The following is a 55475-nucleotide window of genomic DNA, read 5'->3' on the forward strand; positions in this document are numbered from 1 at the left end:
ACCTTTTCTCGATCCGATTCCCAGTCGGCGGGATTGTCGTGACCGCCGGACTTCCGTCCTGCCGTCTTTCGACATTCACTACGCTAGCCCATTTCCCCCGGCAACTCATAATCGAGTCTCGCGAACCGAATTCAGGCATGCGGGCACACCGAAATCCGCCCCGTCGAGGGGTGGTCGTAGGTAGTGGGTTGGCCGCTCCGGCTGCAGACGATTGCCGTACCCGGTTCAGCGGCTCGGGCTACATTACGCGCCCCTCAAGGGCACGTCAACTTCTGCGCCGCCTCGGCATATGGGCCCGGTACGGGCTCACGGTCGGGTCGTCGGCGATCCAGAAGCGCCACGGATGAACGCCCCCGTCACCGGACACACCCGTACGCGGTCCGTTGCGCACCTGGTCACGGGGCACGGGAGTGCCGGACAGAATCCTGAGGGGGGCGTCTTCGGCGGCGCATGCGTCGGTGCCGTTCAGAGAGCGGTCCACGCCGAGGGCGGTGGCGAGGCGGGCGGGGCCTTTGGCCAGTTCCTTGTCGTTTCGGGCCGAGAGTCGACGGGTTCGGGCCAGCTCTGCGCCCTCGGTGATCTCGCCCGCGCGCAGGAGTACGGCACTGGCCCGGCCGTCGGGGCCGCAGACAAGGTTCATGCAGAACCACATGCCATAGGTGAAGTAGACGTACACGTGTCCGGGGGGACCGAACATCACGTCGTTGCGGGCCGTGCGCCCGCGGTAGGCGTGCGAGCCGGGGTCGTTCTCACCGTCGTACGCCTCCACCTCCGTGAGACGGAGGGCGATCGGACCATCCGGGGTGGTGTGCACGAGGATGCGGCCCAGGAGATCGGGCGCCACCTCGAGGATGGGCCGGTCGAAGAACTCCCTGGGCAGGGGCGTACGGTCGGGGGTCGCGATCATGCCGTCCGAGCGTAGTGCAGTCGGGTGAGTGCGGTGGGGTGGTCGGACCGCGGCCCGATTGCCAGAGTGAGGCACGGAACCGGCCACGGCCGGATCGCGTTTGTAGGGGTCAAGGGTCCACACGTAAGCCTGGAGGAAGAGACATGGCGTTCAAGAAGCTGCTCGCGAGCCTGGGGGCCGGCGGGGCTTCGGTCGAGACGGTGCTGAACGAAGTCAACGTCGTTCCGGGTGGTGTCGTCCAGGGTGAGGTACGGATCCAGGGCGGTTCCGTGAACCAGCAGATCGAGGGGCTGTCGGTCGGTCTGCAGGCCAGGGTCGAGGTGGAGAGCGGCGACCAGGAGTACAAGCAGGACATCGAGTTCACGAAGTCGCGGCTCGGCGGGGCCTTCGAGCTCCAGGCGAACGCGGTGCACGCCGTGCCGTTCGGGCTGGAGATCCCGTGGGAGACGCCGATCACGATGATCGACGGGCAGGCGCTGCGCGCGATGCACATCGGTGTCACCACCGAGCTGGAGATCGCGCGGGCGGTGGACTCGGGTGACCTGGACCCGATCAACGTGCACCCGCTGCCGGCGCAGAAGGCGATCCTGGACGCGTTCATCCAGCTGGGCTTCCGGTTCAAGAACGCCGACATGGAGCGCGGCCACATCCGCGGGACCCGGCAGAAGCTGCCGTTCTACCAGGAGATCGAGTTCTTCCCGCCGCAGCAGTACCGCGGGCTGAACCAGGTCGAGCTGAGCTTCGTGGCCGACGAGCGGGAGATGGACGTCGTCCTCGAGATGGACAAGAAGCCGGGGCTGTTCAGCGAGGGCAGCGACACGTTCCGCTCGTTCCGGGTCGGGCTGGACGACTATCAGGCGACCGACTGGGCGGGGTACCTCAACCAGTGGCTGTCCGAGGTCGGCAGCAAGCGCAACTGGTTCTAGGCTCGGGTGCGGACCGACCGAACCCGATCAGGAGGTACCGAGGTGACCGAGCTCGAGCGGCGTCCGCTCCCCCACGACTTCCATCCGCCCGTACTGTCGTTCACGGTGACGAGTAAGGACGTCGAGGAGGGTGCGACGCTCAAGGACGCTCAGGTCCACGCGGCCGGGAACACCTCGCCGCAGCTGCGGTGGGAGGGCTTTCCGCCCGGGACGAAGAGCTTCGCCGTGACCTGTTACGACCCTGACGCCCCCACGGGCAGCGGGTTCTGGCACTGGGTGGTGTTCGACATCCCGGCGTCGGTGACCGAGCTGCCGGCGGGAGCGGGCAGCGGCACGTTCGAGGGCCTGCCGGAGGGTGCCGTCCAGGCCCGCAACGACTACGGCTCCAGGGACTTCGGCGGGGCCGCGCCGCCGCCCGGGGACGGTCCGCACCGCTATGTGTTCACGGTGTACGCCGTGGACCAGGAGAAGCTCGGTCCGGACGCGGAGGCGACCCCGGCGGCCGTCGGCTTCAATCTGCGCTTCCACACGCTTGCGCGGGCGCAGCTCATCGGCGAGTACGAGGTGCCCGCCGGGGGCTGAGCACCAACCGAGCGTTCACGGAACGTTTGCCCGTCCCTGGTCTTGGAATCGATCAGGGACGGGCATTTTTGTTGCCGGGGGCCGCGGGGGTCACCCCCCGTGGAGCAGCAGATATTGCGTTGTCCATCTCGGCGTGCCCGGCCAGAGTTGTTCCAGCCCGCCAGGGGGTGGGCCGGTGCGCACGGGAGGTGGGCTGGTATGCGGGACACGCTGGTACTGAACGCGAGCTTCGAGCCGCTGTCGACGGTGACGCTCAACCGAGCCGTCGTTCTGGTGCTTCAGGACAAGGCCGTGGTCGAGCAGGCCCACCCCGAACTGCGGATGCGCGGAGCCGCGGTCGACATACCGGCGCCCCGGGTGATCAGGCTCTGCCACTACGTACGGGTGCCGTTCCGAAGACGGGCGCCGTGGTCGAGGCGTGGTGTGCTGGTCCGGGACCGGCACCGGTGCGCCTACTGCGGCCGGCGGGCGACGACCGTGGACCATGTGGTGCCGCGGTCGCAGGGCGGGCAGGACAGCTGGCTGAACACGGTGGCGTCGTGTGCGGAGGACAATCACCGCAAGGCGAACCGGACTCCGGAGCAGGCGGGGATGCCGCTGCTGCGGCAGCCGTTCGAGCCGACGCCCGCGGATGCGATGCTGCTGGCGCTGGCCCGGGAGGACCGGGAGGCGCTGCCGGAGTGGCTGGCGCTTGACGCGGCGTAAGGCGTCCGCGGGTGCCGGTCAGTCGATGGACGGCTTCTCGCGGCGTTCCTGCGCCGGGACGGTGCCGCCTCCGTTGGCGCCGCCGGTGCCGGGACCGCCGCCCATCGGGCCGAAGTTGCCGATCGCACCCGACAGGCCCTTGAGGGCGTCGCCGATCTCGCTGGGGACGATCCACAGCTTGTTGGCGTCGCCCTCGGCGATCTTCGGCAGCATCTGCAGGTACTGGTAGGAGAGCAGCTTCTGGTCCGGGTCGCCCGCATGGATGGACTCGAAGACGGTGCGGATGGCCTGGGCCTCGCCCTCGGCGCGCAGGGCGGCTGCCTTGGCCTCGCCCTCGGCGCGCAGGATCTGGGACTGCTTCTCGCCCTCGGCGCGCAGGATCTCGGACTGCCGGACGCCTTCGGCCTGGAGGATGGCGGCGCGCTTGTCGCGGTCGGCGCGCATCTGCTTCTCCATCGAGTCCTGGATGGAGGTGGGCGGCTCGATGGCCTTCAGCTCGACGCGGTTGACGCGGATGCCCCACTTGCCGGTGGCCTCGTCGAGGACGCCGCGCAGGGCGGCGTTGATCTCCTCGCGGGAGGTGAGGGTGCGCTCCAGGTCCATGCCGCCGATGATGTTGCGCAGGGTGGTGACGGTGAGCTGCTCGATGGCCTGGATGTAGCTGGCGACTTCGTAGGTGGCGGCGCGGGCGTCGGTCACCTGGTAGTAGATGACCGTGTCGATGTTGACGACCAGGTTGTCCTGGGTGATGACCGGCTGCGGTGGGAACGGGACGACCTGTTCTCGCAGGTCGATGCGGTTGCGGATGGTGTCGATGAACGGGACGACGATGTTCAGTCCCGCGTTGAGGGTGCGTGTGTAGCGGCCGAAGCGCTCGACGATGGCCGCGCTGGCCTGCGGGATGACCTGGATCGTCTTGATCAGGGCGATGAAGACCAACACCACCAGGATGATCAGAACGATGATGACCGGTTCCATCGTCGCTTCCCCGTACCCCTTCTCCGCTGCTTCGCCTTCGGCGCTCCCGGCAGATCCTAACGGCTGCAGATCTTACGGCTGTTGAGGCGCGGTCACATGACGATCGCGGTGGCTCCCTCGATGTCGACGACATCGACCTCCTGGCCGGCCTCGTAGGCCCGGTCGGTGTCCAGGGCGCGGGCGGACCAGACCTCGCCGGCGAGCTTGATGCGGCCGCCGGAGCCGTCGACGCGCTCCAGTACGACGGCCTGTCTGCCCTTCAGCGCCTCGACTCCCGAGGCGAGTTGGGGCCGTTGCTCGCGGTGCCGGGCGGCGATGGGCCGTACCACGGCGATGAGGGCGACCGAGACGACCGCGAAGACGAGGACCTGGACGACGAAGCCGGCGCCCAGTCCGGAGGCGACCGCGGCGGCAACCGCCCCCACGGCGAACATTCCGAACTCCGGCATCGCGGTCATGACGAGCGGGATACCGAGTCCTGCCGCCGCGACGAGCCACCACACCCATGCGTCGATGTCGTTCACATGGTCATGGTAGGTCCGCGGGTCCCGGTGGGGACAGGGCGCGGAGGGGGCGGGTCAGGACAGCGGGAGCCCCTGTGCGGTCCAGCGGTCTCCGACCTGCTCGACGACGAGCGGGAGGCCGAAGCAGTGGGAGAGGTTGCGGGAGGTGAGTTCGAGCTCGAGCGGTCCGGCGGCGAGCACCTTGCCCTGGCGGATCATCAGGACGTGGGTGAAGCCGGGGGCGATCTCCTCGACATGGTGAGTGACCATGATCATGGAGGGGGCGATGGGGTCGCGGGCGAGCCTGCCGAGGCGGCGGACCAGGTCCTCCCGGCCGCCGAGGTCGAGTCCGGCGGCGGGCTCGTCGAGGAGCAGCAGCTCCGGGTCGCTCATCAGGGCGCGGGCGATGAGGGTGCGCTTGCGCTCGCCCTCGGAGAGGGTGCCGAACCTCCGGTCCTGGTACTCGGACATGCCGAGCCGGTCGAGGAAGGCGACGGCGCGCTGCTCGTCGACCTCCTCGTACTCCTCCTGCCAGCCGGCCGTCATGCCGTAGGCGGCGGTCAGCACGGTCTGCAGGACGGTCTGCCGCTTGGGCAGCTTGTCGGCCATGGCGATGCCGGCCATGCCGATCCGCGGTCGCAGCTCGAAGACGTCGGTGCCGGGTGTGCCGAGGGTCTCGCCGAGGACGGTGGCGGTGCCCTTGCTGGGGAAGAGGTAGCTGGATGCGACATTGAGCAGGGTGGTCTTGCCGGCACCGTTGGGGCCGAGGATGACCCAGCGCTCGCCCTCCTTGACCGACCAGGAGACCTGGTCCACCAGAGCCCGGTCCTCGCGGACCACGGATACGTCCTGAAGCTCCAGAACATCGCTCATGAGCGCGTTGTCTCCCCTTGCAGTGTGGCCGGTTCCGGCTGTCGCGTACGCCTGTGGGCTCGGGCCGCCGCGCCGGTGGGCGCAGCCCCCTAGAAATCTACGCCACCGGTCGGCTCGTCCATTCGCTCGGTCCGGTCCTTAGGGTGGGGGCATGCTCATGGAACCGCGTGCAGGACGCCTCGCCGCTTGGGGAAATGCCCTTCTTGCCGGACTTGTCGCGCCGGATGACGCCGCTGTGGCGATCGTCGGCGGGGACGCCGTGCATCGTGTGGCAGGGCTGCCGGGCGAATCGGCGCCGGTCGGTCTGACGCTGGCGCTGGGGCGACTGCGCACGCTGGGCGCGACCGGGCTGCGGGTGGCGCTCCCCGCGCCCGGGCATCCGCTGGGGCTGAGCGGCCCGCCGGAGTTCAATGCGCGGGCGGTGGAGGCGGAGGAGGCCGTGGTCTGTCACGGCGCCGCGCTGGGCCTGGTGCCTGAGGTGTACGAGGCGGGACCCGAGGGCGATGTTCATGTCGAGGTGGTCTGGCAGTGCCTGCCGGTGCGGGAGGCACCGCCTGCCGATGTGCCGTCGCTCGGGGAGGCGGAGCGGGAGCTGGCGGAGGCGCTGCGGGAGGCGACGGAGATGCTGACGCGGCTGGACGTGGCCGGGTCGGGGCCGGTGGCCGAGGCGGCGGTCGCTGCGTACCGGGCGCGGGCGGAGGCGGGGCGGGAGGTGTTGGCGCCGGGGTACCCGCCGCGGGCGGTGCGGGTGCTGGAGCTGGCGCAGCGGGTGGGGGCGCTGGTCTCGCTGGCGTACGACAACGGGCACGGGGGTGCGGTGAGCGCGTCCGAGATGGCGGCGCGGGGGGCTGCGCTGCGGCCGGTGGAGCGGACGGCCCGGCGGGCGCAGGTGGCTGCGTACAACTCGGTTGTCGAGGAGCGGGAGCGGGGGGTGCGGTGAGGTCTCCGCGGTTCGTGGCCGGCGTCGGTGCGGGAGACCGGGGGCTCTGCCCCCGGACCCCCGGGTCGGCCTGAGCGGCCTTGTCCTCGCACGCCGGACGGCCCGAAGGCGCCGGCCGGCGTTGCCAGGACCAAGGGACCGAGGTCAGCGGTTGAGGCCGAGGTTGCCGAAGGCCGGGTTGAGCACGCCGACGACGTTGACGCTGTTGCCGACGGCGTTGACCGGGATGTGGACCGGGGCCTGGACGACGTTGCCGGAGACGACGCCCGGGGAGCCGACGGCCTCGCCGTGCGCGCCGGCGCCGTCGGTGGCGGACGCCATGCCGGCACCGGCGGCGACCAGTCCTGAGGCCGCCATGGTCACGGCCGCTGCCTTCTTCAGGTTCTTCACTTGCGAGCCCTCCTTGCGGTTGCCGCGGCAGTCGCCGCAGCACGCACTGGAGAACGGCGCCGCGGGGCAAAGGATGCGCCATGTGGGGGACATTCCCACGACGGTATGAATCTCTGCCCGGAGGGGAACGTTCCGAATTGCCGCCTCCGCCTCCCGCCGGGAGGGCGTGTCAGCCGGTGACCCCGTGGCGCACCGCCCACAGGGCGGCCTGGGTGCGGTCGGCCAGGTCCAGTTTCATGAGGATGTTGGAGACATGGGTCTTCACCGTCTTCTCGGAGAGCACCAGTGCGCGGGCGATCTCGCGGTTGGAGCGGCCGTCCGCGATCAGACCCAGCACCTCCCGCTCGCGGTCGGTGAGCGCACCGGCCCGGCCCGCACCGGAGCCGCCCTCGTCCTCGGCGAGGAGGGCGCCCGCCACCTCGGGCTGCAGCAGGATGTGCCCGGCGTGCACCGAGCGGATGGCACCGGCCAGCGCGTCGGGGTCGACGTCCTTGTAGACGTACCCGGCGGCGCCCGCGCGCAGCGCCGGGACCACGGTGCGCTGCTCGGTGAAGCTGGTGACGACCAGGACGCGCGCGGGGTGGTCCAGGTCACGGAGCCGGCGCAGCGCCTCGACGCCGTCCATGCCCGGCATCTTCACGTCCATGAGGATCACGTCGGGCTGCAGTTCCTCGGCGCGGGCGACGCCCTCGGCGCCGTCGGCGGCCTCGCCCACGACCTCGATGTCGTCCTGCACCTCCAGAAAGGTGCGCAGGCCCCGGCGGACCACCTGGTGGTCGTCGACGAGCAGCACCTTGATCGGTTCAGCCACCGGGGACCTCCATCTCGATCGTGGTGCCCTTGCCGGGCGCCGATTCCACGGTCAGGTTTCCGCCCACACCGCCCGCCCGGTCGCGCATCGAGACGAGCCCGAGGTGGCGTCCGGCCCGGCGGACGGTGCGCGGGTCGAAGCCGCTGCCGTCGTCGGTGATCCGCAGCACCGCCCCGGGGCCGCGCCGGTCCAGCGTCACGTCGACGTGCTCGGCCCCGGAGTGGCGCAGGGCGTTGTGCAGGGCCTCCTGGGCGACGCGCAGTACGGCCTCCTCCTGGGCGGCGGGCAGGGCCCGCACGCCGTGCCCGGCGAAGGTCACGCGCGCGCTGTGGGCCCGGTCGAGGACCTGTATCTGGGTACGCAGGGTGGCCACGAGGCCGTCCTCGTCCAGGGCGGCGGGGCGCAGCTCGACGACGGCGGCGCGCAGTTCGTCGGCGGCCTCGGCGGCGAGGGCGGCGACCTGCTGGAGCTCACCCTTGGCACGGGATGGGTCACGGTCGACGAGGCGGGCGGCGGCCTGTGCGGTCAGGCGCAGGGAGAAGAGTTTCTGGCTGACCGCGTCGTGCAGCTCGTGGGCCAGACGGGAGCGTTCCTCGGCGATGGTCAGCTCGCGGCTGCGCTCGTACAGGCGGGCGTTGGTCAGGGCGATGGCCGCGTGCTGGGCGAGGATGCCGAGCAGCTCCGCGTCGTCCTCGGTGAAGCCGCAGCCGCCCGAGGGCCTGGGACACTTCTTGTTCGCCAGGAAGAGGGCGCCGATGACCTCGTCGCCGTCGCGGATGGGCAGGCCCAGGAAGTCGGCGAGGTCGGGGTGGGCGGACGGCCAGCCGCCGAAGCGGGGGTCCTTGCGGACGTCGGCGAGCCGCTCCACCTCGGCCTCCTGCAGCATCGCGGCGAGGATGCCGTGCTGCCGGGGCAGCGGGCCGATGGCCTTCCACTGCTCGTCGCTGACGCCGTCGACGACGAACTGGGCGAAGCCGCCGTGGTCGTCGGGGACGCCGAGGGCGGCGTACTGCGCGTCGAGCAGCTCGCGGGCGGAGGCGACGATCGTCTTGAGGACGTCGCGCACCTCGAGATGCCTGCTCATGGCCAGCAGCGCGGAACTGACCGCGGCGAGGCCGGACCGGGGGCCGTGACTCATGTCCTCACGGTACCGGCGGGGTGCGGCGGCGCAGATCGGACCTGTGACCGCCGTCGCCTAGGCCGGTGGACCTAGGGCCCGGGTCCCGCCCGTGCGGACTAGGGCGAAGGGCCCTGCGGGTTGCGGCCGCCGCCCGAGGCGGCTGTTGGGGCCGCGTTCCTACGGTGAGGGCACGCCGATCAGGAGGCGCGGACGACGAGGGGATGTGCCATGCCGGTAGCGATCATCACGGGGGCGTCGAAAGGGCTGGGCCGGGCGCTCGCAGCGGCCCTGGCCGGGCGGGGCTGGGATCTGGTGCTGGACGCCAGGACCCCGGAGGTGCTGAGGGAGACGGCCGTGGCGCTCGAGTCGCACGGCGTGCGCGTCACGGCTCTGCCGGGGGACGTCACGGACGCCCGGCACCGGTCCGAGCTGGTGGCTGCGGCCTGGCGGCTGGGCGGGGTGGACCTGGTGGTGAGCAGTGCGAGCGCGCTCGGTGCCGAGCCGCTGGTGCGGCTGGACGAGCTGCCGCTGGACGGGCTGCGGCGGGCGCTGGAGGTGAACACGGTGGCGGCGCTGGGCCTGGTGCAGGAGGCGCTGCCGCTGCTGCGGGCGGCACCGGCGGGTGCGGTGGTCACGGTCAGTTCGGATGCCGCGTCCGAGGCGTACGAGACGTGGGGCGGCTACGGGGCCTCGAAGGCGGCGCTGGATCAGCTGGCGGCGGTGCTGGCGGTGGAGGAGCCGGGGCTGCGGGTCTGGGCGGTGGATCCCGGGGACATGGCCACGGACCTGTATGCGGCGGCCGTCCCGGACGACGACGCTCCGCGGCCGGATCCGCGCCGGGTCGTGCCGGCGTTCCTGCGGCTGCTGGACGAGCGGCCGTCCAGCGGGCGCTTCGGGGCTCCTGCGCTGCTGGAGGGACGGCGATGACCCTGGTGACGAGGGTTCCGGAGGAACTGTCGGCGCGGGTGCCGGTAGAGCAGCGCGGGCCGGGGCTGGACCGGGACGGTGTGCGGCTGCTGGTGTCGCGTGGCGAGGAGGTGGCGCACCACACGTTCCCGGAGCTGCCCCGGCTGCTGCGTCCCGGGGACCTGCTGGTGGTCAACACCTCGCGGACACTGGCCGCCGCGGTCAACGGGCGGATCGGGCACGCGCGCGTGGTGGTGCATTTCTCCACTCGGGGGGACGACGGCCGGTGGGCGGTCGAGCTGCGCGACCCGGACGGGCGGGGCACTACGCGCGCGCGTGCGGGACGCGCGGGTACAGAGGTGGGGTTGCCGGGGGGCGGTCTGCTGACACTGGAGGAGCCGCTGAGTGCGTGGGGCGAGCGCCTGTGGTGGACGCGGGTGGCAGGGGTGGACGTCCCCGGGCTGCTCGGGGCCCACGGCAGGCCGATCCGGTACTCCTACACGGAGCGCGACCAGCCGTTGTCCGCGTATCAGACGGTGTTCGCGCTGCCCGCCGCGGACGGGGCGGGCAGCGCGGAGATGCCGAGTGCGGCGCGCCCGTTCACGGCGCGGCTGGTGGCGGAGCTGGTGAGCCGGGGGGTGCAGTTCGCGCCGGTCACGCTGCACACGGGGGTGGCCTCGGCCGAGGTGCACGAGCCGCCGTATCCGGAGCGGTTCTCGGTGCCGGCGGCGTCGGCGCGGCTGATCAATGCGGTGAAGGCGGGGGACGGGCGGGTGATCGCCGTCGGGACGACCGCCGTGCGGGCGGTGGAGTCGGCGGGCGGCACCGACGGCGTCGTACGGCCGCGTCGGGGGTGGACCGATCTGGTGGTCACACCTCAGCGGGGGGTCCGGGTGGTGGACGGGCTGCTGACCGGGCTGCACGAACCGGAGGCCTCGCATCTGCTGATGCTGGAGGCGGTCGCGGGGCGGGCGGCGATCGACCGGGGGTACGGGGAGGCCGTGCGCGGGCGCTACCTGTGGCACGAGTTCGGCGACCTGCATCTCCTCCTTCCCGCGGAGGGACCTCACAGCATGAGTTGCTTCGGCAACGATGAGTGAGACGGATCTCCGGGCCGTGTGAGCCCGCACATAGGGTCCAGATCACGTACGAAGGGGAGTAGGAGAGCGACTCGTCCGTTTTGAGCGGGGCAGATGGTCCAATCTGCCCCGCTTTGCCGTTCCCTGATCCACTATCGGGGATCGTAGGTCACACCTTTGCCTCCGAATTTTGCGGCCGCTAAGAATTGCTCCCGTCGCTCAGCGCCGCGGGTCCCCGCCCACGGCGTTCGTGCCGTAAGCACCCCGGTTCCCCGCCGGACGTGAGCGACCTCCGCGCTATTCGAAGAGGTCCCTTTCGCATGCTCAAGATGCCCCAGATGCCCCAGAGCATCTTCACCCGTGACCGCAGTCGTGCCCTGACCCGCCACCGCAAGATCGCGATCGCCGGTGTCGGCACGTTCGGTGCCGCCGCCGTGGCGCTCTCCGCGATCCCCGCCGGTGCCGAGACGGCCACGACCGAGGCCGCCCCTGCACCCAAGGTGTCCTACAGCGCCGAGCCGATCAAGGACGTCAAGGCCAGCGTCACCGACCAGATCGCCGGTGCCGACGAGAAGGTCGCGGCCATCGAGGCGCGCAAGGAGGCGGCTGCCGAGGCCGCCGCCGAGAAGGAGGCCGCGGCGGAGAAGGCGGCGCAGGAGCGGGCCGCGAAGGAGGCCGCCGCCCGGTCCGCCGAGCGCGCCCCGGTCAAGCAGGTCTCCGCCAAGAGCTACGCGGACAACCTGCACGGCTGGATCACCGAGGCCCTGGACATCATGGAGGCCAAGGGCATCCCGGGCTCCTACCACGGCCTGCACAAGAACATCATCCGCGAGTCCTCGGGCGACCCGAACGCGATCAACAACTGGGACATCAACGCCCAGAACGGCATCCCGTCCAAGGGTCTGCTCCAGGTGATCCCGCCGACCTTCCAGGCGTACCACGTACCGGGCACGTCCTGGGACATCTACGACCCGGTCGCCAACATCACGGCCGCCGCCAACTACGCGGCCGACCGCTACGGCACGATCGACAACGTCAACAGCGCGTACTGAGGTCGGCGCGGACCTCTTCTCGCACGACGCCAAGCCGAACGCCGAAGGGCGGCACCCTCCTGACGGGGTGCCGCCCTTCGGGACGTCCACGGGCCGCGGGCGCGTGCGGCGCGGTCCTACTTGCGCATGACCTCGGGCTCGTGGCGGCGCAGGAAGCGGGCCACGAAGAAGCCGCAGAGCACCCCGAGGGCGATCAGAGCGACCATGTCCATGCCCCAGGCGCCGACCGTGTGCTCCCACAGCGGGTCGGTCTCGGCGCCCTTCTCCGGCGGGCTGATCCGGTTGAAGTCCAGCGTGGCGCCGGCCGCGGCGACCGCCCAGCGGGACGGCATCAGGTAGGAGAACTGGTTGACGCCGACCGTGCCGTTCAGGGCGAAGAGACAGCCGGTGAAGACGACCTGGATGATCGCGAACATCACCAGCAGGGGCATGGTCTTCTCGGCGGTCTTCACCAGCGACGAGATGATGAGGCCGAACATCATCGAGGTGAAGCCCAGCGCCATGATCGGCAGGGACAGCTCGAGCAGGGTGAAGCCGCCGAGGACCAGGCCCTCCTCCGGGATCTCCCGGGTGGAGAAGCCGATCACACCGACCAGCAGCCCCTGGCCGACGGTGATCATGCCGAGCACGAACACCTTGGACATCAGGTACGCGGAACGGGACAGGCCGGTGGCGCGTTCCCGTTCATAGATGACCCGTTCCTTGATCAGTTCGCGGACGGAGTTGGCGGCGCCCGCGAAGCAGGCGCCGACCGCGAGGATCAGCAGCACCGTGGTCGCCGTGCCGTTCGGGATGATCCGGCCGGTCTGCGGGTTGGCCGGGTTGGGCAGCAGGCCCCGGTCCGGGTCGATCAGCAGGCTCACCGCGCCGAGGACGGCCGGCAGGATCACCATCAGGGCGAGGAAGCCCTTGTCGGAGGCGATCACCGAGATGTAGCGGCGCACCAGCGTGACCCACTGGGACATCCAGCCCTGCGGCTTGGGCGGCTTCATCGCCTGCATCTGCGGCATCTGTACGGCCTGCGGGGCGACGGCGTCGATGTCCGCGGCGTACATCTGGTAGTGCTGCGAGCCCTTCCAGCGGCCCGCCCAGTCGTAGTCGCGGTAGTTCTCGAAGGCGGAGAAGACATCGGCCCAGGTGTCGTAGCCGAAGAAGTTGAGCGCCTCCTCGGGCGGGCCGAAGTAGGCGACCGAGCCGCCCGGGGCCATCACCAGGAGCTTGTCACACAGTGCCAGCTCGGCCACCGAGTGGGTGACCACCAGGACGGTGCGGCCGTCGTCGGCGAGGCCGCGCAGCAGCTGCATGACGTCGCGGTCCATGCCCGGGTCGAGGCCGGAGGTCGGCTCGTCGAGGAAGATCAGCGACGGCTTGGTCAGCAGCTCCAGGGCGACGGACACGCGCTTGCGCTGACCGCCGGAGAGCGAGGTGACCTTCTTGTCCTTGTGGATGTCGAGCTTGAGCTCGCGCAGCACCTCGTCTATACGGGCCGCACGCTCGGCCGCCGTGGTGTCGGCGGGGAAGCGCAGCTTGGCCGCGTAGGTGAGGGCCTTCTTGACGGTCAGTTCCTTGTGCAGGATGTCGTCCTGCGGGACCAGACCGATGCGCTGGCGCAGCTCGGCGAACTGCTTGTACAGGTCCCGGTTGTCGTAGAGCACCTCACCCTGGTTGGCGGGCCGGTAGCCGGTCAGCGCCTTGAGCAGGGTGGACTTGCCGGAGCCGGACGGGCCGATCACCGCGATCAGCGACTTCTCCGGGACGCCGAAGGAGACGTCCTTGAGGATCTGCTTGCCGCCGTCGACGGTGACGGTCAGATGACGGGCGGAGAAGGACACCTCACCGGTGTCGACGAACTCCTCCAGCCGGTCGCCGACGATCCGGAACGTCGAGTGGCCGACACCGACCACGTCGGTCGGGCCGAGCAGCTGCGAGCCGCCCTTGGCGATCGGCTGGCCGTTGACGTACGTGCCGTTGTGCGAACCGAGGTCGCGGATCTCCATGCGGCCGTCGGGCGTGGCGTGGAACTCGGCGTGGTTCCGTGAGACCTGCAGGTCGGAGACGACCAGGTCGTTCTCCAGCGCGCGGCCGATGCGCATGACGCGGCCGAGCGAGAACTGGTGGAACGTGGTCGGGCTGCGGTCGCCGTACATCGGCGGCGCCCCCGCCGCGCCGCCGTTGCCGTGCTGCTGCGGGATGTGCGGTGCACCGCCCTGCTGCGGCTGCTGCCAGCCGGCCTGCGCGGGCTGCTGTGCCGCCTGCGGGTGCGGCGCCTGCTGCGGGGCGGGGGCCTGCGAGGCCCAGCCCTGCGGTGCGCCCTGCCCGGCGTACGGCTGCTGCTGGGGCTGTACCGGCGGGGCGGCGACCTGGGCCGCGGCGCCGGACAGGTTCAGCTGCGGTCCGTCGGTCGCGTTGCCCAGGTTGACGGCCGAGCCTGCGCCGAGCTCCAGGTGATGGATCCGTTGGCCCTGCACGAACGTGCCGTTGGTGCTGCCGTGGTCCTCGATGACCCAACTGCGGCCGTTGTGACTGACCGTGGCGTGACGCCAGGAGACCCTGGCGTCGTCGAACACGATGTCCCCCTGCGGATCGCGTCCGATGCTGTAAGACCTGGACGGATCGAGCGTCCACGTCCGTCCATTCGATTCCAGTACGAGTTCCGGCACTCCATGCCCCACTGAGTTGTCCCCCGAGTTACCCCCGTCGCGGGGAGTCTAGGGATGTCGAACATCGGGGGGAACTATTTCAGGCTCGGCCCCCTGACCGAAAGTCGGGCCTTGTGAAGACCGCGTCCGGGCGTGTGCACGGGTTCCGTCGACGGGGTTGAAACCTGGCCGGAGAGTGGTATTCCACGCGAGGGGGACAAGTGCGGCGGTCCGGCCGCACAGCGGATCGGGGGGTCTGCCATGAGCGTGTCCATGAGTGTGGGGTCCGGGGAGTACGCGAGGAGGGTGCCGTGGGCGGACGTCCTGCTGTCCGCGATCGCCTCGGTGAGCTGGGCGTTGATCGGCATGGCGAGTACGGCGGCGTTCGGGCTGCATCTGCTCGGGGCGGATGCGGCGGGCTCGCTGGGGCCGATGACGGCGGCGGTGGTGGCGCTGGCGGCGGGGGGTTCGGTCACTCCGTCCGGTGATGTCTCGGCGTTCGGGCTGGACCATGCCGAGGCGCACACCGCCATCGACATCACGCCACTGGGCGTCAGCCTGGCCGGGGCGCTGCTGCTGTCCTTCTTCTTCCTGAGGTCGTTGCGCACGGCGGGAGTTGTGGTCTCGGCCGCCGAACTCCTCGCCCGCGCTGGTGCGGTGGTCGCCCTGTTCCTGGCGATGCTGGGCGGGTTGGCCTGGGTGGGCCACGATGTCATCACGATCGACGGGGGCTCGCTGGGGGTGGACGAGCTGCCCGACGGGGGCGGTGGCGTCGAGATCCCCGGGCTCGGGGACGTCGGGGGCATCGGGGATATCGGGGACATCGGCGGGTTGCTGCCCGAGCGGATCGCTGATCTCGTCGATGCCGAGGCGGCGGTGGGCTTCACCGTGGCCACCGGGCCCACCCTGCTCGGCGGGTTCGCCTGGTCGGCCGGGGTGCTGCTGATCGCTCTGCTCGCCTCGCGCCGCACTCCCCTGCCGTACGGCTGGGACGCCGTGCACCGGGTGGTGCGGCCGGCGGTGTCCGCCGTGGTCACGGCGCTGATGGCGGCGGTGGCGGCCGGGTTCGCCGCGGCGGCGTACGCGGCGATCGGCGACGACCATCCGCGGCGGATCGCGGGCGCGGCGCTGCTGGGGGCGCCGAACGGGGTGTGGGTCGGTGTGCCGATCGGCCTCTTCGTGCCGTGGGACGGGCAGGCGACCGGCGCGTTGGCGCGGCTCCTCCCGGATCCGCTGGACGAGCTGCTGAGCGTGCGGGCGGGCGAGCCGGTCACGCTGGAGCGGCTGGCGGAGCTGGACGGCCGGGTGTGGCTGCTGGGCGTCGCAGCGGCGCTGCTGATGCTGCTGGCCGGGGTGCTGACGGCGGCACGGACGCCGGTGTCCGGCGGTACCGCCCGGACACACGGCCATGGCGCGGGGCGGCGGGAGACGGCGGGCGGCCGCGACGGCACCGGCGCCCCGGGGGCCTCGGTGGGCTCGGGAGCAGGGGGTGCGGTCGGTTCGGACGGGGGCGGTGCCGACGGCGTCGGCGGCCTGCCGGGAGCGCCGGGGGTGCCCGGGGCGGGCCTGCCCCGGGCGGGCGCACCGGGGGCGGACTCGGCAGGGGCGGACTCGGCAGGGGCCGGAGCGCCCTGGGCGGCGGGACCGGAGACCCAGGCGCCGGGGAGGGGTGCCCCCCGGCCCGGCGCGACCGGGAACGCCCCGCCACCCCACGGGAACCAGCCGGGCACCGGGGTGCCTGGAGCGCATGGAGCGCAGGGACCTGGAGCGGGTGGACCCGGAGCAGGGATGCCCGGGGTGCCCCGGGCGGGCGCACCGGGGGCGGACTCGGCAGGGGCCGGAGCGCCCTGGGCGGCGGGACCGGAGACCCGGGCGCCGGGGAGGGGTGCCCCCCGGCCCGGCGCGACCGGGAACACCCCGCCACCCCACGGGAACCAGCCGGGCACCGGGGTGCCGGGGGCTGCGGGGGGCCGGGGCGGGTCCGGGGCGGGTCCGGGAGCGGCGGAGGACCGGGGCGCGGTCGGTGACGGGCGCGCGGGAGGCCCGCTCCGGTTCGCCGGAGTCTGTGGCGTGCGGCTGGGGGTGGTGGCCGCGGTGGCGCTGGGGCTGCTGGCGTGGTTGACGCGAGTGTCCGTGGACGCCTCGCTCTCCGTGCTCGGGTTCGACGCGTTCGGGGCGGGGATCGGCCTGCACGGCAACGTGGGCATGGCCCTGGCGCTGGGTGCCGCGTGGGGCACGGGGGCGGGGGCGACCGGGGCGCTGCTCGCCCGGGCGACCGGGGCGGCGGGGCGGCGGGCGGCGCCGCTGGCACGGGGTGCCGGTGCGGCAGGGACGGCGGGCGCAGCGGCGAGCGAGCGGGGCATGCCGTTCGCCGGAGCGCCCGGGCCGTATGCGCCGGCGGTGCCCTACCGGCCGCCCGACCCCGACACCAATCCGTATCTCCGGGTGCCGGAGGAGTTGCGGGAGCCCGAGGACCGGCCCGCGGGCGGCGGTGACGTGTACGGCGCGCCCACCGTCGCCGGGCCGGTGCTGCCGCCCCGCGGGCCGCGGCGGCCTCCCGGTCCCGGGAAGGGCTCCGGCAGGGGCTCCGGGGGCCGGGGCCCGGTCCGGTGGGGCGAAGGCCCTCCGCCCCCGCCGCCGCCCCCGCCGGCGCCACCGCGGCGGCAGCCGGGGGACGGCCGGTGATGCCGGCGGCGGGACGCGGGCGGCCGACCGGGCCGCGGACGTCCGGTGACGTGCTCCGCAGCGGCGGCCGGGGTCCGCGCGGGACCCGCCCCGTAAGGTCCGCGCCACCGGAACGCCATCCAGTGTTCCGTGTCCGCCTGACGGACCTCGGGGGCGCGCGGCACCGGGTGCCGGATACCGTAAGAACACCATGAGCGCTTCGCAGACCTCCGACGTCCCCACCCTGCTCGTCAAGATCTTCGGCAAGGACCGGCCGGGCATCACGGCGGGGCTGTTCGACACCCTCGCCGCCTACTCCGTCGACGTGGTCGACATCGAGCAGGTCGTCACCCGTGGCCGGATCGTGCTGTGCGCACTCGTCACCGAGCCGCCACGTGGGCTGGAGGGCGATCTGCGGGCGACGGTGCACAGCTGGGCCGAGTCGATGAAGATGCAGGCCGAGATCATCTCGGGGAAGGGCGACAACCGGCCGCGTGGCCTCGGCCGCTCCCTGGTCACCGTGCTCGGCCACCCGCTCACCTCGGAGGCGACCGCGGCGATCGCCGCCCGGATCACCCGGGCCGGCGGCAACATCGACCGTATCTTCCGGCTGGCCAAATACCCGGTGACGGCGGTCGAGTTCGCCGTGTCCGGTGTGGAGACCGAGCCACTGCGCACCACGCTGGTCACGGACGCCGCGGCCCTCGGCGTGGATGTCGCGGTCGTGGCCGCCGGACTGCACCGCAGGGCGCAGCGGCTGGTCGTGATGGACGTGGACTCCACGCTCATCCAGGACGAGGTGATCGAGCTCTTCGCGGGGCACGCGGGCTGCGAGGACCAGGTCGCCGAGGTGACGGCGGCCGCGATGCGCGGGGAGCTGGACTTCGAGCAGTCGCTGCACGCACGCGTGGCACTGCTGAAGGGGCTGGACGCGTCCGTGGTGGACAAGGTGCGCAGCGAGGTGCGGCTGACGCCGGGTGCGCGCACCCTGATCCGCACCCTGAAGCGGCTCGGCTACCAGGTGGGGGTCGTCTCGGGCGGGTTCACGCAGGTGACCGACGATCTCAAGGAGCGGCTGGGACTGGACTTCGCCCAGGCCAACACGCTGGAGATCGTCGACGGGAAGCTGACCGGCCGGGTCAGCGGCGAGATCGTGGACCGTGCGGGCAAGGCGCGGCTGCTGCGCCGGTTCGCCGCCGAGGCGGGCGTGCCGCTGTCGCAGACCGTGGCGATCGGGGACGGCGCCAACGACCTGGACATGCTGAACGCGGCCGGGCTCGGGGTCGCCTTCAACGCCAAGCCGGTGGTGCGCGAGGCGGCACACACCGCGGTGAACGTGCCGTTCCTGGACACGGTGCTGTATCTGCTGGGTGTCACGCGCGAGGAGGTCGAGGCGGCGGACACGCTCGACCAGCAGCTCGCGGAGGGAATCTGAGCGGGGCCGACCGGGAAAGCGCGGCCGGCCCGCGAGCCGGCCCGCCGCCCCGCCGACGCGGCGGCTCGGCGGGCGCGGGGCCCGGCATCTGCGCGTGGTGCAGGCAGCGGCGCCGGGCCCGGCGCGTCGGCGGGGCGGGTCAGTCGGTCGGCGCCCAGTAGTCGCGCAGCGTGGCGACGCCGGGCTCGAGGGCCTTCCAGGAACCGGTGAAGGACAGGACGGCGAAGGCGGCGGTGGGAAAGCCGCGCCGCCCCATCCGCTCATGGGCCTCGCCCTCGGCCGAGCCGGCCAGGATGTCGGCGAGTCCGTGCACGCCGGGGTTGTGGCCGATCAGCAGAACGCTCCGCAGGTCGTCGGGGGTCTCGTTGAGCAGGGCGATCAGCTCGCCGGGCGAGGCCTCGTAGACCCGCTCCTCGTAGACGGTTTTCGGCCGCTGCGGGAACTCCTGGACGGCGAGCTTCCAGGTCTCCCGGGTCCGGACCGCGGTCGAGCACAGGGCCTGGTCGAAGGGGATGCCGGTGTCGGCCAGCCGACGTCCGGCCTCCGCGGCGTCCTTGCGGCCCCGATCAGCGAGCGGTCGCTCATGGTCGGTCACCTGTGGCCAGTCGGCTTTCGCATGCCGGAAGAGGACAATCGTGCGGGGTTCTGCGACGCTCATGCACCCCAGCTTCGCATGAAACAGGCCATGGGGCGCAGGGAGTTGACATGCGGGTTCTCGCCCTGGAGGCGGGAACGGGGCGTCCGGGCCCGTCCACGCGCCCCGGTGGCCCGGCCGGTGGGTCCCGGCGCGGCACCGGGGGTCAGCCGGCGATCAGCTGCCACAGCCGCTCCAGCAGGGGGGTGAGCGCGGGGGCGTCGGTGGCCGCGTGTGCCTCCGACGGGTTCAGTATCAGCGCGAGCAGGGTGACGAAGGCGAGCGTCGGCAGAGCGAGGGCCCACCAGGGGAGCCGGGTGTCCACGCCGCCCCGGGGAGCCGGGTGGGGCCGGGTGTGCGTAGGGGCCGACATGAGTGCCTCCGCTGGCCTTCGGGCGTGCCTGGACCGGTGATCCGGGTCCGCGACCGCCTGCCGCGGTCACATCTCGAGGCTACGGAGTCCCTGCGCGCCAACCCATCCGGAGATCCACCCACTTGACCCTGACCCTGACCCCCTAGGGGATCGGGGGTTACCCCCACCCCTCCCCCGAGAGGAGGGGCGCGGTCACGGCGCGACGAGGGTCGCCACGATGCCGATGATCACGAAGATCGCGAGGAAGGAGCCGAAGACGAGCAGCATCTTCTTCTGGCCGTGCCGGGGGTTCGGGTCGAGGACTGGCATGCGCCCAGTCTCGCACCCCCCGCCCGGGAGGCGGTCAGCGGGCCGCCTCGTCCTCCACCGTGCGGTCGCGGCCGGCCAGGACGCCGACCAGCATCTGCGGCACCATCAGGGCGCTCATCAGCGCGATCGGCAGGCCCCAGCCTCCGCTGTGCTGGTAGAGCACGCCCACCAGCAGGGGGCCGGGGATGGAGATCAGATAGCCGGTGCTCTGCGCGAAGGCCGACAGCTGGGCGACGCCCGCACCGGTGCGGGCCCGCATGCCGACCATGGTGAGGGCCAGCGGAAAGGCACAGTTGGAGACGCCGAGCAGCACCGCCCAGGCCCAGGCGCCCGCGGCGGGCGCGAAGTACAGGCCGGCGTAGCCCGCCAGGCCGCACACGCCGAGCACGAGCGCGATCGGGCCCTGCCGGGGCAGCCGCGTGGCCACGCGCGGGATGACGAACGCCAGCGGCACCCCCATGACCATGGTGACGGCCAGCAGCAGTCCCGCGGTGCCGGCGGGCACACCCGCGTCCCGGAAGACCTGCGCCATCCAGCCCATCGTGATGTAGGCGCCGGTGGCCTGGAGACCGAAGAAGACGGCCAGGGCCCAGGCCGTCCGGCTGCGGGTGATCCGCAGCGCGGGCTGCCGCCCGCTCCGGTCGGCGCCCGGCGCGGCGGGGCCCGGTACGGGCGTGCTCTCGCGGTTGCGTACGAAGGCCAGCCACGGGAGGACGGCCGCCGCCGCCGGCACGGCCCAGACCGCCAGGCCGGGCTGCCAGTCGCCGTCCAGTGCGCCGGTCAGGGGCACGGTCGCCGCGGCGGCGACGGAGGTGCCGAAGGCGAGGGCCATCGAGTACAGGCCGGTCATGGACCCGACCCGGTCGGGGAACCAGCGCTTGACGATGACCGGCATCAGGACGTTGCTGACCGCGATGCCCATGAGCGCGAGGGCGCTGGCGGCGAGGAAGGCGGCGGTGCTGCCGGCGTACGGGCGGATCAGCAGTCCGGCGGTGATCGCGGCCATGCCGGCGCACACCACCGCGCCGGGTCCGAAGCGGCGGGCCAGCCGCGGGGCGGTGACGCCGAAGACGGCGAAGCAGAGCGGGGGGACGGAGGTGAGGAGTCCGGCCACGCTGCCGCTCATGCCGAGTCCGTCGCGGACCTCTTCGAGGAGCGCGCCGAGGCTGGTGATGGCCGGGCGGAGGTTCAGGGCGGCCAGCACGATGCCGAGGACGAGCAGCCGGGTCCGCCAGGCGGGCCACGCGCGCGTGCCGTGCACTTGCGCTGCCCGGTTCTCCCCGGCGCCGGTCTCCCCCGGCCCGGACGCCGGGGACGCCGGGGACGCCGCGAAGTCGGCCGACAGTGCCGACACGGCGGACCCGGCGGTCCCCCGGGGGTCCGAGGTTGCCTCGGCCGCCCGGGCGTCCCGTGCGGCCGGGGTGGTGACGGTCGTGGACTCCACCGTCCGTGTTTCCTCGCTTGCCATGAGGCCCATCATAGAATCATGGGATGATTGACTGTCCACTCGATCGTCCGCGGCCGTGCTGCCCGCCGCCGGAGCTTCTGTGCAAAGGTGAGCCATGCCCCTGAGCCATCCCCGCCGTTCGGCACTGTCCGAGCAGGTCATCTCCGCCCTGCGGCAGCAGATCGCCTCGGGCGAGTGGCCGGTCGGCTCCCGCATCCCGACCGAGCCCGAGCTGGTCGAGCAGCTCGGCGTCGCGCGCAACACGGTCCGGGAGGCCGTCCGTGCCCTGGCCCACAACGGGCTGCTGGACATCCGCCAGGGTTCGGGCACGTATGTCGTGGCGACGAGCGAGCTGGCCGGCGTGATGCACCGCCGCTTCGCCGACGCCGATCCCGGGCACATCGCCGAGCTGCGCTCCACCCTGGAGTCGGCCGCGGCCCGGCTGGCGGCCGAGCGACGCACCGAGAAGGACCTCAAACAGCTGGACGCGCTGCTGCTGCGCCGCGAGGAAGCCTGGGACTCCGGCGATGCGGAGGCGTTCGTGGCGGCGGACGCCACCTTCCATCTGGCGGTCGTGGCCGCCTCCCACAACGACGTGCTGACCGCGCTCTACGCCGACCTCGGCGAGGTGATGCGGGACTGGCTCCGGGGGGACGTGGGCGAGGAGCTCACCCCGGAGACGCATATGGACCACACCCGGCTGGTCGACGCGATCCGGGCGGGTGACACCGCGACGGCGCAGACCGAGGCGGCGGGCTATCCGTTCCTCTGCCGCCCGGGCCGGTTCAGCGCTCCCTCCGGTGGCTGACCCACGCGGTGCGGACCTCCTTCCAGCAGCGCCCGTCCAGCCGCACCGTCTGGGCGGGACCGGCCGTCACCGGGGTGCTGTCACTGTCCACGTCCCACCAGCGGGCGCACTCGACGTGCAGGCTGACGCGGTCGGGCTCGGGATAGGGGTTGTGACAGTACGCGGTCACCCGGGAGCCCTTGATGCGCACCCGGCACGTGGATCCGAACAGCTGCTCCGGTGCGTCGGAGTCGCCGGAGTCGTCACCTGCGGCGTGCGCGCGCTCCGGTCCGCGCGCGCGTTCCGGGGCGCCCACGCGCGCGTGGGCCAGCACTTCGAACGGCAGGGCGATCACAAAGGCGACGGCGACGGCCGCCGAGGCCGGGCGGCGGTATGAGCGCACAAGGGGGACCTCCTCGGCCGTGCTGGGGAGGGAAGCGCGTGCAGGACTCGTCATCCCGCGTGAGGGACTCGTACTTCCGCGTGGGGGGACTCCTGCTCCACAGTGCGCTGCTGACGCCGCGCCCGCCCGGCCGGTGGCGCCGAACGGGTGACACGCCGAGGGCCCGCACCCTGCCGGGTGCGGGCCCTGGTACGTCAGGCGGTACGGGGCGGCCGGCCGCTCACGCGCCGATGGCGTGCAGCCCGCCGTCGACGTGGATGATCTCGCCCGTGGTCTTCGGGAACCAGTCGCTGAGCAGGGCGACGACGCCGCGGCCGGTCGGCTCCGGGTCCTTCAGGTCCCACTCCAGCGGGGAGCGGGTGTCCCACACCGACGCCAGATCGCTGAAGCCCGGGATGGACTTGGCGGCCATGGAGCCGAGCGGGCCCGCGGAGATCAGGTTGCAGCGGATGTTCTGCTTGCCCAGGTCGCGCGCCATGTAGCGGTTGGTGGCCTCCAGGGCCGCCTTGGCCGGGCCCATCCAGTCGTACTGCGGCCAGGCGTACTGCGCGTCGAAGGTGAGGCCGACGACCGATCCGCCGTTCTGCATCAGCGGCAGGCAGGCCATGGTGAGCGACTTCAGGGAGAACGCCGAGACGTGCATGGCCGTGGCCACGGACTCGAACGGGGTGTTCAGGAAGTTGCCGCCGAGCGCGTCCTGCGGCGCGAAGCCGATCGAGTGCACCACGCCGTCGAGGCCGCCGAGCTCCTCGCCGACGATGTCGGCCAGCCGCCCGAGGTGCTCGTCGTTGGTGACGTCCAGCTCGATGACCTTGGTGGGCCTCGGCAGCTTCTTGGCGATGCGCTCGGTCAGCGTGGGCCGCGGGAACGCGGTGAGGATGATCTCGGCGCCCTGTTCCTGGGCCAGCTTCGCGGTGTGGAAGGCGATGGAGGACTCCATCAGCACACCGGTGATCAGGACGCGCTTGCCCTCGAGGATTCCACTCATGGTGATCAGTGACCCATTCCCAGTCCGCCGTCAACGGGGATGACGGCTCCAGTGATGTACGAGGCGTCGTCCGAGGCGAGGAACCGCACCGCAGCGGCGATCTCCTCCGGCTGCGCGTACCGGCCGAGCGGGACCTGCGAGACGATGCCGGCCCGCTGCTCCTCGCTGAGCACCTTGGTCATGTCGGTGTCGACGAAGCCGGGGGCGACGACGTTGAAGGTGATGTTGCGCGAGCCCAGCTCGCGGGCGAGGGAGCGCGCGAAGCCGACCAGGCCGGCCTTGGAGGCGGCGTAGTTCGCCTGCCCCGCGCTGCCGAGCAGACCGACGACGGAGGAGATGAGGACGACGCGGCCCTTCTTGGCGCGCAGCATGCCCCGGTTTGCGCGCTTGACGACCCGGAAGGTGCCGGTGAGGTTGGTGTCGAGGACGGAGGTGAAGTCCTCCTCGGACATCCGCATGAGCAGCTGGTCCTTGGTGACGCCGGCGTTGGCGACCAGGACCTCGACGGGACCGTGCGCGTCCTCGATCTCCTTGTAGGCCTGCTCCACCTGCTCGGCGTCGGTGATGTCGCACCTGACGGCGAGGCAGCCCAGATCCGTGAGGGCGGCCGGGGGTTCACCCGAGCGGTATGTGACGGCGACCTTATCACCGGCCTCGGCGAACGCGCGGGCGATGGCGAGGCCGATGCCCCGGTTGCCTCCGGTGACGAGAACCGAGCGGCTCAACGGATCACCCTTTCCATAGCGGTCTGACACACCCGCCCGGACCCGTGGAGAGCAGGCGGCTTCCCCGAAAACCTATCGGGCGCGGACCGCCCGCGGACAATCGGGCACCGACAGTGGCTTACCGGACTGACTGTCGGGTCCCTACAGAAAGGAAGCGCCGACCGGCCGGAAACCTGTGGTCCACGGAAGGGTTGGACGACATCATCGGAGCCAGCACGGAGCTCAGCGACCACGGACCACCCCGCACACGCCCACGCCGACAGAAAGAGACGCCGGTGCCTCACAGCCTCGACGAGGCCTTCACGGGCCTCCCCCTACGCCCCCTCGCCGACGCCGCCCTCGCACGCGCGCGTGCGCTCGGGGCCGAGCACGCGGACTTCCGGCTGGAGCGGATCCGCAGCGCGTCCTGGCGGCTGCGGGACGCCAGGCCCTCCGGCTCCTCGGACACCACCGACCTCGGGTACGCGGTTCGGGTGGTGCACGGCGGCACCTGGGGCTTCGCCTCCGGGGTCGACCTCACCCTGGACGCCGCCGCCAAGGTCGCCTCGCAGGCGGTGGCGATGGCCAGGCTGTCCGCGCAGGTGATCAAGGCCGCCGGGTCGGACGAGCACGTCGAGCTCGCCGACGAGCCGGTGCACGCCGACCGGACCTGGATCTCCGCGTACGGGATCGACCCGTTCACCGTGCCCGACGGGGAGAAGGCGGGGCTGCTGGCCGAGTGGAGCTCCCGGCTGCTGGCGGCCGACGGGGTCGACCATGTGGACGCGTCGCTGCTCACCGTCCGCGAGAACAAGTTCTACGCCGACACCGCCGGGACCGTGACCACGCAGCAGCGGGTGCGGCTGCATCCGGTGCTGACCGCGGTGTCGGTGGACGACTCCAGCGGTGAGTTCGACTCGATGCGCACCCTCGCACCGCCGGCCGGCCGCGGCTGGGAGTACCTGACGGGCACCGGCTGGGACTGGGACCGGGAGCTGGCGGAGATCCCCGAGCTGCTCGCCGAGAAGATGCGGGCGCCCAGCGTCGAGCCCGGGCTGTACGACCTGGTCGTCGACCCGTCGAACCTGTGGCTGACCATCCACGAGTCCATCGGGCACGCCACCGAACTGGACCGCGCCCTCGGCTACGAGGCCGCCTACGCCGGCACCTCCTTCGCCACCTTCGACCAGCTCGGCAAGCTGCGCTACGGCTCGGAGCTGATGAACGTCACCGGGGACCGCACCGCCGAGCACGGCCTGGCCACCGTCGGCTACGACGACGAGGGCGTCCAGGCGCAGTCCTGGGACCTGGTGAAGGACGGCACGCTGGTCGGCTACCAGCTGGACCGGCGCATCGCCCGGCTGACCGGCTTCGACCGGTCCAACGGGTGCGCCTACGCCGACTCGCCCGGCCATGTGCCGGTGCAGCGCATGGCCAACGTGTCGCTGCAGCCGGATCCGGGCGGGCTGTCCACCGAGGACCTGATCGGAGGCGTCGACCTGGGTGTCTACGTGGTCGGCGACCGGTCCTGGTCGATCGACATGCAGCGCTACAACTTCCAGTTCACCGGGCAGCGGTTCTACCGGATCGAGAACGGGCGGCTCGCCGGACAGCTGCGGGACGTCGCCTACCAGGCGACGACCACCGACTTCTGGGGCTCCATGGCGGCCGTCGGCGGTCCGCAGACCTATGTCCTGGGCGGTGCCTTCAACTGCGGCAAGGCCCAGCCGGGGCAGGTCGCCGCCGTGTCGCACGGCTGTCCGTCCGCCCTCTTCAAGGGAGTCAGCATCCTCAACACCACGCAGGAGGCCGGTCGATGAGCGCCCGTACGAACAGGCCCCACGAGATCGTCGAGCGGGCGCTGGAGCTGTCCCGGGCGGACGGCTGTGTCGTGATCGCCGACGAGCACTCCACCGCCAATCTGCGCTGGGCGGGCAACGCGCTCACCACCAACGGCGTCACCCGCGGGCGCACGCTCACGGTGGTCGCCACCGTCGACGGCGGTCGGGGCACGGCGTCGGGGGTGGTGTCCCGGTCCGCGGTGACCCGGGACGAGCTGGAGCCACTGGTGCGCGCGGCCGAGGCGGCGGCCCGCGACGCCGGCCCGGCCGAGGACGCGCAGCCGCTGGTCACCGGGGTGCCGGAGGCCCCGGACTTCGCCGATCCGCCGGCCGAGACCTCGTCCGCCGTCTTCGCCGACTTCGCTCCGGCGCTGGGCGAGGCGTTCGCACGCGCGCGTGGCGGCGGACGGGAGCTGTACGGCTTCGCCAACCACGAGATGGTGTCGACCTACCTCGGGACGTCCACGGGGCTGCGGCTGCGCTGCGACCTGCCCACCGGGACGCTGGAGCTGAACGCCAAGTCGCCGGACCGCACCCGCTCGGCGTGGGCGGGCCGCACCACCCGGGACTTCAAGGACGTCGACCCCGAGGCGCTCGACGCCGAGCTGGCCGTGCGGCTCAGCTGGGCCGAGCGGCGCGTCGACCTGCCCGCGGGCCGGTACGAGACGCTGCTGCCGCCGACCGCGGTGGCGGATCTGCTGGTCTACCAGCTGTGGTCGGCGTCCGGGCGGGACGCCGCCGAGGGGCGGACGGTGTTCTCCAGGCCCGGTGGCGGCACCCGCGTGGGCGAGCGGCTGAGCGAGCTGCCCCTGACCCTGCGCAGCGATCCGGCCGAGCCCGGTCTGGAGACGGCGCCGTTCGTGATCGCGCACTCCTCCGGGGGCGACCAGTCGGTGTTCGACAACGGGCTGCCGGTACACGCCACGGAGTGGATCCGCGCGGGCGAGCTGGCGCATCTGACCACCACCCGGCACAGCGCCGCGCTGACGGGGCTCCCCGTCACACCGGCCGGCGACAACCTGGTCATGGACGGTGGCACGGACCGGTCCCTGGACGAGATGGTCGCCGGAACCGGGCGCGGGCTCCTGCTGACCTGCCTGTGGTACATCCGCGAGGTCGATCCGGCGACGCTGCTGCTCACCGGGCTGACCCGGGACGGCGTCTACCTGGTGGAGAACGGCGAGGTGACCGGTGAGGTGAACAACTTCCGGTTCAACGAGTCGCCGGTGAGCCTGCTGGGCCGGGCGACCGAGGCGGGCCGGACGGAGCGGACGCTGCCGCGGGAGTGGGGCGACTGGTTCACCCGGGCCGCCGTGCCCGCGCTGCGCATCCCGGATTTCCATATGAGCTCGGTCAGCCGGGGCGTATAACCTCGTAGTCGGCTGTCACCCGACCGCCGGAAGGTCATGTCGATGACCGCCGAAGTCCACCGGCGATCAACGACGCTCGGCATTGAAGATCATCTAGGAGACGCGAGAACCGTGACGGACATCGTCGACGAGCTGAAGTGGCGCGGGCTGTTCGCCCAGTCCACTGACGAGGACGCTTTGCGCAAGGCGCTCGCGGACGGTCCCGTCACGTTCTATTGCGGCTTCGACCCGACCGCGCCGTCGTTGCACGTGGGACACCTGGTGCAGGTGCTCACCGTGCGCCGGCTCCAGCAGGCCGGGCACCGGCCGCTGGCGCTGGTCGGCGGTGCGACCGGGCTGATCGGCGACCCCCGCCCGACCGCGGAGCGTACGCTGAACGACCCGGAGACGGTGGCCGGCTGGGTCGACCGGCTGCGCGGCCAGATCGAGCCGTTCCTGTCCTTCGAGGGCGAGAACGCGGCCGTGCTGGTCAACAACCTGGACTGGACCCAGGGGCTCGGCGCGATCGAGTTCCTGCGGGACATCGGCAAGCACTTCCGGGTCAACAAGATGCTGACCAAGGACTCCGTCGCCCGGCGCCTGGAGTCCTCGGAAGGCATCAGCTACACCGAGTTCAGCTACCAGCTGCTGCAGGCCATGGACTTCCTCCAGCTCCACCGGAGGTACGGCTGCACGATGCAGCAGGGCGGCAGCGACCAGTGGGGCAACCTCACGGCAGGCCTGGACCTGATCCACCGGCTGGAGCCGGAGGCCACCGTGCACGCCTACGCCACACCGCTGATGACCAAGGCGGACGGCACCAAGTTCGGCAAGACCGAGGGCGGCGCCGTCTGGCTGGACCCGGAGATGACCACGCCGTACGCGTTCTACCAGTTCTGGCTGAACGTCGACGACCGGGACATCTCCCCGTACCTGCGGATCCTCTCCTTCCGGTCCCCCGAGGAGCTGGCGGAGCTGGAGCGGCAGACACAGGAGCGCCCGCAGGCCCGGGCCGCGCAGCGGGCCCTGGCCGAGGAGCTGACGACGCTGGTGCACGGCGCCGAGCAGACCGCGGCCGTGATCGCCGCGTCCCGGGCCCTCTTCGGTCAGGGCGATCTGTCGGAGCTGGACGAGAGGACACTGGCCGCGGCGCTCTCCGAGGTGCCGCACATCCGGGTCGCCCGGCCGGGCCCGGTGGTGGACCTGTTCGCCGAGGTCGGCCTGGTGGCCAGCAAGTCGGCCGCCCGCCGCACGGTCAAGGAGGGCGGCGCCTACGTGAACAACGTGAAGGTCGCCGCGGAGGACGCGGTGACCGCCGGGGAGGACCTGCTGCACGGGCGCTGGCTGGTGCTGCGCCGCGGCAAGAAGAACCTGGCAGCGGTGGAGGTCACCGGCGGCTGAGCGGCAGCGCACACGGACGAGGGGCGGATCCGGAGACCGGGGTCCGCCCCTCGTCGTGTGCCCGTCGCGCCGCCGGTCGTCCCCGTCCGCCAGAGGCACCGGGGCCGCCGGTCAGGTGTCGGTGCGCTGTCCACCGCGCACCGACATGTAGGCCCGGTCACCGACGGCGACGATCACGATCGCGGCGCCGAGCTGGAAGAGGTGCCGCCACCAGTCGATGCCGGAGGTCTCGTCGACGCCTGCGGCCCGGGCGATCGCGTTGCCGATGATCGCGCCGAGCATGCCGAAGATGGTGGTCAGCCACAGGGGGCTGTGCTGCTTGCCCGGGATGATCGCCTTGGCGATCAGACCGAGCACGAATCCGACGATGATCGCCCACAACCAGCCCATGGCTGCCTCCTCGTCCCGTTCCGGATGAGCATTACCGGCAAGTCTCGGCAGGTGACGCGAACGGCGCACGGCGGGTACGGCCGTCCGGGGGCCGGTCTCGTGGGCGGCTCGGGCGCGGCGTACCGTGGGAGCTGTCCGGGACCGGTGTCCCCGAGCGGTCGCGGGCGGAGCGGGGCGGGGAGCCGAAGCGGTCGGACGGTGGAATGTGATGCGGAAGCACGGCAGCGGCGGCGGCGCCCAGGTATTCCGGATCACCGGAGCCCGGACGGGCCTCCAGGAGGACGTGCGCGGACGGCAGCGCCGGTACGTCATCTCGATGTCGATCCGCACACTGTCGGTGATCCTCGCGGCCACGCTGTGGAACGTGGAGCGACATGTCGCGATCGTGGCGCTGGTGCTGGGGGCGGTGCTGCCTTATATCGCGGTGGTGATCGCCAATGCCGGGCGGGAGAACGCTCCGTCGCTGCCCAGTACGTTCGTCGCCGGTCCGACCCGGCCGGTGCTGACCTCGTCGGAACCGGAGGGCCGGCATCCGGAACCCGGGAGCGGCCATCCGGAGCCGGCCGCGGAGGACCGCGGGGCGAGACCGGGCGCACGGCCGGGATCGCCGTCGGAATCGTCCTCGGGATCGCCGTCGGAATCGTCCTCGGGATCGCCGTCGGAATCGTCCTCGGGATCGCCGTCGGGAGCGGCTGCGCAGGGTGAGCCGCACGAGCACTCGTGAGCCGCACGGTGAGGGCGGGCTGAGGTCTCTTCCGCACCAAGCTCAGGAAAAGCTCAGATCAATCATGCTGTTCCGGTGCCGGGCGGCGGGTCACCCGTGACATACTTCGTAGGCGCTCCGCATCCCCCGTCGGAGCGACGGACCGACGCCGGGCAGCTCCCCCCGTGGCTGCTCGGCGTCGCCTTTTGTGCGCCGGTGCGGTGTGCCGGTGCGCGGCGCCGAGGGGTGCGCCGACCGGGTTAGGGTCGGCGTGTGACTCCCGCTGAGCCCGATATGCCGATCTGTTCCGCCAAGGGCTGCCGTGCCGCCGCCGTATGGGTACTGGCCTGGAACAACCCGAAGATCCACACCCCGGAGCGGCGCAAGACGTGGCTCGCGTGCGAGGACCACCGGGAGCATCTGTCGAAGTTCCTCGGGGTGCGGGGCTTTCTGAAGGACGTCGTCGCCTTCGAGGAGTGGGAGGCGCCCGGGGACTCCGGCGGCTGACCCCGCGGGTCGCTCCCGGAGGCGGACGTCACCCGCCGATCGCGGACATCGGCCGGTCCGGCTGGACGAACGCCGGGTCGTCAAGGCCGGCGCCGGCCTTCTTGCCCCACATGGCCAGCCGCCAGATGCGGGCGATCTCCTCGTCCGGGGCGTCGGAGCGCAGGGCGGCGCGCAGGTCGGTCTCCTCCCGGGCGAACAGGCAGGTGCGGACCTGTCCGTCGGCGGTCAGCCGGGTGCGGTCGCAGGCGGCGCAGAAGGGCCGGGTGACCGAGGCGATGACGCCGACCCGGTGCGGGCCGCCGTCGACGACCCAGCGCTCGGCCGGGGCGGAGCCGCGCTCCTCCGAGCCCTCGGGGGCCAGCTCGAAGCGGGTGCGCAGCGAGGTCAGGATGTCCCCGGCGGTGATCATGCCGTCGCGCTTCCAGCCGTGCTGGGCGTCGAGCGGCATCTGCTCGATGAAGCGCAGCTCGTAGTCGTGCTCGACCGCCCAGGCGAGCAGGTCTGGCGCCTCGTCGTCATTGAGCCCCGGCATCAGGACGGAGTTGACCTTGACCGGGGTCAGGCCGGCCTCTCGGGCGGCGTGCAGGCCCTCCAGGACGTCGTGGTGGCGGTCACGGCGGGTGAGGGTCTTGAAGACGTCGGGGCGGAGCGTGTCCAGCGACACATTGACCCGGTCCAGGCCGGCTTCCTTCAGAGCCGTCGCGGTGCGCTTCAGACCGATGCCGTTGGTGGTGAGGGACATCTGGGGGCGCTGCTGCAGGGCGGCGACCCGCTCGACGATGCCGACCAGGCCGGGGCGGAGCAGCGGCTCGCCGCCGGTGAACCGGACCTCCTCGATGCCCAGCGAGGTGACCGCGATGTCGATCAGACGGACGATCTCGTCGTCGGTGAGCAGATCGGGCTTGGCCAGCCACTGCAGGCCTTCCTCGGGCATGCAGTAGGTGCAGCGCAGATTGCAGCGGTCGGTCAGCGAGACCCTCAGGTCGGTGGCCACACGGCCGTAGGTGTCGATGAGCACTGGGCCCCCTCCCTCGACGCGGATCGGCGGAGCATCTCTCTCCCCGACATCTGCGAGCCTACGTGACCGCGCTGACATCGACAGCGGCCGGAAGCCACGAGGTACGGCGCGGCCCCGTCGTAGGGACCTACGACGGGGCCGTGCGGGGGGGTGCGCTCAGTGGGCTCCGGTGCCGGTCAGGGAGCGGACCTCCAGCTCCGCGTACTTGCCGGTGTCGGGCTCCTCCCTGGACAGGACGGTGCCGAGCCAGCCCATCAGGAAGCCGAACGGGATGGAGATGATGCCGGGGTTCTGCAGCGGGAACCAGGCGAAGTCGACGTCGGGGAACATCGCCTTGGGGGCGCCGGAGACGACCGGTGAGAACAGCACCAGACCGACGGCGACGGTCAGACCGCCGTAGATCGACCACAGCGCGCCCCGGGTGGTGAAGCGCTTCCAGAAGAGGCTGTAGAGGATGGTCGGCAGGTTGGCGGAGGCGGCGACCGCGAATGCCAGGGCGACCAGGCCGGCCACGTTGAGGTCGCGGGCGAGTGCGCCCAGGCCGATGGAGACGACGCCGATGAAGACGGTCGCCCAGCGGGCCGCGCGGACCTCCTCCGCGCCGGTCGCCCTGCCCTTGCGGATGACGTTGGCGTAGATGTCGTGCGCGAAGGACGACGACGAGGCCAGGGTGAGGCCGGCCACGACGGCGAGGATGGTGGCGAAGGCCACCGCCGAGATGGTGGCGAGCAGGATCGCGCCCCAGGCCGAGTCGACACCGCCGAGATGCAGGGCGAGCAGCGGCGCGGCGGTGTTGCCCGACGGGTTGGAGGCGATGATCTCGTCCTGGGAGATGAGCGCCGCGGCGCCGAAGCCGAGGGCGATGGTCATCAGGTAGAAGGCGCCGATGATGCCGATGGCCCAGTTCACGGACTTACGGGCGGCCTTGGCGTTGGGCACCGTGTAGAAGCGGATCAGGATGTGCGGCAGGCCGGCCGTGCCGAGCACCAGGGCGATGCTCAGGGAGATGAAGTCCAGCTTCGTGGTGCCGCTGCCGCCGTACTTCAGGCCGGGCTCCAGGAAGGCGGCGCCCTTGCCGCTGTTGCCGGCGGCGGAGCCGAGCAGGTCGGAGATGTTGAAGTTGAACTTCAGCAGCACCAGGAAGGTGATCAGGATGGTGCCGCCGATGAGCAGCACGGCCTTGACCATCTGCACCCACGTGGTGCCCTTCATCCCGCCGATGGAGACGTAGACGATCATCAGGACGCCGACCAGGGCGACGATGAGGACCTTGCCGGCGTCGGAGGTGATGCCGAGCAGCAGCGAGACCAGGACACCGGCGCCGGCCATCTGGGCCAGCAGATAGAAGATCGAGACGACGATGGTGGAGGTACCGGCGGCGGTGCGCACCGGGCGTTGCCGCATGCGGTAGGCGAGGACGTCGCCCATGGTGTAGCGGCCGGAGTTTCTCAGTGGCTCGGCGACCAGCAGCAGCGCCACCAGCCAGGCGACCAGGAAGCCGATGGAGTACAGGAAGCCGTCGTAGCCGAAGAGGGCGATGGCGCCGGCGATGCCCAGGAACGACGCGGCGGACATGTAGTCGCCGGAGACCGCGAGCCCGTTCTGGAAGGCGCTGAACTGCCGGCCGCCGGCGTAGAAGTCGGCGGCGTCCTTGGTCTGGCGGCCCGCCCAGACGGTGATGAACAGGGTCGCGACGACGAACACCCCGAACAGGGTGATGATCAGCGGGCGGTGCTCACCGGCCTCGTTGGCGGCGAGGAACAGGGTCTGGTCGGGGCTCATGCGCCGCCCTCCATCCGGGACTTGATGGCCTCGGCCTTGGGGTCGAGCTCGGCGGCGGCGTGCCGCGCGTACCACCAGGCGATGAGGAACGTGGTGACGAACTGGGCGATGCCCAGCACGAAGGCGACGTTGATGTTGCCGAACAGTTCGGTGCCCATGAACCCGCCGGCGTAGTTGGACAGCAGCACGTACAGCAGGTACCAGGCGACGAAGGCGATCGTCAGCGGGAAGGCGAAGGAGCGGAAGGAGCGGCGCAGTTCACCGAACTCGGCGCTCTGCTGCACCTCGGCGAACTCCTCGGTGCTGGGGAGCCGGTGCTGCTCTTTCGAGGGGGGCGGTGCGTCGGCGGCCACGGAGTCTCCTCGTACGACGGACATGACGGCGGTTACCTCGGTCTTTCTCGCAGGGAGGCGGTGTTGCTCGTGCTTCCCTGCCCAACGACACGGCGGCTCCTGAGGACCGGTTCAAGTCCCGGTGCACATTCCCAAGTCAGCTTTCGGGAAGTCATTGCTGGCCAGGGGCTTCGGGAGATAGCTTCACCCTGCACCACCCGTCATGTACCTGCCCGAGCACCACCTGTGTCTCGGGCCGGTTTCGTTTTCCGGATGATGTGGAGATCCCATGGCTCATCTGCCTTCCAGACGCCGGCTCGCCCTCGCCGTTCCGCTCGCGCTGTCGCTGACCCTCTCGCTCGGGTTCCTGCCGGCGTCCGCGTCGGCCGCCACCCCGCGCACCCAGCCCGCGGCCGAGGCCGCCGACGCGCCGGAACTGGCGTACGTCGTCAACACGCGGACGGACCGTCGCACGATCGCGTCGGTGAAGAGGGCGATATGGGCGGCCGGCGGCAAGGTCGTGGTCACGTACCAGCGGATCGGTGTGATCGTCGTCCACTCGGCCAACCCGGACTTCGGCGAGCAGATACGCACCGCGCGCGGGGTGCAGTCGGCGGGTGCGACGCGCACCGCGCCGCTGACGGCGGCCGGGACGACGGACGAGGGCGCCGTGGAGCTGCTGTCGAAGGAGCAGGCCGCACGGACCGCCCGGGCCTCCGCCGCCACGGACGGCAGCGAGCCGCTGGAGGCGGACCAGTGGGACCTGCGCGCGATCGGCGCCGACCGGGCCGCGAAGATCAACCCGGGCAGCAGCAGGGTGACCGTCGCCGTGATCGACACCGGCGTCGACGACACCCACCCGGACCTCGCCCCGAACTTCTCCGCGTCGCAGTCGGCGAACTGCGTCGGCGGCGTTGCGGACACCCGTGAGGGCGCCTGGCGGCCCTACACGGACGACGACTACCACGGCACCCATGTGGCCGGTGAGATCGCCGCCGCCCGCAACGGCATCGGCGTCGCCGGTGTCGCACCCGGCGTCAAGGTGTCCAGCATCAAGGTGAGCGACCCGGACAACGGCCTCTTCTACCCGGAGAACGTGGTCTGCGCGTTCGTGTTCGCCGCCGACCACGGCGTGGAGATCACGAACAACAGCTACTACATCGACCCGTGGCTGTACAACTGCATGGACGACCCGGACCAGCGGGCCATCGTCGACGCGGTCAACCGGGCGCAGCTGTACGCCCAGCGCAAGGGCACCCTGCACCTGGCCTCGGCGGGCAACTCCAACCACGACCTGGCCTCCGACGCCATCGTCGACGACACCAGCCCGGACGACTCCACGCCGGTGACCCGGACCATCGACCCGAGCGAGTGCTTCGACCTGCCGACCCAGCTGCCCGGCGTCGTCACGGTCAGCGCCACGGGTGTGGACAACGTCAAGTCGTACTACTCCACGTACGGCAAGGGTGTCGTCGATGTGGCGGCGCCCGGTGGCGACCGCCGCTACCAGATCCCGGACACACCGTCGAAGAACGGCCGGATCCTGTCCACCATGCCGAACAACCAGTACGGCTTCCTGCAGGGCACCTCGATGGCCGCGCCGCACGCCGCGGGCGTCGCCGCGCTGCTGAAGTCGAAGTATCCGTGGGCCTCCCCCGCCACGCTGCAGCTGCTGCTGAAGGTGCAGGCGGACGACACGGCCTGCCCGGCCTCCTACGACCAGGACGGCGACGGCGTCCAGGACGCGGTGTGCGAGGGCGGCAAGCGCGTGAACGGCTTCTACGGGTCCGGCATCGTCAACGCGCTGCGGGCGGTGAAGTGACCCGCGCCGCCCGGATCCTCGCCATCTCGGACGAACTGGAGACCTCGCCCATGACAGCCCCCCACGCACGCCACCGGCGCGCGCTCGCGATCCCGGCCGGCCTTGCCGTGCTGACGGCCCTCGCGTTCCTGCCGGGCACACCGGCCGCGGCGGCCGAGGCGCCCGCCGCCACAGCCGGCACCACGGCGGACGCCGACTCGTTCAGCTACGTCGTCAACGTCCGCCCCGGACACGGTCCCTCCGAACGGGTGCGGCGGGCGATAGCCGAGGCCGGCGGCACGATCGTGACGTCGTACGACCGGATCGGCGTGGTGGTCGTGCACGCCTCGGCCCCGGACTTCGCCGAGGCGGTCCGCACAGTGCGGGGCGTGCAGTCGGCCGGCGCCACCCGGACCGCGCCGCTGCCGTCGGCCGCCACGACCGACGTGGGCACCCCCCGGGTGCTCGGCGCCGAGGAGATCGCCGCCGCAGAGGCCACCGAGGGCCAGGATCCGCTGCAGTCGCTGCAGTGGGACCTGCCCGCCATCAAGGCGGACAAGGCGCACGAGAAGTCGCTGGGCAGCAGCAGGGTGACCGTCGCCGTCATCGACACGGGCGTGGACGACACCCACCCGGACATCGCGCCCAACTTCGACCGCGAGGCCTCCGTCAACTGTGTCTCCGGCAAGCCGGACACCAGCGAGGGCGCCTGGCGGCCCGGCCCCGGGGAGAGCCCGCACGGCACCCATGTGGCCGGTGAGATCGCCGCCGCCAAGAACGGCGTCGGCATGACGGGTGTCGCGCCCGGGGTGAAGGTCTCCGGCATCAAGGTGTCCAACCCGGACGGCTACTTCTACACCGAGGCCGTGGTGTGCGGGTTCGTGTGGGCCGCCGAGCACGGCGTCGACGTGACCAACAACAGCTACTACACCGACCCGTGGTACTTCAACTGCAGGAACGACCCGGACCAGAAGGCGCTCGTCGAGGCGGTCTCCCGGGCCTCGCGCTACGCCGAGCGCAAGGGCGCGGTCAACGTCGCAGCGGCCGGCAACGAGAACTACGACCTCGCGGCCGACGAGATCACCGACCCGGTCTCGCCCAACGACTCCACGCCCTCCGACCGGGTGATCGACCCGTCCGAGTGCTACGACATGCCGACCCAGCTGCCGGGCGTCGTCACCGTGGCGGCGACCGGCGCGAAGGGCCTGAAGTCGTCGTTCTCCAACTACGGTCGCGGCGTCGTCGACATCGCGGCCCCCGGCGGTGACGCGACGGCGTACCAGAAGCCGGAGCCGCCCGCGAACAGCGGACTGATCCTGGGCCCGCTGCCCGGCGGCAAGTGGGGCTACATGGCCGGCACGTCGATGGCCGCGCCGCACGTCGCGGGCGTCGCCGCGCTCATCAAGTCGACCCATCCGTACGCTCCCCCGGCCCTGGTCAAGGCGCTGCTGTATCTGCAGGCCGACGCCACGCCGTGCACCGAGCCGTACGACATCGACGGCGACGGCAAGGCCGACGCGGTGTGCGAGGGCCCGAAGAACCGCAACGGCTTCTACGGCTGGGGCATGGCGGACGCACTGGACGCGGTCACGAGGTAGTCCCGTCCCGCGCACCGTCGGGCATCTCCCGTCAGCGCGCTCTCCCGGGTCATTCGGTGACCCGGGAGAGCGTGTTTCCGGCCCGGTCTCCCGTCCGGCAGCCGGCACGGAGCCGGCGAACACACCGGGCCGGGACGGAACGCCGGACCGCCAGTCGCCCTGCCGGGCTTGCCCGTTCCGGGGGGAACTGGTGAAGATTTCGCAGTGACACCGATACGACCCCCGTCCCGGGCGACCCCTTCCGGCCGGACTCCGCAGCCGGAGCCGGAGCCACGACCGGGGCCCGCCGGCTTCGGCCGGTCCGCGGCCGTGCTGGTGCTGGTGGCGCTGGGGGCACTGATACCGCTGCTCGGCCCCTCCCCCGCGCTGCACGGCACCGGCGAGGCCGCCGCTCCCGGCACCGGCGGCATCGCCCTGCTGCGCACGGTGCTGTTCGCGGCGCTGTGCGTGCCGCTGGGCGAACTCTTCGTCGACCGGCTGGCGAGGTCGCTGCCCGGCGCTCCCGGGGAGCGGCCCCGCAGCTGGTCCCCGCACGCGGCGGTCGCCGGCTGCGGCGCCGCGCTGGCCCTCGCCTCGGTCGTGGCCACCGGAAACCTGGTGCCGGGCGCTCTCACCGAGATCGACGTCGGCGGCCTGTACGCGACCCGTGACGGCAAGCTCGCGCTGCTGGAGGTCAACGCGTTCCTCGCGGCCGGACTGTGTGCGGTCTCCCGGCGGCCCCGCACCCAAGTGTGGCCGCTGGCCGCCGTGGTGGTCGCCGAGGCGCTGCGCGCCCATCCCCCGGACGAGCACAGCCCGCTGCTCGGCTCCGGGCTGACGCTCGTCCACCTCACCTGCGCCTCGCTGTGGGTGGGGGGTCTGCTGTACGCCCTGCGGACGGTTCGGCAGTGGCGCGGCACCGAGGCGGGAGCGGCACTGCTGGGCAGGTACGCGCGCGTGGCGGCGGGTTTGCTGGCCGCCATCACCGCCACCGGCGTGTGCAGTTCGCTGCGCCGGATGCCGCCGGAGACCGTGGTGGAGCAGTTGACGACCACGGCGTACGGCAGGGTACTGCTCGCCAAGGTGCTGCTGGTGGCGGTCGTCGCCGCCCTCGCGCTGCGGGCGCGGGTCCGGCTGGGCCGGGCCGGCCCGCCGGCGGCCTGCTCGCCCGCGCGCGCGGAGGTCGCCGTCCTGGGCGCGGTGGTCGCGGTGTCGGGTCTGCTGACGGCGCTGCCGGTGCCGATCCGGTGGTGACGGCGGGCGTGCGCCGGGTGGAACCCCGGCGCACGGAGGGGCACTTGGCGCGGGAACGGCCCCTGCGGGACGGGACTGTCAGTCGTGGCCCGTATCCTCGGTGACCATGCTCGAAGACCGCACGACCGCAGCGTCCTCCCGCACTGCGTGGCCGGCCGCGTATCCGCAGGGATACGCGGTCGTTGACGTGGAGACCACCGGCCTGGCCCGCGACGACCGCATAGTGTCGGCGGCGGTCTACCGGCTGGACGCCCGTGGTGAGGTCGAGGACCACTGGTACACGGTGATCAACCCGGAGCGGGATCCGGGCCCGGTGTGGATACACGGTCTGACGAGCGAGGCGCTCGAGGGAGCACCGCTCTTCGTGGACATCGCCGAGGAGTTCGCCGCCCGGCTCGACGGGCGGGTGCTGGTCGCGCACAACGCCGTCTTCGACTGGCAGATGATCGCCCGCGAGTACGCGCGCGCCGAGCGCGAGGCGCCGGTGCGGCAACGCCTGTGCACCATCGCGCTCTCCAAGGAGCTGGCGCTGCCCCTGCCCAACCACAAGCTGGAGTCGCTCGCCGCGCACTTCGGCGTCGTCCAGCAGCGGGCGCACCACGCGCTGGACGACGCGCGCGTGCTGGCGGAGGCGTTCCGGCCGAGTCTGCGGGCCGCGGCGGCGGGCGGGGTCCGGCTGCCGCTGCACGAGTGCCGGCCGCTGACCGAGTGGGTGGACCGGCCCGCACCGCGCATCGGCCGGCAGACGGGCTACGGCGGGTACCGGCCGGGCAGCTGGCGCCCCTCCCGCAAAAGGCCTGCATGCCCCCATCCCAACCCGGGCCGCTACGAAGAAGGCAAACGCCTCAAACAGGGCATGCGGGTCGCCTTCTCGGGTGACACCTCCATCGACCGCGAGCTGCTGGAGGACCGCGCGGCCGAGGCCGGGCTGCACGTGTCGACCAGTCTGTCCCGGCTGACCAGCCTGCTGGTCACCAACGACCCGGACTCCGGCACGTCGAAGGTGGTCAAGGCCCGGCAGTACGGCACTCCGGTGCTGGACGAGGCGGCGTTCGGACAACTGCTCAGAGACGTCGAACCGGCGGACGACTGAACGGCACCCCACCGGTGCGGACGGGTGATTGCCGGGCGACTCGCCCGGCACCCGCTCGCCCGCGGCCGCGGCGACGGCTCACCCTGTGGCGCATGGCGACATGTGAAGTCTGCGGCAACAACTACGGCATGACCTTCGAGGTGCACGCGCAGGGTGCGGTGCATGTCTTCGACTGCTTCTCCTGTGCGATCCACCGCATGGCCCCCATCTGCGAGCACTGCCGGGTCCAGATCATCGGCCAGGGCGTGGAGGTCGAGGGCCACTGGTACTGCGGCGCCCACTGCGCCCGCGCCGAGGGAAAGGCGGGGATCGTCGACCGCGTCTGACCCGCACCCCCGTGCGAACACCCTGCGCGCGAGTTGTACCGTCGTGGGGTGTACCGCTTCCTGTTGTCCCGGCAGTGGGTGATCCTCACGCTGGTCGCTCTCCTCCTCATCCCCACGATGATCAGGCTGGGCATCTGGCAGATGGACCGCTACGGGCAGCGCACCGCCCGGAACGACCTGGTCGCCGCCGCCCTGAACGCCGATCCGGTGCCCGTGGAGCGGCTGACCTCGCCCGGTCACACCGTCACCCGCGACGAGCGGTACCGCAGCGTGACCGCGACCGGCCGCTTCGACACCGCCGACGAGGTGGTCGTCCGGCTCCGCACCAACTCCGACGACAAGGTCGGATACCACGTGCTGACCCCCTTCGTCCTCGACGACGGCAGGGTCCTGCTGGTCAACCGGGGCTGGATCCCCGCGGACGGCCCCAGCCAGACCGCGTTCCCCGAGATCCCCGCCCCGCCGGGCGGGAAGATCACCGTCACCGGCCGGATGATGCCCGACGAGACGACCGGGTCGAGCGGCATCAAGGACCGCGAGGGCCTGCCGGAGCGGCAGATCATGCTGATCAACAGCGAGCAGCAGGCGGAGCGCCTGGGCGCCCCGGTGCTCGGCGGCTACCTCGTGCTGACGGCACCTGAGCCGGAGGCCGCCACCCCGGAGCCGATCGGCAGGCCGGGCGACGAGAACGCGGCGCTGAACTACGCGTACGCCATCCAGTGGTGGCTGTTCGCCGCGGCCGTCCCGGTCGGCTGGTTCTTCCTGGCCCGCCGCGAGGCCCGGGACCGGGCGGAGCGGGCCGGGACCGGGACGGGGACGGGCGACGACACCACGGACGGCACCGGGGACGCGGCAGGGGGCCGGAGCACGGAGGCGGAAGCGGGCACGGTGCGGACGGGGTAACCGGCCGCCCGGCGCGATTGCTCCGTCCCCCGCCGGGAAAACGGATCCCGTGCACCCCCGTACCCAGGACCCCCGCACCCAGGACACCCGGCCCCAGGACACCCGGCCCCAGGACCCCCGTATCGAGGACTACGCGCTCGTCGGGGACGAGCAGACCGCGGCCCTGATCGGCATGGACGGCTCGGTGGACTGGCTGTGTCTGCCCAGGTTCGACTCGGCCGCCTGCTTCGCCAGACTGCTGGGCGACGAGGGCAACGGCCACTGGCGCATCGCCCCCAGGGGCGCCGGTCGCTGCACCCGGCGCGCCTACCGCCGCGACACGCTGGTCCTGGACACCGAGTGGGAGACCGGTGACGGCGCGGTGCGGGTCACCGACTTCATGCCGCAGCGCGACCGCGCCCCGGACCTGGTCCGCATCGTGGAGGGGCTGCGCGGCGAGGTGACCGTGCACAGCGTGCTCAAGCTGCGCTTCGACTACGGCGCGATCGTCCCGTGGGTGCACCAGGCCGACGGTCTGCGGGTCGCGGTCGCCGGACCGGACTCGGCGTGGCTGCGCAGCGAGCCCCTGGTACCCACCTGGGGCGAGGACTTCGGGACGCACGCCGAGTTCACCGTGGGCGCCGGCGAGAGGGTCGCGTTCGTCCTGACCTGGCACCCCTCGCACGAACCGACGCCGCCGCCGATCGACCCGTACGAGGCACTGGACCACAGCGTCGCCGACTGGCGTGCCTGGGTCGGCCACTGCCGCTACGACGGTCCGTACCGGGACGCGGTCGTCCGCTCGCTGATCACGCTGAAGGCCCTCACCTACCGGCCGACCGGCGGCATCGTGGCCGCCGCCACCACCTCGCTGCCCGAGGAACCGGGCGGGGTGCGCAACTGGGACTACCGCTACTGCTGGCTCCGCGACTCCACCCTCACCCTGGCCGCCCTGCTGGCCGCCGGATACCTGGACGAGGCCGAGGCCTGGCGCGACTGGCTGCTGCGCGCGGTCGCGGGCAGCCCGGCCGACCTGCAGATCATGTACGGGGTGGCGGGCGAGCGCCGACTGCCGGAGTACGAGCTGCCCTGGCTGGCCGGGTTCGGCGGATCCCGTCCCGTACGGATCGGCAACGATGCCGTCGACCAGGTCCAGCTGGACGTGTACGGCGAGGTCATGGACACCATCTCGCTGGCCCGGAGGGCGGGGATGCCGCCCCGGCCGCAGATGTGGGAGCTGCAGCGCGCCCTGCTGGAGTTCCTGCGCACGGCGTGGCGGGAGCCGGACGAGGGTCTGTGGGAGGTGCGCGGCGGGCGCCGCCACTTCGTGCACTCGAAGGTGATGGTGTGGGTGGCCGCCGACCGGGCCGTGCGCACCCTGGAGGATCACCCGGAGCTCGGCGGTGATCTTCAGGGCTGGCGCGCGCTGCGCGACGAGGTGCACCGCGAGGTGTGCGAGAAGGGCTACGACCCTCGGCGCAACACCTTCACGCAGTACTACGGCTCGCGCGAGCTGGACGCCGCGCTGCTGTTCATCCCCAGGGTCGGCTTCCTGCCCCCGGACGATCCACGCGTCCTGGGCACCATCGACGCGATCGCCCGGGAGCTGACCAGCGACGGCCTCGTGCACCGCTACAGCACGCGGGACGGCGTCGACGGGCTGCCGGGCGACGAGGGCACGTTCGTGGTGTGCTCGTTCTGGCTCGCGGACGCGCTGCACATGGCGGGCCGGACCAAGGAGGCCCGCCGGCTGTTCGAGCGTCTGGTGGGACTCGCCAACGACGTGGGTCTGCTGTCCGAGGAGTACGACCCGGTGGCGGGCCGCCAGCTCGGCAACGTCCCGCAGGCGTTCAGCCATATCGGCCTGGTGCACACCGCCCTCGCTCTGTTCGGGGAGGAGGGGGCAGGATAGGCCCATGGATCTTGGACTGAAGGACCGCGTGTACGTCGTCACCGGGGCCACCCGTGGCCTGGGCAACGCCGCCGCACGCGAGCTGGTGGCCGACGGGGCGAAGGTGGTCGTGACCGGCCGGGACGAGAAGAGCGCCGTGGACACGGCCTCCGCGCTCGGCCCGGAGGCGGTCGGGGTGAGCGCCGACAACGCCGACCCGCGGGCCGCCGAACGGCTGGTCACCACCGCCCGCGAGCGGTTCGGCCGGCTCGACGGCATGCTGATCAGCGTGGGCGGGCCGCCACCCGGCTTCGTCGCCGACAACACCGACGACCAGTGGCAGACGGCGTTCGAGTCCGTGTTCCTCGGTGCGGTGCGGCTGGCCCGGACGGCGGCCGCCGAGCTGGCGGAGGGCGGCGTCATCGGCTTTGTGCTGTCCGGATCGGTGCACGAGCCGATCCCGGGACTGACCATCTCCAACGGGCTGCGCCCCGGGCTGGCCGGTTTCGCCAAGTCCCTCGCCGACGAGCTGGGCCCGCGCGGCATCCGGGTGGTCGGCCTGCTGCCGGGCCGCATCGACACCGACCGGGTGCGCGAGCTGGACGGCCGGTCGGCCGACCCGGAGGCGACCCGCGCGGAGGCCGAGGCCCGCATCCCGCTGCGCCGCTACGGCACCCCGGACGAGTTCGGCCGCGCGGCCGCGTTCCTGCTGTCCCCGGCCGCGTCGTATCTGACGGGCGTCATGGTGCCGGTGGACGGAGGGGGACGGCGCGGGTTCTAGCCCACCAGGTCGCGCCGGCGGGTCAGCCGACCCGTTCCGCCCGGTGCTTGACGCCGCTGAGGCGGACCTCCGCCGGCAGGGCCTCGAGGCCGGTGGCGGCGCGGGCGTGGCCGAGGGCCCGGGTGTCGAGGTCGTCCAGGGCGGCCCCCGGGTCGATGTGCGGTTCGAGCCGGAGCCGTACCCGGGCCCGCGGGGCCTGCCGCCGTCCGACGAGCAGGACCTGGGCCCGGTCCACGCCGTCGAGCCGGGCCGCCTGCTCGGCGAGGACCGCCTCCAGGGCCCGTCCCCGCACCGCCGCGCCCTCGCCGTCGCCGGTGTCGACCAGCACCTCGGCGAGCCGGCGGCGGCGCAGCACGGCGGCCAGCCACCACAGGGCGAGCACCAGCAGAACGGCGAGGACGGCGATCACGACCGGCCACCACCAGCCGGAGTCCCGCCACCGGGTCCGCTCGGCGTCGCTGAGCAGGACGTCGTCGCGCCCGTCGTGGATCCACCAGGAGGGCGCCGGCGCGCCGAGGCCGACGGCCAGCACCGAGCCGCCGACGACGAACAGCACCAGGCCCACGAGCCCGAGCAGCACACGGTTGACGGTGCCGAGCACCGCGATCACCCCTTCCGTCCCGGCCGGGCCACCCGTACGGCGAGTGCGGGCGGGCGGGCCAGCCCGAGGCCCGCCACCGCGTCGGCCAGCGCGGTGTCCAGGTCGGTGCGTACCTCGTCCAGCTCGCGGAAGTGCGACACGGCACGGACATCGGCCCGTCTGCGGCGCAGCCGCACCCGCACCGACTGCACCCCGGCGACCTCCATGGCGCGGTCGCGCAGCACCGTGGCGGCGGCGTCGCGGTGCAGCCCGGCCCGTACGTCCTCACGGGTGCGCCGCATGGGCAGCAGCCGGCGCAGACCGGGGGTGAGGGCCAGCAGCAGCAGCCAGAGGCCCAGGACGGTGGCGACGCACGCTCCGACCAGGACCCAGGTGTCGTCGAGGGGGCGTGCGGCGAGCTGGTCGGCGAGCTCCCGGCGCCAGGCGAGCGCGGACCGGCCTGCACGCACCGCGGCGACGTCGTACAGGAAGGCTCCCGCGACGGCCACGAGCAGCAGGGCGACCACGCCCGCGGGAATCCGGCGGGGCGACCAGAAGCGGCCGGCCCGGCCGTTCTCGCGCGCGCCCCCGCCGGGTACCGGCGGGGGCGCGCCCCGGGTACCGGTGGTGTCGTTCTCCAGCACCGGCAGCCGCCGGGTGTCGCCGGCCTCCTGGGGTCCGCTCATCCGGTCCTCCCCGGTACGGCGGCGGCACCGTGCTCCGCGGTCAGATGCAGCCGCTCCACCTGGACGCCGACCTCCGGCACCGTCATGCCCGTCAGCGCACCGACCCGCTGGACGACCCGGTGGCGTACCCGGCCGCAGCGGGCGCCGATGTCGCAGGGGTAGTCGAGTTCGAGGTGGACGCGGATGCGGGCGGCGTCGTGGCGCACGATCACGGTCGCGTGCGGGCGGGCGGCGTCCGGCGGCAGCCGACCCACCGCCTCGCGCGCCGCCTGTGCCGCCACCTTGGCCACGACCCGGTCGGCGATCCGCGTCGCGCCGCGCTCGCCCGGCGGGACGACGCTCAGGGGTGCGCGGGGCTCATCGCCCGCACCGCTCACCCCGGTCACCGCCGACGGCTGTCACGGCTGCGGAAGAAGTCACCGAGCTCCAGGTCCCCCTCCAGGAACCGGCCGACGACGAAACCGACCGCTCCCAGGGCTGCCACCAGCAGGAAGGCGCCGAATCCGCCGAAGTAGCCGGCGAAGCCCAGGGCCATTCCGGCGATCAGGCCGACCACGGCCATGTTCATGCTGCGCACTCCTTGTTCCGCGTTCCGCTTGTTCCGCGCCGACGGGGTCACTTGATCCTGGGCTCCGGCTCCTCCTCGTCCTCCTCGTCGGGCAGCTTCACGTCGCTCACCGCGATGTTGACCTCGACGACCTCCAGGCCGGTCATCCGCTCCACCGCCGCGACCACGTTCTCCCGCACATCGCGGGCGACATCGGAGATCGACACGCCGTAGTCGACGACGATCTCCAGGTCGAGGGCGGTCTGCTTCTCGCCGACCTCGGCCTTCACCCCGCGTGTCACCGACCTGGCCCCGCCGGGGACCCGGTCCCGCACGGCCCCGAAGGTGCGGGAGAGCCCGCTGCCCATCGCGTGCACGCCGACGACGTCGCGAGCCGCCATTCCGGTGATCTTCTCCACCACGCCGTCGGCGATGGTGGTCCGTCCCCGGGTGCCGGGGTCCTGGCCGCCGCGCCGTCCGGTGTGTCCCTTGGCCAGTCCGGCGCCCTCCGTGGTGTCCTGCCCGGACCGGGTGCGCTCCGTCGCCTCGCTCATCGCCGTACGTCCCTTTCGGTCGTCGTCCTGCGACCACCGTAAGGGCGGATACGCCCTCGCGCGCCGGGGATGCGGCAGGCTGGAGCAATGACGACGGCTGACCGGTGGACACAAGGGGTGCGGGAACAGCTGAGGCTCGGCAGGTTGCTGCCGTTGGGCGGCCCGGGGGACGGCGCGTGGATCGCGGAACGGGCGGCGCGGGAGGTGCTGCTGGCCGCGGTGGTGGGGGTGGCGGGCGCACGGGTGGACGGTCTGCGCATCGGGCCCGCGGATCCGCGGGAGGCGCACGACCCCGTCGTACCGCCGCCGCCGAGCGCCCTGCCACCCTGTGCACTCCGGGTCTCGGCCGAGCTCGCCGCGACGGTGTCCGCGCCGCTGCCGGAGACCGCGGCCCGGCTGCGCGCGACGCTGGCCGAGGCCGCGGATCAGCGGCTCGGCCTGGCGGTGTCGGACGTGGATCTCCGGGTGACGGCGCTGCTCGACACGGATGCCGGGCCGGCGCCGGTACGGCATCCGGAGGCCAGGACGGCCCCGGAGCACGGCGACGGCGACGAGGGCCGGGCGGCCGACGCCGCGCTCGCCGTGCCGGGTGTGACCCGGCTGACGGGCACACTGGGCCGGCCGGTCACCCTCGCGGAGCGGTCCCACGGCGCCTCCCTGCCGCACCGGCACGCCCGCTTGGAGTGCGCGGTGAGCGCGGACCGGCGGGCGGTGGAGGTGGCCCGCAGGATCCGCACGGCGGTACGGGACGCGCTGCCGGACCACCCGTCGGTCGCGGTTCTGGTGACCGCCGTCGACTGGCGGTGAGGATCGACCATGGCATCGCCCGGAGGTCTGGCTCTTCGACCGACCGGCGCATCGAGGTGGACCGGCCGGACCGCAAGGCGAGGCGGGGCAACGGCAAGTCCGACCGCATCGACGCCTACGGGGCCGCGACCGCGGTCCTGTCCGGCCGGGCCGGGACCGGAGACCGCCGGCCGGCTGCTGACCGGCGCGGGCGACAACCCCGACCGGCTCCGCTCGGAAGCGTCCTTCGCCCACCTCTGCGGGGCCGCCCCGGTCCCGGCCTCCTCCGGCCGCACCAACCGCCACCGCCTCAACCGCGGCGGCGACCGCGCGGCCGACAACGCCCTGCACACCATCGTGCCGGTCCGCATGAAGAGGAGCTTCCCCGCCGACCGGATACCGGCACGCACGGCGCACGGCGCACGGCGCACGGCGCACAGCGCCCACGGGGCTCCGGCTGACGGCGGCCCCGGCACGATGCGAGCCCGGCCCGCCGGGGTCGGGCTACCCGCCGGGGTCGGGCTACTCGCCGAGCCCGGCCAGGTCGCGCAGCCGACGGGCCTGGGCGGCGCGCTCGGCAGCGCGCTGGGACTCGTAGTCGCGGTCCAGCGCCCCCTGGAGCAGCGCCTTGGTCTCGATCACGGCGTCACGAGGCGCGGCGAGGATCGCCGCCGTCAGGTCCCGCACCGCGCCGTCGAGCTGGTCGGCGGGCACGGCGAGACTGGCCAGGCCCGTGCTGACGGCCTCCTCGGCCTGGACGAACCGCCCGGTCACGCAGATCTCCAGCGCGCGGGCGTACCCGACCAGCCCGACCAGCGGATGGGTGCCGGTCAGGTCGGGGACGAGTCCGAGGCTGGTCTCGCGCATGGCGAACTGCGCGTCGTCGGCGACGACCCGCAGATCACAGGCGAGGGCGAGCTGGAAGCCCGCTCCGATCGCGTGCCCCTGGACGGCGGCGACGGAGACGATGTCGCTGCGCCGCCACCAGGTGAACGCCTCCTGGTACTCGGCGATGGTCGCGTCGAGCTCGGCGTCGCTGCCGCGCGCCAGGTCGAGGAACGACGGCTCGTCTTCGAAACCCTCGGGCGCGAACGCCTGCCGGTCGAGTCCGGCCGAGAACGACTTGCCCTCGGCACGCAGCACGACCGCGCGGACGGAGCCCGGCAGCGCCTTACCCGCCTCGGCCAGCGCCCGCCACAGAGCGGGGCTCTGCGCGTTGCGCCTGGCCGGGTTGGTGAGCGTCACCGTGGCGATCGCCTCGTCGACGGTGAGTCGTACGCCGTCCTTGTCGAGAACCGGGTCGAGCGTGGCCATGGGGTGCCTCCGATGGGTGCGGTCAGCATGTGCGCCGTACCGGACGCATTGCCGTACGGAACACTCCTAAGTGACTGCACAGTAACCACCCGGCCGGTCGGACGGCCGACCGGGTGGTCACCACCGAAGACGATGACCAGCCCGGGCTCAGGCCGAGGTGGCCTTCTTGCCCCGGGTCGCTCCGCCGCGACCGCGGAGCACCACACCCGACTCGCTCAGCATTCGGTGGACGAAGCCATACGAGCGGCCGGTCTCCTCGGCCAACGCCCGGATGCTCGCACCGCCGTCGTACTTCTTCTTCAGGTCTGCCGCGAGCTTTTCGCGCGCGGCGCCGGTCACCCGGCTGCCCTTCTTCAGAGTCTCGGCCACCCGTGCCTCCTCATGGGAAGTGCGCTCTGGTCCTCTCATGATCACCCCTCCCGGGCCGGATGGCCACCCATTCGGCAAGGTCGGTGAGACAAGGTTGTGACGACAGGAGCCGGTCCGCACATGCGGAATCCCTGATTCCAATATGTCGAGGCGGTTCCGCCGAACGGGTCGGCCGGCGAAGTTCCAGGTCAGAAAGGTGTCGCGGCCGGCCCCAGAGGCAAGGGGGCCCGGCCGCGACATCGATGTAGGACACACCTCGGTACGAGGAGATCTCACGCAGATGGTGGATCACTGATCGGCCGAATGATCCATACCCAGTGGATCATCCATTCGATCAAGCGAGGGCGACGAGGTCCGCGTAGTCGGCGCCCCACAGGTCCTCCACGCCGTCCGGGAGCAGGATGATCCGCTCCGGCTGGAGCGCGTCGACGGCGCCCTCGTCGTGGGTGACCAGGACGACCGCACCCTTGTAGGTGCGCAGCGCGCCGAGGATCTCCTCACGGCTGGCCGGGTCGAGGTTGTTGGTCGGCTCGTCCAGCAGCAGGACGTTGGCCGAGGAGACCACCAGGGTGGCCAGGGCGAGCCGGGTCTTCTCACCACCGGAGAGGACCCCGGCGGGCTTGTCGACGTCGTCGCCGGAGAACAGGAACGAGCCCAGCACCTTGCGGACCTCCACCAGGTCCATGTCGGGCGCGGCGGAGCGCATGTTCTCCAGCACAGTCCGCTCGGGGTCGAGGGTCTCGTGCTCCTGGGCGTAGTAGCCCAGCTTGAGGCCGTGGCCGGGGACCACGCCGCCGGTGTCGGGCTGCTCGACGCCGGCGAGCAGGCGCAGCAGGGTGGTCTTGCCCGCGCCGTTGAGACCGAGGATGACGACCCGGGAGCCCTTGTCGATGGCCAGGTCGACGTCGGTGAAGATCTCCAGGGAGCCGTACGACTTCGACAGTCCCTCGGCCGTCAGCGGGGTCTTGCCGCAGGGCGCCGGCTCGGGGAAGCGGAGCTTGGCCACCTTGTCCTGCTGCCGCACCTCCTCCAGGCCGGACAGCAGCTTCTCCGCGCGGCGGGCCATGTTCTGCGCGGCGACCGTCTTGGTGGCCTTGGCGCGCATCTTGTCCGCCTGGGAGTTGAGGGCCGCGGCCTTCTTCTCGGCGTTGGCCCGCTCGCGCTTGCGGCGCTTCTCGTCGGCCTCCCGCTGCTGCTGGTAGAGCTTCCAGCCCATGTTGTAGATGTCGATCTGGGCCCGGTTGGCGTCCAGGTAGAACACCTTGTTGACGACCGTCTCGACCAGATCGACGTCGTGCGAGATCACCACGAAGCCGCCGCGGTAGGTCTTGAGGTAGTCGCGCAGCCAGATGATCGAGTCGGCGTCGAGATGGTTCGTCGGCTCGTCCAGCAGCAGCGTGTCCGCGTCGGAGAACAGGATGCGGGCCAGCTCGATACGGCGTCGCTGACCGCCGGAGAGCGTGTGCAGGGGCTGGCTGAGCACCCGGTCGGGCAGGTTGAGCGCGGCGGCGATGGTGGCGGCCTCGGCCTCGGCGGCGTACCCGCCCTTGGTGAGGAACTCCGTCTCCTGGCGCTCGTACTGCTTGAGCGCCTTCTCCCGGGTGGCGCCCTTGCCGGTGGCGATGCGCTGTTCGTTCTCGCGCATCTTGCGGATCAGCACGTCGAGGCCGCGCGCGGAGAGCACGCGGTCGCGGGCGAGTACCTCGAGGTCGCCGGTGCGGGGGTCCTGCGGGAGGTAGCCGACCTCTCCGGAGCGGGTGATGGTGCCGCCGGCGGGGATGCCCTGGCCGGCGAGGCACTTGGTGAGAGTGGTCTTCCCCGCGCCGTTGCGGCCGACCAGGCCGATGCGGTCGCCCTTGGCGATACGGAAGGTGGCGCTCTCGATGAGGACGCGGGCACCGGCGCGCAGCTCGATGCCGGAAGCGGAGATCACGGACAGACTCCAGGGCGGGTGGGGTGGCGGGATGGGCGGCTGAGGTCGTACCCGCCGTCTAGTGCGCGAGGAGAATGGCCATGGGGCCAGTCTAACGGTGCTGTGCAAGCCCTTTTCCGGGTGCGGTCTCGCGGGCCGATGTCAGTGGCGGGTGCAAGACTGGCGGCAAGCGCGGAATCCAGGACGTTCCGCCTCACCAGGGAGTGACCGGATCACGAGGGAGTGATCGGCATGGCCGGCACGGACGGTGCGCGTCCGAGCACGTGTCCGACGCTGCTGTACACGGACGCCAAGGCGGCGATCCGCCAGCTCAGGGAGGCCTTCGGCTTCACCGAGCTGGCGGTGTACGAGAGCGAGGACGGCAAGGTGGCCCACGCCGAGCTCGCGCTGGGCAACGGCGCGGTGATGCTCGGCTCCAAGGGCACCGGCAGCCGCTTCGACGAGCTGATGAAGGGAGCCGGCCCGACCGGGGTGTACGTCGTGCTGGACGACGTCGACGCCCACCACCGGCGGGCCGTGGAGCACGGCGTGGAGATCCTGATGCCCCCGACGGACCAGGACTACGGCTCACGGGACTACATGGCCCGCGATCTCGAGGGCAATATCTGGAGCTTCGGCACATACTCCCCGGCGATAGGCGGCTGAGCCGCCGACGGCCGCCGGGAGGTACCCGGAGCACCCCCGAGTGCCTCAGCTGCCTCCCGTGTGCACCTGGAACGCGGCCCGGCGCACGGCTCTGGCCAGCGCGGGGTCGGGGTGCGCGGCGGCGAGCGCCACCAGGACCTGCACGGTGCGCGGGTGCCCGACGGCCCGCACCTCCTCCAGCAGCGCCGGGACGGTGGGCTGCACGGCGGACTCCAGATGGCGGACGAGCAGCGGGGCCTCGCCGTGGTCGGCGACAGCGGCGGCGGTGTCCACCCACAGCCAGGTGGCCTCATGGCGGGTGAGCGCCTCGTGGGCGTCCTCCGGGTCGGTGCCCTCGTGCTCGGCCAGCCACAGCAGGGCGTACGGCCGGAGGGTCGGCTCGTCGAGCACGGCCCGGACATCCGGCTCGGCGGGGGCTCCGACGACGCGCAGCGCCTCGAAGGCCAGTCCGCGCAGCAGGGCGTCCGCACCGCGGGCGGCGGTGAGCAGTTCGGTAACGGCGCTGCCGACGGGGCGGGCGGCGAGCCAGGCGCGGTACTCGGCGCGGGCGGCGTTGGGGCGGAGCTGGGCACAGCCGCGGAGCATGTCCTCGGCGGACCGCTCGATGTTCCCGGCGGGGCTCTGCGCGGCGACGCAGATCTGCTCGAGCTTGACCCAGACCGCCCAGCTGCCCAGCGGGGTGAGCGTGGCCTGGCCGTCGGCGCAGGTGAGGGCACCGACTCCGGCCAGGGCGTGCAGGGCCCAGTCGAGCAGCGGCGCGAGGGAAGCGTCGTCGCACGGCTGCTGCGGGGCGGGCTCGGGGCGGGGGCCGTAGGGGACCTCACAGCGCTCGGTGCGCAGCTCGGTGACCCGCTGCTGCAGCAGATCCAGGAGCTGGGCCACGGGGACGGGCCCGGCGGAGAGCTGAAGGAAGGAGAGCACCTGCGGCATCGCCGTGACGACCTCGGCCACGGCGGCGGGCTCATGGCCGGCCGGCTCGGGGTGGGCGAGGGACCAGGCGTCGAAGAGGGCGACCCAGCCGCGCAGCACTGCGCTGTCGTCCCGGTCCCAGGCGCGCAGCCGCCAGCCGGGGCGCGCGCGGTCGCCGTGCACCTCGACCAGTCCGGCGAGGCGGGCGGTGTCCCAGTCGGTCCGGATCTGAGCGGTGGTCAGGCCCAGTTCCCGCCCGGCGCGTTCGGCGGTCGCGTCGGAGAGGGTGGCCTTTCCGTCGGCGGTCCCGAAGTCACTGCCCGGGCCGAGGGCGGCATCGGCCCAGCGGGCGACGCGAACGGCGTCGGCCAGACCGGAGCGCGCCATTCCGGCCAGCTGCGGGCGGGCCGGCGTGCCCTCCGGAGGGCGCGGGGCGGGGCGGCGTGGGCGCCGCTGGTTCATCGCTCTGGGGGCGGCGGCCAGGGGTCGCGGGCGGACGAGTCGAAGCCTGGAGTCGCGCGGGATACGGGACGTCACAGGGGCAGTCTTCCGGTTGACGGTCCGAAAACCCAAACGGAATGTCACGAGGGGCGACGGGGACGGCCGGCGCGGGGGCCGCGAGGGCCCTCGCCGGGCGGGAACAGGCCAAGTCCGCGGCGCCGGACGGAAAGGACGAAGAGGAGGGAAGGGGCGAAGAGAAGAGCCGGGGCCGGGCTGTGGCCCGGTGCGTCCGGGGATGTCGCCCCGGCAGGGCAGTCCGGGGCGACAGGTTGACGCGGCGGTCGGCTCCGCAGGTTCACATCAGCGGGGTGAGGAAGCGGCGCAGGGCCTCTTCGTAGGGGTCCGGACCCGCGTTCCACATGGCGGCGTGCGGGGCGTGCTGGACGGTGTGGAGGCTGACCAGACGGGGGTGGGCGGCGGCGAACCGGCGGGAGAACTGCCAGGGTGCCACCCGGTCGCCCGGTCCGTGGAAGACGAGGGCCGGGACGGCGAGTCGGCCGTGCCCGGCACCGCCGTCGGCACGGTCGGCGTGCAGGCCCGTGCGGCCCTGGGCGGCGCGGACCGCGAGGGGCAGCAGGGCGCCGGGGGTGCGGCGGGCCGCGGCCAGGGCGCGCAGGGTCGTCTCCCAGCTGAGCACCGGGGAGTCCAGGACGAGCCCGGCGATGGTGTCGCGGACCCCGGAGCGGGCGGCGGCGCGCAGCGCCATGGTGGCGCCGGTGGACCAGCCGAGCAGGACGACCCGGCGGGCGCCGCGGCCGACGGCGTAGCGGAGGGCGGCGTCCAGGTCGAGCCATTCCGTCTCGCCGAAGTGGTGCAGGCCGTCGGGGGGCCGGGGCGCGCCGGGGTCGCCGCGGTAGGCGAGGGCGAGCACGGGGAAGTGGAGGCCGTTCAGCAGCGCCATGAGGTTCATGGCGTGCTCGCGGGTCGTGGCCAGGCCGTGCACGGCGATCACCCAGGTGCCGCGGGCGCCGGGGACGAACCAGGCGGGGAGGTCGCCGAGCTCGCCCGGGATCTCGACGTCGGTGTGGTCCAGGCCGAGGGCGGTGCGGGGGCTGCCGACGTAGAGGTTCGGGGTGAGCCATGCCTTGTCGCCGGCCTGGAGGGTGCCGTGCGTCACGCGTTCGAGGCGGCGGACGACGGTGTCGACGGGGTGCGCGGCGCCGGGCAGCACGCCGCCGACGACCGCGTGGGTGCCGTCGCCGGCAAGGCCGTAGCGTCCGGGGCGCAGGGTGGCCAGGTCCCGGGTGAGGGTGATCCGACCGGCGGCGGTGCCGTGGACGGTGAGCCGGGGTTCGGTGGGCAGGGGGCGGCCGGGCGGCGCCTTGAGCGCGGCGTCGCTGGCGAGTCGGCCGGCGGCGACGCTGGCGGCGGCGCCGGCTGCCAGGGCTGCGGTGACGGCGGCGGCCGTCGCGGTGACAGTGCGCACGGGGTCCAGTGTCCCGGCGGGCGGGGTGGGGGGCCAGTGGGCGGGGCGGGCGGGTGACGAGGCCGTCTCCCGGCGGAGTCGCATCGCCGGGAGACGCCGGTGCCGTGGTCACCCGCGACGCCGCGGCCGTGGGCGGGGCCGGCGGCGGGGTACGCGGCCCCGGCGCCGGCGGGGTACCGCCCGGTACCGCCCGCCCGCGCCCGCCCGCGCCGCCCGGGGCCACCACCATCCGCGACCGGCAGGCAAGCACGGCACTCCACGGCCGGGGACACCCCCGACGCCGGCGACCCACGGCGAGGCCGGCCACGGAGTGCCCAGCCCGGCGCCGGCGGGGTACCGCCCGCCCGTGCCGCCCCGGGGGTACCTCCCAGCAGGCCGCTCGGGCACTGGAAGAGGAACGACTGCCCGCGGCCGGGGCGGGCGTGGCACCTCCCGGCCGGGGAGCGCGCGTGAACGCGGCTCCGGGGAGGGTCAGGCGGGTTGGCCGTAGGTGGTCAGGCGGGCGGTCGTCTCGGTGAGTTGGGCGGGGGTCAGGAGGGAGGGGGTGCGGCCGGGGACGGAGGAGGCGGTCAGCCAGAGACGGCACATCCACTCGAGCTGGGCGGTTCGGTCGTAGGCCTGGTCGAGGGTGGCACCGTGGGTGAGGGTGCCGTGGTTCTGCAGGAGGCAGCCGGAGCGGTCGTCGAGGGCCCGGAGCACGTTCTCGGCCAGTTCGTCCGTGCCGTAGGTGGCGTACGGGGCGACCCGGACGGGCCCGCCGAGCGCCGCGGCCATGTAGTGGATCAGCGGCAGCTCCGCGACGAGGGTGGAGACGGCCGTGGCGTGCACGGCGTGGGTGTGGACGACGGCGCGGGCGCCGGTGCTGCGGTACACCGCGAGATGCATGGGCAGTTCGCTGGTCGGGGCCGCGGTGCCGAGGACCTGCCGCCCGTCGAGGCCGACGCCGGTGACGTCGTCCGGCGTGAGCCGGTCGTAGGGCACGCCCGACGGGGTGACCAGGACGGTGTCCCCGACGCGGACCGAGACATTGCCGGACGTGCCGACCACCAGGCCGTCCGCCACCGTCCGCCGGGCGGTGGCCACGAGTGCCTCCCAGGCGTGGGCCTCGTCCTCGCGCACCTGTCGCGTCCGCGGCTCCGTCACCACCGTGCCTCCTCCCGGGGCGCCCGTGCGCCGCCTCGTGGCGCGAGACTACGACGACGAGGAGGGCACCGGCAGGCGAAGGGTGACCAGGATCTCTTCGGCGGGCCGGCGGCGCGGCCGGAGGGCCTCGCCCAGGGCGCCCGAGCCCGGGATTCCGGCGGAACCCGGCGGGACGGAGCGAACCCCCGCCGGGAGCCCGGACGGTGGCCGTGGCGACAACTCGCCCCCGGACACCGTGAAGCCCCTCTCAGTTCACCTTCCGTTCACCAAGGTTACCTACGTTCGTCCGGCCGATGACCTCGAACGATTGCCTGGGTAAATGGAAAGCTTCTCGCTGATCCTCGCGATTGTGGTGGTAACCGCACTCGCGTTCGATTTCACGAACGGTTTCCACGACACCGCGAATGCGATGGCCACGACCATTTCCACGGGCGCCCTGAGGCCCAAGGTCGCGGTGGCCATGTCCGCCGTCCTGAACCTGGTCGGTGCCTTCCTCTCGGTGGAAGTCGCCAACACCATCTCCAAGGGTCTCGTCGACGAGGCCGGCATCCGCCCCGAGGTCATCTTCGCCGCCCTGGTCGGCGCGATCCTCTGGAACCTGCTGACCTGGCTGGTCGGCCTCCCCTCCAGCTCCTCGCACGCCCTCATGGGCGGTCTGATCGGCGCCACCGTCGCCTCGGCCGGCCTCGGCGCGGTCCACGGCGACGCGCTCGTCACCAAGGTCCTGATCCCGGCGCTCGCCGCCCCGCTGGTGGCGGGCATCGCCGCGATGATCGGCGCCCGGATGACGTACCGGCTGGGCAGGAAGTCCGACGGCACCGAGTCCGCGGCGAAGGGCTACCGCGCCGGGCAGATCGCCTCCGCGGGTCTGGTCTCGCTCGCCCACGGCACCAACGACGCCCAGAAGACGATGGGCATCATCACCCTCGCCCTGGTCGCCGGCGGCACCCTGGCCCCCGACTCCGACCCGCCCATGTGGGTCATCGTCTCCGCGGGCGT

The 55475-nt window shown here is 72.6% G+C and carries 56 protein-coding genes and 1 pseudogene (1 of these 57 running past the window's edge); 27 read left to right on the forward strand and 30 right to left on the reverse strand.

The features are described from left to right. Positions 1-265 precede the first annotated feature (265 nt). A complete protein-coding gene (locus V5O46_RS28215; protein WP_332887541.1) occupies positions 266-907 on the reverse strand; it encodes a DNA-3-methyladenine glycosylase in 642 nt (213 codons plus the stop codon). Positions 908-1050: 143 nt separating this feature from the next. Between V5O46_RS28215 and V5O46_RS28220 the strand changes: the two genes are divergently transcribed. The 3 genes from V5O46_RS28220 to V5O46_RS28230 all read left to right on the forward strand — a co-directional run bounded on the left by V5O46_RS28220 (position 1051) and on the right by V5O46_RS28230 (position 3120). Continuing rightward, positions 1051-1833, forward strand: coding sequence for a sporulation protein (locus V5O46_RS28220; protein WP_332887542.1), 783 nt, complete (start codon positions 1051-1053; stop codon positions 1831-1833). A gap of 42 nt (positions 1834-1875) precedes the next feature. Next, positions 1876-2415, forward strand: coding sequence for a YbhB/YbcL family Raf kinase inhibitor-like protein (locus V5O46_RS28225; protein ID WP_332887543.1), 540 nt, complete (start codon positions 1876-1878; stop codon positions 2413-2415). Positions 2416-2613: 198 nt separating this feature from the next. Then, complete coding sequence (locus tag V5O46_RS28230; RefSeq protein ID WP_332887544.1) at positions 2614-3120, forward strand: HNH endonuclease; 507 nt, start codon at positions 2614-2616, stop codon at positions 3118-3120. Positions 3121-3138: 18 nt separating this feature from the next. On the opposite strand, the gene V5O46_RS28235 is transcribed toward V5O46_RS28230, so the two are convergent. The 3 genes from V5O46_RS28235 to V5O46_RS28245 all read right to left on the reverse strand — a co-directional run bounded on the left by V5O46_RS28235 (position 3139) and on the right by V5O46_RS28245 (position 5474). After that, positions 3139-4098, reverse strand: a complete 960-nt coding sequence (locus tag V5O46_RS28235) for an SPFH domain-containing protein (protein ID WP_332887545.1) — start codon at positions 4096-4098, stop codon at positions 3139-3141. A gap of 92 nt (positions 4099-4190) precedes the next feature. Continuing rightward, a complete protein-coding gene (locus V5O46_RS28240) occupies positions 4191-4622 on the reverse strand; it encodes an NfeD family protein (RefSeq protein WP_332887546.1) in 432 nt (143 codons plus the stop codon). Positions 4623-4676: 54 nt separating this feature from the next. Continuing rightward, the gene (locus V5O46_RS28245; protein WP_332887547.1) at positions 4677-5474 is read right to left on the reverse strand and encodes an ABC transporter ATP-binding protein; all 798 of its coding nucleotides are present in this window, start codon (positions 5472-5474) and stop codon (positions 4677-4679) included. A 151-nt stretch (positions 5475-5625) separates the two neighbouring features. On the opposite strand from V5O46_RS28245, the gene V5O46_RS28250 reads away from it, so the two are divergent. Continuing rightward, positions 5626-6414, forward strand: coding sequence for a hypothetical protein (locus V5O46_RS28250; protein WP_332887548.1), 789 nt, complete (start codon positions 5626-5628; stop codon positions 6412-6414). Between the two features lie 144 nt (positions 6415-6558). Here the strand turns inward: V5O46_RS28250 and chpE are convergent, their stop codons facing one another. From chpE to V5O46_RS28265, 3 genes are all read right to left on the reverse strand, one after another. Next, the gene (chpE, locus tag V5O46_RS28255) at positions 6559-6804 is read right to left on the reverse strand and encodes a chaplin ChpE (protein ID WP_332887549.1); all 246 of its coding nucleotides are present in this window, start codon (positions 6802-6804) and stop codon (positions 6559-6561) included. 169 nt (positions 6805-6973) lie between these two features. Beyond that, a complete protein-coding gene (locus tag V5O46_RS28260; RefSeq protein WP_332887550.1) occupies positions 6974-7615 on the reverse strand; it encodes a response regulator transcription factor in 642 nt (213 codons plus the stop codon). Then, entirely contained in the window at positions 7608-8753 is a 1146-nt protein-coding gene (locus V5O46_RS28265) for a GAF domain-containing sensor histidine kinase (RefSeq protein WP_332887551.1), read from the reverse strand. Before V5O46_RS28265 ends, V5O46_RS28260 begins: the two co-directional genes overlap by 8 nt. 210 nt (positions 8754-8963) lie before the next feature. On the opposite strand from V5O46_RS28265, the gene V5O46_RS28270 reads away from it, so the two are divergent. The 3 genes from V5O46_RS28270 to V5O46_RS28280 all read left to right on the forward strand — a co-directional run bounded on the left by V5O46_RS28270 (position 8964) and on the right by V5O46_RS28280 (position 11772). Further along, positions 8964-9662 (forward strand): SDR family NAD(P)-dependent oxidoreductase, encoded by a 699-nt coding sequence (locus V5O46_RS28270; protein WP_332887552.1) that lies wholly within the window; start codon positions 8964-8966, stop codon positions 9660-9662. Beyond that, the gene (locus V5O46_RS28275) at positions 9659-10741 is read left to right on the forward strand and encodes an S-adenosylmethionine:tRNA ribosyltransferase-isomerase (protein WP_332887553.1); all 1083 of its coding nucleotides are present in this window, start codon (positions 9659-9661) and stop codon (positions 10739-10741) included. Before V5O46_RS28270 ends, V5O46_RS28275 begins: the two co-directional genes overlap by 4 nt. A gap of 317 nt (positions 10742-11058) precedes the next feature. Then, a complete protein-coding gene (locus V5O46_RS28280) occupies positions 11059-11772 on the forward strand; it encodes a transglycosylase SLT domain-containing protein (RefSeq protein WP_332887554.1) in 714 nt (237 codons plus the stop codon). Between the two features lie 116 nt (positions 11773-11888). On the opposite strand, the gene V5O46_RS28285 is transcribed toward V5O46_RS28280, so the two are convergent. Next, positions 11889-14432 (reverse strand): ABC transporter ATP-binding protein/permease, encoded by a 2544-nt coding sequence (locus V5O46_RS28285; protein ID WP_332887555.1) that lies wholly within the window; start codon positions 14430-14432, stop codon positions 11889-11891. A gap of 240 nt (positions 14433-14672) precedes the next feature. Between V5O46_RS28285 and V5O46_RS28290 the strand changes: the two genes are divergently transcribed. Together V5O46_RS28290 and serB are read left to right on the forward strand one after the other, a co-directional pair. After that, positions 14673-17096 (forward strand): streptophobe family protein, encoded by a 2424-nt coding sequence (locus V5O46_RS28290; protein WP_332887556.1) that lies wholly within the window; start codon positions 14673-14675, stop codon positions 17094-17096. A gap of 190 nt (positions 17097-17286) precedes the next feature. After that, entirely contained in the window at positions 17287-18510 is a 1224-nt protein-coding gene (gene serB / locus V5O46_RS28295; protein WP_332887557.1) for a phosphoserine phosphatase SerB, read from the forward strand. A 139-nt stretch (positions 18511-18649) separates the two neighbouring features. On the opposite strand, the gene V5O46_RS28300 is transcribed toward serB, so the two are convergent. The 4 genes from V5O46_RS28300 to V5O46_RS28315 all read right to left on the reverse strand — a co-directional run bounded on the left by V5O46_RS28300 (position 18650) and on the right by V5O46_RS28315 (position 21294). Further along, on the reverse strand, positions 18650-19168 hold the full coding sequence (locus tag V5O46_RS28300) for a SixA phosphatase family protein (protein ID WP_332887558.1): 519 nt from the start codon (positions 19166-19168) through the stop codon (positions 18650-18652). Between the two features lie 142 nt (positions 19169-19310). Further along, complete coding sequence (locus V5O46_RS28305) at positions 19311-19517, reverse strand: hypothetical protein (RefSeq protein ID WP_332887559.1); 207 nt, start codon at positions 19515-19517, stop codon at positions 19311-19313. A 192-nt stretch (positions 19518-19709) separates the two neighbouring features. Continuing rightward, on the reverse strand, positions 19710-19826 hold the full coding sequence (locus V5O46_RS28310) for an SGM_5486 family transporter-associated protein (RefSeq protein WP_332887560.1): 117 nt from the start codon (positions 19824-19826) through the stop codon (positions 19710-19712). Between the two features lie 34 nt (positions 19827-19860). Beyond that, complete coding sequence (locus tag V5O46_RS28315) at positions 19861-21294, reverse strand: CynX/NimT family MFS transporter (RefSeq protein ID WP_332887561.1); 1434 nt, start codon at positions 21292-21294, stop codon at positions 19861-19863. A 94-nt stretch (positions 21295-21388) separates the two neighbouring features. Between V5O46_RS28315 and V5O46_RS28320 the strand changes: the two genes are divergently transcribed. Then, positions 21389-22081, forward strand: a complete 693-nt coding sequence (locus V5O46_RS28320; protein ID WP_332887562.1) for a FadR/GntR family transcriptional regulator — start codon at positions 21389-21391, stop codon at positions 22079-22081. Here V5O46_RS28320 and V5O46_RS28325 read toward each other — a convergent pair. The 3 genes from V5O46_RS28325 to fabG form a co-directional block, all read right to left on the reverse strand. After that, positions 22059-22463 (reverse strand): hypothetical protein, encoded by a 405-nt coding sequence (locus tag V5O46_RS28325; RefSeq protein ID WP_332887563.1) that lies wholly within the window; start codon positions 22461-22463, stop codon positions 22059-22061. The two genes, V5O46_RS28320 and V5O46_RS28325, sit on opposite strands and share 23 nt — an antisense overlap. A gap of 220 nt (positions 22464-22683) precedes the next feature. Then, positions 22684-23451, reverse strand: a complete 768-nt coding sequence (fabI, locus tag V5O46_RS28330; protein WP_332887564.1) for an enoyl-ACP reductase FabI — start codon at positions 23449-23451, stop codon at positions 22684-22686. 5 nt (positions 23452-23456) lie between these two features. Further along, a complete protein-coding gene (fabG, locus tag V5O46_RS28335) occupies positions 23457-24176 on the reverse strand; it encodes a 3-oxoacyl-[acyl-carrier-protein] reductase (protein ID WP_332887565.1) in 720 nt (239 codons plus the stop codon). 275 nt (positions 24177-24451) lie between these two features. Here fabG and V5O46_RS28340 point away from each other — a divergent pair, with 275 nt between their 5' ends. The 3 genes from V5O46_RS28340 to tyrS all read left to right on the forward strand — a co-directional run bounded on the left by V5O46_RS28340 (position 24452) and on the right by tyrS (position 28746). Continuing rightward, positions 24452-25975: a TldD/PmbA family protein gene (locus V5O46_RS28340; RefSeq protein WP_332887566.1), complete on the forward strand. Its 1524-nt coding sequence runs from the start codon at positions 24452-24454 to the stop codon at positions 25973-25975. Beyond that, the gene (locus V5O46_RS28345) at positions 25972-27366 is read left to right on the forward strand and encodes a metallopeptidase TldD-related protein (protein WP_332887567.1); all 1395 of its coding nucleotides are present in this window, start codon (positions 25972-25974) and stop codon (positions 27364-27366) included. The genes V5O46_RS28340 and V5O46_RS28345 overlap by 4 nt, the downstream gene beginning before the upstream one ends. A gap of 111 nt (positions 27367-27477) precedes the next feature. Further along, positions 27478-28746, forward strand: coding sequence for a tyrosine--tRNA ligase (gene tyrS, locus V5O46_RS28350; protein ID WP_332887568.1), 1269 nt, complete (start codon positions 27478-27480; stop codon positions 28744-28746). Positions 28747-28857: 111 nt separating this feature from the next. Here tyrS and V5O46_RS28355 read toward each other — a convergent pair whose 3' ends face one another. Then, positions 28858-29136 (reverse strand): GlsB/YeaQ/YmgE family stress response membrane protein, encoded by a 279-nt coding sequence (locus V5O46_RS28355; RefSeq protein ID WP_332887569.1) that lies wholly within the window; start codon positions 29134-29136, stop codon positions 28858-28860. 208 nt (positions 29137-29344) lie between these two features. Between V5O46_RS28355 and V5O46_RS28360 the strand changes: the two genes are divergently transcribed. Both V5O46_RS28360 and V5O46_RS28365 read left to right on the forward strand, forming a co-directional pair. Next, positions 29345-29860, forward strand: coding sequence for a DUF3099 domain-containing protein (locus V5O46_RS28360; RefSeq protein ID WP_332887570.1), 516 nt, complete (start codon positions 29345-29347; stop codon positions 29858-29860). A gap of 273 nt (positions 29861-30133) precedes the next feature. After that, the gene (locus V5O46_RS28365; RefSeq protein WP_332887571.1) at positions 30134-30346 is read left to right on the forward strand and encodes a hypothetical protein; all 213 of its coding nucleotides are present in this window, start codon (positions 30134-30136) and stop codon (positions 30344-30346) included. A gap of 28 nt (positions 30347-30374) precedes the next feature. On the opposite strand, the gene moaA is transcribed toward V5O46_RS28365, so the two are convergent. The 3 genes from moaA to V5O46_RS28380 all read right to left on the reverse strand — a co-directional run bounded on the left by moaA (position 30375) and on the right by V5O46_RS28380 (position 33499). Next, the gene (gene moaA, locus V5O46_RS28370; RefSeq protein ID WP_332887572.1) at positions 30375-31364 is read right to left on the reverse strand and encodes a GTP 3',8-cyclase MoaA; all 990 of its coding nucleotides are present in this window, start codon (positions 31362-31364) and stop codon (positions 30375-30377) included. Between the two features lie 156 nt (positions 31365-31520). Beyond that, a complete protein-coding gene (locus V5O46_RS28375; protein ID WP_332887573.1) occupies positions 31521-33146 on the reverse strand; it encodes a solute symporter family protein in 1626 nt (541 codons plus the stop codon). Continuing rightward, complete coding sequence (locus V5O46_RS28380; protein ID WP_332887595.1) at positions 33143-33499, reverse strand: DUF485 domain-containing protein; 357 nt, start codon at positions 33497-33499, stop codon at positions 33143-33145. Before V5O46_RS28380 ends, V5O46_RS28375 begins: the two co-directional genes overlap by 4 nt. Positions 33500-33767: 268 nt before the next feature. Between V5O46_RS28380 and V5O46_RS28385 the strand changes: the two genes are divergently transcribed. The 8 genes from V5O46_RS28385 to V5O46_RS28420 all read left to right on the forward strand — a co-directional run bounded on the left by V5O46_RS28385 (position 33768) and on the right by V5O46_RS28420 (position 43083). Beyond that, positions 33768-35300 (forward strand): S8 family serine peptidase, encoded by a 1533-nt coding sequence (locus V5O46_RS28385; RefSeq protein ID WP_332887574.1) that lies wholly within the window; start codon positions 33768-33770, stop codon positions 35298-35300. Positions 35301-35350: 50 nt separating this feature from the next. Next, on the forward strand, positions 35351-36877 hold the full coding sequence (locus tag V5O46_RS28390; protein ID WP_332887575.1) for a S8 family peptidase: 1527 nt from the start codon (positions 35351-35353) through the stop codon (positions 36875-36877). A 204-nt stretch (positions 36878-37081) separates the two neighbouring features. Further along, positions 37082-38110 (forward strand): CopD family protein, encoded by a 1029-nt coding sequence (locus V5O46_RS28395; protein ID WP_332887576.1) that lies wholly within the window; start codon positions 37082-37084, stop codon positions 38108-38110. Positions 38111-38216: 106 nt separating this feature from the next. Beyond that, on the forward strand, positions 38217-39203 hold the full coding sequence (locus V5O46_RS28400) for a DEDDh family exonuclease (protein ID WP_332887577.1): 987 nt from the start codon (positions 38217-38219) through the stop codon (positions 39201-39203). Between the two features lie 92 nt (positions 39204-39295). Continuing rightward, on the forward strand, positions 39296-39529 hold the full coding sequence (locus V5O46_RS28405) for a hypothetical protein (protein ID WP_078957636.1): 234 nt from the start codon (positions 39296-39298) through the stop codon (positions 39527-39529). 48 nt (positions 39530-39577) lie between these two features. Then, on the forward strand, positions 39578-40432 hold the full coding sequence (locus V5O46_RS28410; protein ID WP_332887578.1) for an SURF1 family cytochrome oxidase biogenesis protein: 855 nt from the start codon (positions 39578-39580) through the stop codon (positions 40430-40432). Positions 40433-40553: 121 nt separating this feature from the next. Beyond that, complete coding sequence (locus tag V5O46_RS28415; protein ID WP_332887596.1) at positions 40554-42323, forward strand: glycoside hydrolase family 15 protein; 1770 nt, start codon at positions 40554-40556, stop codon at positions 42321-42323. 4 nt (positions 42324-42327) lie between these two features. Continuing rightward, positions 42328-43083, forward strand: a complete 756-nt coding sequence (locus V5O46_RS28420) for an SDR family oxidoreductase (RefSeq protein WP_332887579.1) — start codon at positions 42328-42330, stop codon at positions 43081-43083. Between the two features lie 22 nt (positions 43084-43105). On the opposite strand, the gene amaP is transcribed toward V5O46_RS28420, so the two are convergent. Genes amaP through V5O46_RS28445 form a run of 5 tightly spaced genes read right to left on the reverse strand, consistent with a single transcriptional unit; the run spans position 43106 to position 45450 of the window. After that, positions 43106-43693: an alkaline shock response membrane anchor protein AmaP gene (amaP, locus tag V5O46_RS28425; RefSeq protein ID WP_332887580.1), complete on the reverse strand. Its 588-nt coding sequence runs from the start codon at positions 43691-43693 to the stop codon at positions 43106-43108. Beyond that, the gene (locus tag V5O46_RS28430; protein ID WP_332887581.1) at positions 43690-44349 is read right to left on the reverse strand and encodes a DUF6286 domain-containing protein; all 660 of its coding nucleotides are present in this window, start codon (positions 44347-44349) and stop codon (positions 43690-43692) included. The genes amaP and V5O46_RS28430 overlap by 4 nt, the downstream gene beginning before the upstream one ends. Continuing rightward, positions 44346-44735: a hypothetical protein gene (locus V5O46_RS28435; protein WP_332887582.1), complete on the reverse strand. Its 390-nt coding sequence runs from the start codon at positions 44733-44735 to the stop codon at positions 44346-44348. The genes V5O46_RS28430 and V5O46_RS28435 overlap by 4 nt, the downstream gene beginning before the upstream one ends. After that, positions 44732-44917 carry a hypothetical protein gene (locus V5O46_RS28440; RefSeq protein ID WP_332887583.1) on the reverse strand — a complete coding sequence of 62 codons (186 nt, stop codon included), beginning with the start codon at positions 44915-44917 and terminating at the stop codon, positions 44732-44734. Before V5O46_RS28440 ends, V5O46_RS28435 begins: the two co-directional genes overlap by 4 nt. A gap of 47 nt (positions 44918-44964) precedes the next feature. Next, entirely contained in the window at positions 44965-45450 is a 486-nt protein-coding gene (locus V5O46_RS28445; protein ID WP_332887584.1) for an Asp23/Gls24 family envelope stress response protein, read from the reverse strand. 87 nt (positions 45451-45537) lie between these two features. Between V5O46_RS28445 and V5O46_RS28450 the strand changes: the two genes are divergently transcribed. Both V5O46_RS28450 and V5O46_RS28455 read left to right on the forward strand, forming a co-directional pair. After that, positions 45538-46257, forward strand: coding sequence for a nucleopolyhedrovirus P10 family protein (locus V5O46_RS28450; protein ID WP_332887585.1), 720 nt, complete (start codon positions 45538-45540; stop codon positions 46255-46257). 153 nt (positions 46258-46410) lie between these two features. Beyond that, positions 46411-46671 (forward strand): annotated as a pseudogene (locus tag V5O46_RS28455) (transposase); the annotation flags it as partial. A gap of 87 nt (positions 46672-46758) precedes the next feature. On the opposite strand, the gene V5O46_RS28460 reads toward V5O46_RS28455, so the two are convergent. From V5O46_RS28460 to V5O46_RS28470, 3 genes are all read right to left on the reverse strand, one after another. Further along, entirely contained in the window at positions 46759-47550 is a 792-nt protein-coding gene (locus tag V5O46_RS28460; RefSeq protein ID WP_332887586.1) for an enoyl-CoA hydratase/isomerase family protein, read from the reverse strand. Between the two features lie 147 nt (positions 47551-47697). Beyond that, positions 47698-47919 (reverse strand): helix-turn-helix domain-containing protein, encoded by a 222-nt coding sequence (locus V5O46_RS28465; protein WP_332887587.1) that lies wholly within the window; start codon positions 47917-47919, stop codon positions 47698-47700. Positions 47920-48253: 334 nt separating this feature from the next. After that, complete coding sequence (locus tag V5O46_RS28470; RefSeq protein WP_332887588.1) at positions 48254-49852, reverse strand: ABC-F family ATP-binding cassette domain-containing protein; 1599 nt, start codon at positions 49850-49852, stop codon at positions 48254-48256. Between the two features lie 231 nt (positions 49853-50083). Between V5O46_RS28470 and V5O46_RS28475 the strand changes: the two genes are divergently transcribed. Continuing rightward, a complete protein-coding gene (locus tag V5O46_RS28475; RefSeq protein WP_332887589.1) occupies positions 50084-50497 on the forward strand; it encodes a VOC family protein in 414 nt (137 codons plus the stop codon). A gap of 45 nt (positions 50498-50542) precedes the next feature. Here the strand turns inward: V5O46_RS28475 and V5O46_RS28480 are convergent, their stop codons facing one another. From V5O46_RS28480 to V5O46_RS28490, 3 genes are all read right to left on the reverse strand, one after another. Beyond that, positions 50543-51943: a hypothetical protein gene (locus tag V5O46_RS28480; RefSeq protein ID WP_332887590.1), complete on the reverse strand. Its 1401-nt coding sequence runs from the start codon at positions 51941-51943 to the stop codon at positions 50543-50545. Positions 51944-52202: 259 nt separating this feature from the next. Beyond that, entirely contained in the window at positions 52203-53333 is a 1131-nt protein-coding gene (locus tag V5O46_RS28485) for an alpha/beta hydrolase (protein WP_332887591.1), read from the reverse strand. A gap of 471 nt (positions 53334-53804) precedes the next feature. After that, a complete protein-coding gene (locus tag V5O46_RS28490) occupies positions 53805-54476 on the reverse strand; it encodes a class II aldolase/adducin family protein (protein WP_332887592.1) in 672 nt (223 codons plus the stop codon). Positions 54477-54795: 319 nt separating this feature from the next. On the opposite strand from V5O46_RS28490, the gene V5O46_RS28495 reads away from it, so the two are divergent. Continuing rightward, positions 54796-55475, forward strand: partial view of an inorganic phosphate transporter gene (locus V5O46_RS28495; RefSeq protein WP_332887593.1) — the 5' portion only. The gene runs 559 nt beyond the window's last position; 680 of the gene's 1239 nt are visible here — the first part of the coding sequence; it begins with the start codon at positions 54796-54798; its stop codon lies beyond the right edge, outside the window.

Origin of the sequence: Streptomyces poriticola, from assembly GCF_036689765.1 — a bacterium.
GTDB lineage: Bacteria > Actinomycetota > Actinomycetes > Streptomycetales > Streptomycetaceae > Streptomyces > Streptomyces poriticola.

Excerpts from the sequence above, each read along its gene's own strand:
- V5O46_RS28215 (WP_332887541.1), bottom strand. The coding sequence starts at position 907 with ATGATCGCGACCCCCGACCGTACGCCCCTGCCCAGGGAGTTCTTCGAC.
- V5O46_RS28220 (WP_332887542.1), top strand. The coding sequence starts at position 1,051 with ATGGCGTTCAAGAAGCTGCTCGCGAGCCTGGGGGCCGGCGGGGCTTCG.
- V5O46_RS28230 (WP_332887544.1), top strand. The coding sequence starts at position 2,614 with ATGCGGGACACGCTGGTACTGAACGCGAGCTTCGAGCCGCTGTCGACG.
- V5O46_RS28235 (WP_332887545.1), bottom strand. The coding sequence starts at position 4,098 with ATGGAACCGGTCATCATCGTTCTGATCATCCTGGTGGTGTTGGTCTTC.
- V5O46_RS28245 (WP_332887547.1), bottom strand. The coding sequence starts at position 5,474 with ATGAGCGATGTTCTGGAGCTTCAGGACGTATCCGTGGTCCGCGAGGAC.
- V5O46_RS28250 (WP_332887548.1), top strand. The coding sequence starts at position 5,626 with ATGCTCATGGAACCGCGTGCAGGACGCCTCGCCGCTTGGGGAAATGCC.
- V5O46_RS28265 (WP_332887551.1), bottom strand. The coding sequence starts at position 8,753 with ATGAGTCACGGCCCCCGGTCCGGCCTCGCCGCGGTCAGTTCCGCGCTG.
- V5O46_RS28270 (WP_332887552.1), top strand. The coding sequence starts at position 8,964 with ATGCCGGTAGCGATCATCACGGGGGCGTCGAAAGGGCTGGGCCGGGCG.
- V5O46_RS28275 (WP_332887553.1), top strand. The coding sequence starts at position 9,659 with ATGACCCTGGTGACGAGGGTTCCGGAGGAACTGTCGGCGCGGGTGCCG.
- V5O46_RS28280 (WP_332887554.1), top strand. The coding sequence starts at position 11,059 with ATGCCCCAGAGCATCTTCACCCGTGACCGCAGTCGTGCCCTGACCCGC.
- V5O46_RS28290 (WP_332887556.1), top strand. The coding sequence starts at position 14,673 with ATGAGCGTGTCCATGAGTGTGGGGTCCGGGGAGTACGCGAGGAGGGTG.
- serB (WP_332887557.1), top strand. The coding sequence starts at position 17,287 with ATGAGCGCTTCGCAGACCTCCGACGTCCCCACCCTGCTCGTCAAGATC.
- V5O46_RS28300 (WP_332887558.1), bottom strand. The coding sequence starts at position 19,168 with ATGAGCGTCGCAGAACCCCGCACGATTGTCCTCTTCCGGCATGCGAAA.
- V5O46_RS28305 (WP_332887559.1), bottom strand. The coding sequence starts at position 19,517 with ATGTCGGCCCCTACGCACACCCGGCCCCACCCGGCTCCCCGGGGCGGC.
- V5O46_RS28310 (WP_332887560.1), bottom strand. The coding sequence starts at position 19,826 with ATGCCAGTCCTCGACCCGAACCCCCGGCACGGCCAGAAGAAGATGCTG.
- V5O46_RS28315 (WP_332887561.1), bottom strand. The coding sequence starts at position 21,294 with ATGGCAAGCGAGGAAACACGGACGGTGGAGTCCACGACCGTCACCACC.
- V5O46_RS28320 (WP_332887562.1), top strand. The coding sequence starts at position 21,389 with ATGCCCCTGAGCCATCCCCGCCGTTCGGCACTGTCCGAGCAGGTCATC.
- fabI (WP_332887564.1), bottom strand. The coding sequence starts at position 23,451 with ATGAGTGGAATCCTCGAGGGCAAGCGCGTCCTGATCACCGGTGTGCTG.
- V5O46_RS28345 (WP_332887567.1), top strand. The coding sequence starts at position 25,972 with ATGAGCGCCCGTACGAACAGGCCCCACGAGATCGTCGAGCGGGCGCTG.
- V5O46_RS28355 (WP_332887569.1), bottom strand. The coding sequence starts at position 29,136 with ATGGGCTGGTTGTGGGCGATCATCGTCGGATTCGTGCTCGGTCTGATC.
- V5O46_RS28360 (WP_332887570.1), top strand. The coding sequence starts at position 29,345 with ATGCGGAAGCACGGCAGCGGCGGCGGCGCCCAGGTATTCCGGATCACC.
- V5O46_RS28365 (WP_332887571.1), top strand. The coding sequence starts at position 30,134 with ATGCCGATCTGTTCCGCCAAGGGCTGCCGTGCCGCCGCCGTATGGGTA.
- V5O46_RS28375 (WP_332887573.1), bottom strand. The coding sequence starts at position 33,146 with ATGAGCCCCGACCAGACCCTGTTCCTCGCCGCCAACGAGGCCGGTGAG.
- V5O46_RS28385 (WP_332887574.1), top strand. The coding sequence starts at position 33,768 with ATGGCTCATCTGCCTTCCAGACGCCGGCTCGCCCTCGCCGTTCCGCTC.
- V5O46_RS28390 (WP_332887575.1), top strand. The coding sequence starts at position 35,351 with ATGACAGCCCCCCACGCACGCCACCGGCGCGCGCTCGCGATCCCGGCC.
- V5O46_RS28400 (WP_332887577.1), top strand. The coding sequence starts at position 38,217 with ATGCTCGAAGACCGCACGACCGCAGCGTCCTCCCGCACTGCGTGGCCG.
- V5O46_RS28405 (WP_078957636.1), top strand. The coding sequence starts at position 39,296 with ATGGCGACATGTGAAGTCTGCGGCAACAACTACGGCATGACCTTCGAG.
- V5O46_RS28420 (WP_332887579.1), top strand. The coding sequence starts at position 42,328 with ATGGATCTTGGACTGAAGGACCGCGTGTACGTCGTCACCGGGGCCACC.
- V5O46_RS28430 (WP_332887581.1), bottom strand. The coding sequence starts at position 44,349 with ATGAGCGGACCCCAGGAGGCCGGCGACACCCGGCGGCTGCCGGTGCTG.
- V5O46_RS28440 (WP_332887583.1), bottom strand. The coding sequence starts at position 44,917 with ATGAACATGGCCGTGGTCGGCCTGATCGCCGGAATGGCCCTGGGCTTC.
- V5O46_RS28445 (WP_332887584.1), bottom strand. The coding sequence starts at position 45,450 with ATGAGCGAGGCGACGGAGCGCACCCGGTCCGGGCAGGACACCACGGAG.
- V5O46_RS28450 (WP_332887585.1), top strand. The coding sequence starts at position 45,538 with ATGACGACGGCTGACCGGTGGACACAAGGGGTGCGGGAACAGCTGAGG.
- V5O46_RS28460 (WP_332887586.1), bottom strand. The coding sequence starts at position 47,550 with ATGGCCACGCTCGACCCGGTTCTCGACAAGGACGGCGTACGACTCACC.
- V5O46_RS28475 (WP_332887589.1), top strand. The coding sequence starts at position 50,084 with ATGGCCGGCACGGACGGTGCGCGTCCGAGCACGTGTCCGACGCTGCTG.